The 57,671-nt window shown below is 39.9% G+C and carries 49 protein-coding genes and 1 tRNA gene (2 of these 50 cut by a window edge); 17 read left to right on the top strand and 33 right to left on the bottom strand.

Going from position 1 to position 57,671, the window contains the following annotated elements; all coding sequences use genetic code 11:
* The 5 genes from lysS to ACTHN6_RS01860 form a co-directional block, all read right to left on the bottom strand.
* Positions 1-1,249: the 5' portion of a lysine--tRNA ligase gene (gene lysS, locus ACTHN6_RS01840; protein ID WP_440434006.1), read on the bottom strand. Its footprint begins 275 nt before the window's first position; only the first 1,249 of its 1,524 coding nucleotides appear in the window; its start codon is at positions 1,247-1,249; the stop codon falls past the left edge of the window.
* Positions 1,250-1,417: 168 nt separating this feature from the next.
* On the bottom strand, positions 1,418-2,008 hold the full coding sequence (locus tag ACTHN6_RS01845) for a hypothetical protein (RefSeq protein WP_440434007.1): 591 nt from the start codon (positions 2,006-2,008) through the stop codon (positions 1,418-1,420).
* A gap of 101 nt (positions 2,009-2,109) precedes the next feature.
* Positions 2,110-3,363, bottom strand: a complete 1,254-nt coding sequence (locus ACTHN6_RS01850; protein WP_440434008.1) for a DUF2130 domain-containing protein — start codon at positions 3,361-3,363, stop codon at positions 2,110-2,112.
* Positions 3,364-3,439: 76 nt separating this feature from the next.
* Positions 3,440-3,673: a hypothetical protein gene (locus ACTHN6_RS01855; RefSeq protein ID WP_440434009.1), complete on the bottom strand. Its 234-nt coding sequence runs from the start codon at positions 3,671-3,673 to the stop codon at positions 3,440-3,442.
* Positions 3,639-4,115, bottom strand: a complete 477-nt coding sequence (locus ACTHN6_RS01860; RefSeq protein WP_440434010.1) for a hypothetical protein — start codon at positions 4,113-4,115, stop codon at positions 3,639-3,641. Before ACTHN6_RS01860 ends, ACTHN6_RS01855 begins: the two co-directional genes overlap by 35 nt.
* A gap of 187 nt (positions 4,116-4,302) precedes the next feature.
* Here ACTHN6_RS01860 and ACTHN6_RS01865 point away from each other — a divergent pair, with 187 nt between their 5' ends.
* On the top strand, positions 4,303-4,824 hold the full coding sequence (locus ACTHN6_RS01865; protein ID WP_440434011.1) for a DUF2911 domain-containing protein: 522 nt from the start codon (positions 4,303-4,305) through the stop codon (positions 4,822-4,824).
* A gap of 55 nt (positions 4,825-4,879) precedes the next feature.
* On the opposite strand, the gene ACTHN6_RS01870 is transcribed toward ACTHN6_RS01865, so the two are convergent.
* Positions 4,880-5,650, bottom strand: coding sequence for an NIPSNAP family protein (locus ACTHN6_RS01870; protein WP_440434012.1), 771 nt, complete (start codon positions 5,648-5,650; stop codon positions 4,880-4,882).
* A gap of 113 nt (positions 5,651-5,763) precedes the next feature.
* Here ACTHN6_RS01870 and ACTHN6_RS01875 point away from each other — a divergent pair, with 113 nt between their 5' ends.
* Both ACTHN6_RS01875 and ACTHN6_RS01880 read left to right on the top strand, forming a co-directional pair.
* Positions 5,764-6,627 carry a carbon-nitrogen hydrolase gene (locus ACTHN6_RS01875; protein ID WP_440434013.1) on the top strand — a complete coding sequence of 288 codons (864 nt, stop codon included), beginning with the start codon at positions 5,764-5,766 and terminating at the stop codon, positions 6,625-6,627.
* A gap of 124 nt (positions 6,628-6,751) precedes the next feature.
* Positions 6,752-7,834, top strand: a complete 1,083-nt coding sequence (locus tag ACTHN6_RS01880; RefSeq protein WP_440434014.1) for an agmatine deiminase family protein — start codon at positions 6,752-6,754, stop codon at positions 7,832-7,834.
* A gap of 197 nt (positions 7,835-8,031) precedes the next feature.
* On the opposite strand, the gene ACTHN6_RS01885 is transcribed toward ACTHN6_RS01880, so the two are convergent.
* From ACTHN6_RS01885 to ACTHN6_RS01950, 14 genes are all read right to left on the bottom strand, one after another.
* Positions 8,032-9,009, bottom strand: coding sequence for an acetyl-CoA carboxylase carboxyltransferase subunit alpha (locus ACTHN6_RS01885; RefSeq protein ID WP_440434015.1), 978 nt, complete (start codon positions 9,007-9,009; stop codon positions 8,032-8,034).
* 293 nt (positions 9,010-9,302) lie between these two features.
* Positions 9,303-9,376 (bottom strand) — tRNA-Asp (locus ACTHN6_RS01890).
* A gap of 344 nt (positions 9,377-9,720) precedes the next feature.
* On the bottom strand, positions 9,721-10,653 hold the full coding sequence (locus ACTHN6_RS01895; RefSeq protein WP_440434016.1) for a helix-turn-helix domain-containing protein: 933 nt from the start codon (positions 10,651-10,653) through the stop codon (positions 9,721-9,723).
* Positions 10,654-10,684: 31 nt separating this feature from the next.
* Entirely contained in the window at positions 10,685-11,653 is a 969-nt protein-coding gene (locus tag ACTHN6_RS01900) for an amidohydrolase family protein (protein ID WP_440434017.1), read from the bottom strand.
* A gap of 9 nt (positions 11,654-11,662) precedes the next feature.
* The gene (locus ACTHN6_RS01905; protein ID WP_440434018.1) at positions 11,663-12,556 is read right to left on the bottom strand and encodes an SDR family oxidoreductase; all 894 of its coding nucleotides are present in this window, start codon (positions 12,554-12,556) and stop codon (positions 11,663-11,665) included.
* Positions 12,557-12,737: 181 nt separating this feature from the next.
* Positions 12,738-14,153 carry a glucoamylase family protein gene (locus ACTHN6_RS01910; RefSeq protein WP_440434019.1) on the bottom strand — a complete coding sequence of 472 codons (1,416 nt, stop codon included), beginning with the start codon at positions 14,151-14,153 and terminating at the stop codon, positions 12,738-12,740.
* A gap of 368 nt (positions 14,154-14,521) precedes the next feature.
* Entirely contained in the window at positions 14,522-20,971 is a 6,450-nt protein-coding gene (locus ACTHN6_RS01915; protein WP_440434020.1) for a CARDB domain-containing protein, read from the bottom strand.
* Positions 20,972-21,360: 389 nt separating this feature from the next.
* Complete coding sequence (locus tag ACTHN6_RS01920) at positions 21,361-22,404, bottom strand: hypothetical protein (protein ID WP_440434021.1); 1,044 nt, start codon at positions 22,402-22,404, stop codon at positions 21,361-21,363.
* A 370-nt stretch (positions 22,405-22,774) separates the two neighbouring features.
* Positions 22,775-23,002 carry a type II toxin-antitoxin system HicB family antitoxin gene (locus ACTHN6_RS01925; protein WP_440434022.1) on the bottom strand — a complete coding sequence of 76 codons (228 nt, stop codon included), beginning with the start codon at positions 23,000-23,002 and terminating at the stop codon, positions 22,775-22,777.
* 55 nt (positions 23,003-23,057) lie between these two features.
* Positions 23,058-23,825, bottom strand: coding sequence for a hypothetical protein (locus ACTHN6_RS01930; RefSeq protein ID WP_440434023.1), 768 nt, complete (start codon positions 23,823-23,825; stop codon positions 23,058-23,060).
* A gap of 16 nt (positions 23,826-23,841) precedes the next feature.
* Positions 23,842-25,197, bottom strand: a complete 1,356-nt coding sequence (locus tag ACTHN6_RS01935) for a glucoamylase family protein (RefSeq protein WP_440434024.1) — start codon at positions 25,195-25,197, stop codon at positions 23,842-23,844.
* A 50-nt stretch (positions 25,198-25,247) separates the two neighbouring features.
* Positions 25,248-25,832, bottom strand: a complete 585-nt coding sequence (locus ACTHN6_RS01940; RefSeq protein WP_440434025.1) for a transposase — start codon at positions 25,830-25,832, stop codon at positions 25,248-25,250.
* 61 nt (positions 25,833-25,893) lie between these two features.
* Positions 25,894-27,873, bottom strand: coding sequence for a 1,4-alpha-glucan branching protein GlgB (gene glgB / locus ACTHN6_RS01945; protein ID WP_440434026.1), 1,980 nt, complete (start codon positions 27,871-27,873; stop codon positions 25,894-25,896).
* A 22-nt stretch (positions 27,874-27,895) separates the two neighbouring features.
* Positions 27,896-28,414 (bottom strand): hypothetical protein, encoded by a 519-nt coding sequence (locus tag ACTHN6_RS01950; RefSeq protein ID WP_440434027.1) that lies wholly within the window; start codon positions 28,412-28,414, stop codon positions 27,896-27,898.
* 397 nt (positions 28,415-28,811) lie between these two features.
* On the opposite strand from ACTHN6_RS01950, the gene ACTHN6_RS01955 reads away from it, so the two are divergent.
* The 9 genes from ACTHN6_RS01955 (at position 28,812) to ACTHN6_RS01995 (ending at position 40,446) form a co-directional block, all read left to right on the top strand.
* Entirely contained in the window at positions 28,812-31,586 is a 2,775-nt protein-coding gene (locus ACTHN6_RS01955) for an outer membrane beta-barrel protein (protein WP_440434028.1), read from the top strand.
* Between the two features lie 38 nt (positions 31,587-31,624).
* The gene (locus ACTHN6_RS01960) at positions 31,625-32,404 is read left to right on the top strand and encodes a GLPGLI family protein (RefSeq protein WP_440434029.1); all 780 of its coding nucleotides are present in this window, start codon (positions 31,625-31,627) and stop codon (positions 32,402-32,404) included.
* 82 nt (positions 32,405-32,486) lie between these two features.
* Entirely contained in the window at positions 32,487-33,620 is a 1,134-nt protein-coding gene (bshA, locus tag ACTHN6_RS01965; RefSeq protein ID WP_440434030.1) for an N-acetyl-alpha-D-glucosaminyl L-malate synthase BshA, read from the top strand.
* A gap of 252 nt (positions 33,621-33,872) precedes the next feature.
* The gene (gene hemF / locus ACTHN6_RS01970; protein WP_440434031.1) at positions 33,873-34,835 is read left to right on the top strand and encodes an oxygen-dependent coproporphyrinogen oxidase; all 963 of its coding nucleotides are present in this window, start codon (positions 33,873-33,875) and stop codon (positions 34,833-34,835) included.
* Positions 34,836-34,896: 61 nt separating this feature from the next.
* Entirely contained in the window at positions 34,897-35,874 is a 978-nt protein-coding gene (gene hemB / locus ACTHN6_RS01975) for a porphobilinogen synthase (protein ID WP_440434032.1), read from the top strand.
* A 23-nt stretch (positions 35,875-35,897) separates the two neighbouring features.
* Positions 35,898-37,193 (top strand): glutamate-1-semialdehyde 2,1-aminomutase, encoded by a 1,296-nt coding sequence (gene hemL / locus ACTHN6_RS01980; protein ID WP_440434033.1) that lies wholly within the window; start codon positions 35,898-35,900, stop codon positions 37,191-37,193.
* Positions 37,194-37,650: 457 nt separating this feature from the next.
* Positions 37,651-38,481: an alpha/beta hydrolase gene (locus ACTHN6_RS01985; protein WP_440434034.1), complete on the top strand. Its 831-nt coding sequence runs from the start codon at positions 37,651-37,653 to the stop codon at positions 38,479-38,481.
* Positions 38,482-38,501: 20 nt separating this feature from the next.
* The gene (locus ACTHN6_RS01990; protein ID WP_440434035.1) at positions 38,502-39,347 is read left to right on the top strand and encodes a hypothetical protein; all 846 of its coding nucleotides are present in this window, start codon (positions 38,502-38,504) and stop codon (positions 39,345-39,347) included.
* Complete coding sequence (locus tag ACTHN6_RS01995; protein ID WP_440434036.1) at positions 39,298-40,446, top strand: hypothetical protein; 1,149 nt, start codon at positions 39,298-39,300, stop codon at positions 40,444-40,446. Before ACTHN6_RS01990 ends, ACTHN6_RS01995 begins: the two co-directional genes overlap by 50 nt.
* A gap of 51 nt (positions 40,447-40,497) precedes the next feature.
* Here the strand turns inward: ACTHN6_RS01995 and ACTHN6_RS02000 are convergent, their stop codons facing one another.
* From ACTHN6_RS02000 to ACTHN6_RS02020, 5 genes are all read right to left on the bottom strand, one after another.
* Positions 40,498-40,956, bottom strand: coding sequence for a DUF5362 family protein (locus ACTHN6_RS02000; RefSeq protein ID WP_440434037.1), 459 nt, complete (start codon positions 40,954-40,956; stop codon positions 40,498-40,500).
* Positions 40,957-41,012: 56 nt separating this feature from the next.
* A complete protein-coding gene (locus tag ACTHN6_RS02005; protein ID WP_440434038.1) occupies positions 41,013-42,725 on the bottom strand; it encodes a sensor histidine kinase in 1,713 nt (570 codons plus the stop codon).
* Between the two features lie 225 nt (positions 42,726-42,950).
* The gene (locus ACTHN6_RS02010) at positions 42,951-43,970 is read right to left on the bottom strand and encodes a dipeptide epimerase (RefSeq protein WP_440434039.1); all 1,020 of its coding nucleotides are present in this window, start codon (positions 43,968-43,970) and stop codon (positions 42,951-42,953) included.
* Positions 43,971-44,041: 71 nt separating this feature from the next.
* Complete coding sequence (locus ACTHN6_RS02015) at positions 44,042-45,325, bottom strand: NAD(P)/FAD-dependent oxidoreductase (RefSeq protein ID WP_440434040.1); 1,284 nt, start codon at positions 45,323-45,325, stop codon at positions 44,042-44,044.
* A 44-nt stretch (positions 45,326-45,369) separates the two neighbouring features.
* The gene (locus tag ACTHN6_RS02020; RefSeq protein WP_440434041.1) at positions 45,370-46,338 is read right to left on the bottom strand and encodes a PhoH family protein; all 969 of its coding nucleotides are present in this window, start codon (positions 46,336-46,338) and stop codon (positions 45,370-45,372) included.
* Between the two features lie 418 nt (positions 46,339-46,756).
* Here ACTHN6_RS02020 and ACTHN6_RS02025 point away from each other — a divergent pair, with 418 nt between their 5' ends.
* Complete coding sequence (locus ACTHN6_RS02025; RefSeq protein WP_440434055.1) at positions 46,757-46,927, top strand: GIY-YIG nuclease family protein; 171 nt, start codon at positions 46,757-46,759, stop codon at positions 46,925-46,927.
* Between the two features lie 314 nt (positions 46,928-47,241).
* Here ACTHN6_RS02025 and ACTHN6_RS02030 read toward each other — a convergent pair whose 3' ends face one another.
* The 4 genes from ACTHN6_RS02030 to ACTHN6_RS02045 form a co-directional block, all read right to left on the bottom strand.
* Complete coding sequence (locus ACTHN6_RS02030) at positions 47,242-47,706, bottom strand: DinB family protein (RefSeq protein WP_440434042.1); 465 nt, start codon at positions 47,704-47,706, stop codon at positions 47,242-47,244.
* A gap of 42 nt (positions 47,707-47,748) precedes the next feature.
* Positions 47,749-48,564, bottom strand: a complete 816-nt coding sequence (panB, locus tag ACTHN6_RS02035) for a 3-methyl-2-oxobutanoate hydroxymethyltransferase (RefSeq protein WP_440434043.1) — start codon at positions 48,562-48,564, stop codon at positions 47,749-47,751.
* Between the two features lie 84 nt (positions 48,565-48,648).
* Positions 48,649-49,536, bottom strand: coding sequence for a Ppx/GppA phosphatase family protein (locus ACTHN6_RS02040; protein ID WP_440434044.1), 888 nt, complete (start codon positions 49,534-49,536; stop codon positions 48,649-48,651).
* 184 nt (positions 49,537-49,720) lie between these two features.
* Positions 49,721-50,632, bottom strand: coding sequence for an OmpA/MotB family protein (locus ACTHN6_RS02045; protein WP_440434045.1), 912 nt, complete (start codon positions 50,630-50,632; stop codon positions 49,721-49,723).
* A gap of 203 nt (positions 50,633-50,835) precedes the next feature.
* On the opposite strand from ACTHN6_RS02045, the gene ACTHN6_RS02050 reads away from it, so the two are divergent.
* Positions 50,836-51,630: an SDR family NAD(P)-dependent oxidoreductase gene (locus tag ACTHN6_RS02050; RefSeq protein WP_440434046.1), complete on the top strand. Its 795-nt coding sequence runs from the start codon at positions 50,836-50,838 to the stop codon at positions 51,628-51,630.
* Between the two features lie 268 nt (positions 51,631-51,898).
* Here ACTHN6_RS02050 and ACTHN6_RS02055 read toward each other — a convergent pair whose 3' ends face one another.
* The 3 genes from ACTHN6_RS02055 to ACTHN6_RS02065 form a co-directional block, all read right to left on the bottom strand.
* A complete protein-coding gene (locus ACTHN6_RS02055; protein WP_440434047.1) occupies positions 51,899-53,497 on the bottom strand; it encodes a L,D-transpeptidase family protein in 1,599 nt (532 codons plus the stop codon).
* A 92-nt stretch (positions 53,498-53,589) separates the two neighbouring features.
* Positions 53,590-54,780 (bottom strand): DUF1624 domain-containing protein, encoded by a 1,191-nt coding sequence (locus ACTHN6_RS02060; protein ID WP_440434048.1) that lies wholly within the window; start codon positions 54,778-54,780, stop codon positions 53,590-53,592.
* 146 nt (positions 54,781-54,926) lie between these two features.
* Positions 54,927-55,136, bottom strand: coding sequence for a dodecin family protein (locus tag ACTHN6_RS02065; RefSeq protein ID WP_440434049.1), 210 nt, complete (start codon positions 55,134-55,136; stop codon positions 54,927-54,929).
* Between the two features lie 226 nt (positions 55,137-55,362).
* Between ACTHN6_RS02065 and ACTHN6_RS02070 the strand changes: the two genes are divergently transcribed.
* The 3 genes from ACTHN6_RS02070 (at position 55,363) to ACTHN6_RS02080 (ending at position 56,763) form a co-directional block, all read left to right on the top strand.
* Positions 55,363-55,608 carry a VOC family protein gene (locus ACTHN6_RS02070; RefSeq protein ID WP_440434050.1) on the top strand — a complete coding sequence of 82 codons (246 nt, stop codon included), beginning with the start codon at positions 55,363-55,365 and terminating at the stop codon, positions 55,606-55,608.
* 144 nt (positions 55,609-55,752) lie between these two features.
* On the top strand, positions 55,753-55,989 hold the full coding sequence (locus tag ACTHN6_RS02075) for a hypothetical protein (RefSeq protein WP_440434051.1): 237 nt from the start codon (positions 55,753-55,755) through the stop codon (positions 55,987-55,989).
* A gap of 33 nt (positions 55,990-56,022) precedes the next feature.
* Positions 56,023-56,763: a GNAT family N-acetyltransferase gene (locus ACTHN6_RS02080; RefSeq protein ID WP_440434052.1), complete on the top strand. Its 741-nt coding sequence runs from the start codon at positions 56,023-56,025 to the stop codon at positions 56,761-56,763.
* A gap of 3 nt (positions 56,764-56,766) precedes the next feature.
* Here the strand turns inward: ACTHN6_RS02080 and ACTHN6_RS02085 are convergent, their stop codons facing one another.
* Positions 56,767-57,671: the 3' portion of an ATP-binding protein gene (locus tag ACTHN6_RS02085; protein ID WP_440434053.1), read on the bottom strand. It continues 568 nt past the right edge of the window; only the last 905 of its 1,473 coding nucleotides appear in the window; its start codon lies off the right edge, out of view — the gene reads right to left on this strand; the stop codon is at positions 56,767-56,769.

Genomic DNA, 57,671 nt, shown 5'->3' on the forward strand with positions numbered 1-57,671 from the left:
CCATTAATTCAAATCTTTCAACAAGTCCGGGTTTACTGCGGTGTTTTTTGGTGAGCGGGCTCATTTCAACAGGATAATCAATAATAAACGTGGGCTGAATAAAATTAGCTTCTGCTTTCTCGCCAAAAATCGTATCAATCAGTTTGCCTTTACCCATGCTTTTATCAACTTCAAGATGCAGTTGCTTACACACTTCATACAACTGTTCTTCATTCATTTCACTTACATCAAAGCCCGTGTATTCTTTAATGGCATCATAAATGCTGATGCGTTTAAAAGGCGCTTTAAAGTTGATGATGTTATCGCCAACCTGTACTTCGGTCGTGCCATGCAATGCCAGGGCAATTTGTTCAAACAACTGCTCGGTTGTTTCCATCATCCAGAAATAATCTTTGTAAGCCGTGTACCATTCAAGAATGGTGAATTCCGGGTTATGTGTTCTGTCCATGCCTTCATTCCTGAAGTCGCGGCTGAATTCATACACCCAGTCAAAACCCCCAACGATCAGTCTTTTTAAATACAATTCATTGGCAATGCGCATATACAAAGGAATATCCAGCGCGTTATGATGCGTAACAAACGGCCTTGCCGCAGCACCGCCGGGAATAGGTTGTAATACCGGCGTTTCCACTTCAAAAGCGCCACGTTCATTTAAAAAATGACGTATGGTATTAATGAGTTTGGTGCGTTTTACAAAGGTGTCTTTTATTTCAGGCTGAACAATAAGGTGCGCATAACGCTGGCGATAGCGAAATTCAGGATCTGTTACCTCATCATATACATTGCCTTCATCGTCGCGCTTTACAACCGGTAATGGCTTCAGCGATTTGGAAAGCAGTGTAAAGCTTTTGGCATGAACGGAAATTTCGCCGGTACGTGTTACAAAAACAAAACCCGTAACACCAATGATATCGCCTAAATCAATTAAATGTTTTATTACTTCATCAAACAATGTTTTGTCTTCGCCGGGGCATACGTCGTCTTTACGCACATATAATTGAATAATGCCTTTGCTGTCTTGTATTTTAATAAAAAATACTTTGCCTTTATCATTGATACTCATTATTCTGCCTGCTACGCATACATCTGCAAACTGGTCTTTTGTTTCTTCTGAAAAAGTATTTTTTATATCAGCCGAATAATGCGTTACGGGATAAAGCGGTGCAGGGTAAGGATTAACGCCTAACGCTTCAAGTTTTTCTAATTTATTTCTGCGGATAATTTCCTGTTCAGACAATTGCGCACTCATTTTAATGTATGATTCTGAATTTATGATTTTTGTTATTGCGGTTACTTAACCGGGCGGCAAATATAAGCCAACAAAAATGTTTACTGTTGGCGGGATGAATCGTATTCTGATATACAGCAATAAAAAAATCCCGCTGGTAACGGGATTTTTAATTTGATTGAGGAAAGACTACATGCCTTCCTGTGATTTAACCTTGTTTACGGTGCCTTTTCCCGGCAAATAAATCTGAAAGCCAAAGTTGAGGCTCAAATTGTTTTGGTATGTCTGGTTACCGAATCCAACTAAGCCATTATATTTTAACAGTGTTTCCAGCCCAATATTCGGGGTAATAAAATAGGCATAACCGGGACCAAATCCTAAACCTAAGCCATTCGTGCTTCCACCACCTTTTGATACATTTCGCCCTTCAATACCCACATTGGCTTCGCCAAACCAGCGGCCATGTTTCAGAAGATTCAAATTTGGCTTGTTTATATAATACCTGCCCATAGGCCCTACGCCGTAAGTGGTAACAGTAGCTGAAGCATCATTTTGTTTGCTTACGCCAAGGGTTGCGTAACCACCCAAAGCAATATTATCGTTTATAAACCATGCGGCTTTTGGTGACAGGTTTATATCGTAGCCAGAATTTTTATTAAGGCCAAGATTAAATTTCGCTAAATCTGTGCCCACTAAAACATTTCCTTTTTCGAGCTGGGCATTAATTTTCTGGGTACAAAGCAGCGATAAAATGGTTAATACTGCTAATGTCTTTTTCATAAATAATGTTTTCGTTTTCAATTTGTTTTTGTTCTTGACACCTTCAGAAATATCATGCCAACCACATATAATCTTTAAGTTAATGTTTTTAAAAAGCAATGTCAGATTAACAGGTTAACGTCATCATCTTCCAGGAGATTGAGATTTATGGAATCGTTGCCGGCGATTCCTTCAACGGAGCCTTTTATGTGTGCCGCATTCAGCAACACTTTTTCGAGCTGTTTCTCCCTAACCTTCCATAATTTTTCCATGGCGTCCCGTTCTTTTTGTATGCTTAGCTTCATATTTAAAAAACCTTCCCGAATGGCATTCCACTGCTCGCTGAATTCATGGCTGGTTAAATAGTTATAAAGCATGTGCATTTTATCGCCTTTATTTTCCTGGCTTTTGGTAAGCTGAAAAACTTTTAAAATGCTGGTACGTAAAACGGAGGCGAGGCTTCTTACTTCGGTGAAAGTGCATACATATACGCCATCTTTTTCCCCAAAACGTTCCATGTCTTTTGGCAAAGTTTGTGTAACGATTACAGCAATATCTGCGCCCTGGCTGCGCATATCAGCTTTTAATTTGTCAATCCAGTCGGCGCCAAAGCTTGCAGTTCGTTTGCTTTCATAAATGATTTTGCCACATTCGTTGCCAAACGGGTTACAAACCACCTGTATGCAATCGGCCCCTCGAATCCCTTTTCCAACCGGCAAAATTTTATCATGCGGAAATGTGTTATGCAGGATGTTTTCAAGCATCAGCTCCTGCACTTCGCCCTGCAACTGCATGCTGCCTTGTTCCGCCTTACGCCTCATTTCTTCTGCCAGTTTTTTCTGATCTTCAAGCTGTTTTTCTTTTTCGGCGAGCTTTAATTTATAATCATTCTCCAACTGTTCTTTTTTCTGATCTTCAATCTTCCTTATCTCAATAGCAAGAAGTTCCCTTTCTTCAACCAGCTTCTTTTGAATATTCAATTCGAGCTCTTCTTCTTTACGTTTTAGCTGTTGCTCTTTTTGCATGTATTCAAACTCTTTGCGCCTGGCCTCCTTCAATTTTTCCTCATTAGCTGCAACGGATTGCTGCAACATTTTCATTTGGTTTTCGTAATCCGCGCTTAAAGACTTCCTGAGAGATTGTTCAAGATCGGCCTGCAGCTTTTGCTTTTCATCTGCAAGCCGCTTATTCAGTTCATCGTCTTTTGCGGTTAATTGTTTTTGAAATTCCGATTCTTTTTTTCTGAAATCTTCTTCCTTCTTCAACTGCCAGTCTTTCATTTTAGACCTTAGCTCATGTTCAATTTGTTCCCTTATTACATTATTAGGTTCAAATTCATGTCCGCACGAAGGGCAGGTTAACATTGTTATTGCCATATACAAATCAATTAGGGCATAAAGATAATGCTAAGAAATTTGGTATAGGCCGGATGACGAAGGCGGGCTGAGGTGATTATTTAATAATATAGCTGTCAATGTCGGTAGTGGTAGTGGGGCCCGCAGGCAATATTTGCCTGGAAACATTTTTTATAATCCCTATGCCTTTCGCAACATAATAATCCTGCTTATACACAACAATATAAAAAAATGTAACGGGTTTTCTTATTTCAACATAGCTATGGATTACATTATTATATGTTTTACCATTTACTTTAAGGGTAATATTTTTTTTGCAGGATTTTTCCATAACACTTTAATTTAACGCCATTGGCAGAGCCTGCTTTTTGCTGCCATGTTTTGCCAACAGCCAGGTTATCATCCAAAAATAAAATTTCAAGATCTACGGCATCAGCATCGCCGGTTTCTTCCTTCGTGTATATGTAATATTTATGTGAAGTTTGGTTGTAATAAATCGTATCATTTTTTTTGTCCTTATAGGTATTAACGGCTGTATAAGATTTAGCGTTAAAAGTTTTTTTCTGGTTAAGCACTGTAAGTTTGGATTCATCGGCAGCACCGTTTGTTGTATTTGTATAAGACCATGTAGTGCCTGTTGTAAGAGGGAGATAAGTGTCTGTTGTTGCAGTTACGCTGCTTATGTCATCATCTGCAGCTATAACGGGCTTTGTATTTATTTCTTTGGAACATCCTGCAATAAGGATAGCCACAGCTGGTAGAAGTTTTCTCATGAGTACGGTTTTTTGTGCCCCGCAGGCAGCCAAAATCAGGCCAGCTTAAAAACTATAAAAAATTTTATGCGGATTGTAATTTGGAATTTACCGTTTAGAATAAAATTTTACCAAACTATCATCTTTTCTTTTATTTCACAGGTTTTTGCTTAATTTTTGCTGGTAAATTCTCAATAAAAACATCAATATGAAAAAACTGTTATCGCTTGCCTTAGTTTCAGGCATACTACTTATGGGTATAAACGCCAAAGCGCAGGATAAAAAACCGCCTGCCAGTCCACCCGCAACTGCTTCCGCTACCACATCCAACGGCGTTGAAATTAAAATTAATTATAGCCAGCCTTCCGTTAAAGGCAGAGAAATTGGTAAAGAAGTAGAACCTATGCAAGGTAAGGTTTGGCGAACAGGCGCCAATGATGCTACTGTGTTTGAAGTAAATAAAGACGTTACTATTAATGGCAAGAATTTACCGGCCGGTAAATATGGCCTGTTTTCAATATGGAATGGCGACACCTGGACGATTATATTTAATAAAACATGGAAACAATGGGGCGCTTTTAACTATAAAGATGCCGACGATATTTTACGGGTAGATGTTCCGAATGTTGCGCAGCAAACGCCTTCTGAAAAGATGACCTTTACCGTTGGTACGGATGGAAAGGTTTCACTGGCCTGGGGAAATGTTGGGTTTAGTTTTATGGTGCAATAATTTAACCTGTATAAAGTTTAAAAACTGCCGGCACTTATAGCCGGCAGTTTTTTTATTAATAATCAGAATAAGAAGCGGCATGCATTAAAATAATATCAGCCTTCGATACATTGTTTTTGTATTCAGCCATTGCATTCAGCTTTTTCCATTCAGCATTATCCTGGAAGCTTTTCCAGTGCGCATCCCTGTCAGCCATATTCTCATAACTGGTTAAATACATTAAGTTGGGCATGCGGCTGCCTGTAATTACATCGCCATAGAATATAGCGTTGGCATTAATATCTTTAAATATGCTAACCTCGCCACCCTGGTTAAACATTTTCACTTTGCTTTTATGATAGTTTTCCGTGGCGCTTTCATAGCTTCTCAATTCATAAATATGTTCGGCCTTTGGCGATTTAAGGCTCGGCAATGTTAATTGTGGTGCCATAGGGAACGCCGTAAGTATTATTGTTTCCATTCGTTTGTAGGGCGGGGTTTTATAATCTGCATTTAAATATGAAGCTGCGGCGGTTTTATAAAGATTATCAGTCATTAACCGGTCAGGCAAATTCATAAATTCATCAAAAGATTTGTAAGGAACAATTACGTAAATGATTTTGTCGGCAGCCGTGTCATTTGCTATTGGTTTAAATACACCAACATTTTTTATGTCCTTTCGGTGAAGTGCCGGCAGATATGCTGTTTGCAGATAAGTATCCAGGGCCGTTTCCTGCGAAGCATCGGTAAAATGATATACGGTTATTGCGTAAATATCATTGGCAAAACTTTGGGCCGAAAATGCGATGCAGAAAAGTGCTGCAAAAAATGTAATCCTTTTTTTCATGCTGTTAATTTAAGCAGCTAAGTTAAACAGCAATGGAATAAATATAACGTTCACATTATGTTGAACCTGATAATCTTTTTGAATAGCTATTTTTGCAACTTAAATTTTTTTACATGATAAAAGTGGCTGGCATACAAATGAGCTGTACGGCAGACAAGCAGGCTAACCTTGCAAAAATGACCGGAAAAATAAGGGAGGCGGTGGCTAAAGGTGCGCAGGTTATTTGTTCACAGGAACTATTCACCTCGCTGTATTTTTGCGATGAAGAAAACTATGATAATTTTAAACTGGCAGAACCTATTCCCGGCCAAACCACCGATGCGCTTTGCGCGCTGGCAAAAGAACTGAATGTGGTAATTATTGCTTCGCTGTTTGAAAAAAGAACGCAGGGCATTTATCACAATACAACAGCGGTTATTGATGCGGATGGAACTTTCCTTGGCAAATACCGTAAAATGCATATTCCCGACGACCCAGCCTATTATGAGAAATTTTATTTTACGCCGGGTGATTTAGGTTACAAAGTCTGGAAAACAAAATACGGAACCTTTGGTGTGTTAATATGCTGGGACCAATGGTATCCCGAAGCTGCCCGCATCACATCGCTAATGGGCGCCGAAATTTTATTTTATCCAACTGCCATTGGCTGGGCAACAGACCAGGATGAAGCAACAAATGATGAACAGTACAATGCATGGCAAACTATTCAGCGGAGCCATGCCGTTGCAAATGGTGTGCACGTGGTAAGCGTAAACAGGGTAGGGCTGGAGCAGGATGGAAGAATGAAATTCTGGGGTGGCTCATTTGTTTCCAATCCCTTTGGTAACCTTATTTATAAAGCTTCGCATGATAATGAAGAAGTGTTTGTGGTGGATATTGATACAAATAAAACCGATCAATACAGAACGCACTGGCCTTTTATGCGCGACAGGAGGATCGACTCTTATGAGCAGATAACGAAAAGGTTTATTGATTAAAGTGGAAAAGTAGGAAAGAATGTTCGTGAGATTATAAGCACTTTTATCAATTTAACCCTTGCAGGAAATCCTGGTGATATCAATGCACTAAGAAATTCACTCGAATAAACTCAATAATAAACGTATGTCTAAGAGTCTTGCTGACTTACCGTCTTCCAATCTTCCGGACTTTAAAACTCCCCGCCAACTCGGCTTTTACTTTCCCGCAGAATTTGAGCCGCAGGAAGCTATGTGGCTTAGCTGGCCGCATAAGGAAGCCTCATGGCCAGGAAAAATTGAAACAATTTATAAATCTTATTCACAATTTATAAAAGCGGTTTCGGCAGGGCAGAAGGTGTGCATTAATGTAGTGGATGAAGAAATGAAAACTTTTGCTGAACAGGTGTTAGTAAAGGAAGATGTAAACATGCAGCGGGTGAAGTTTTTTCTGCACCCGACAAACGACGCCTGGTGCCGTGATCATGGACCTGCTTTTGTAGTTAATACAGAGAAAAGAGAAAAAGCTATAGTTGACTGGGGTTATAACGCCTGGGGCAATAAATATCCTCCTTACGATCTGGATGATGTGATACCAACTTTAATTGCAAGAGAATTGAAATTGCCGGTGTTTTATCCGGGTATTGTAATGGAAGGCGGATCGGTTGAATTTAATGGCAAAGGAACGTTGCTCACTTCAACAGCCTGTTTACTAAACCCAAACAGGAACCCGCAACTAAACCAGCAGCAGATTGAAAATTATTTACACGAATATTATGGCGTTGAACAAATTCTTTGGGTAGATGAAGGTATTGTTGGCGACGATACGGATGGTCATATTGATGATACCGTTCGTTTTATAAATGAAGACACGGTGCTTGCCGTAGTGGAAGAAAATAAAGCTGATGAAAATTATGGACTGCTGCAGCATAATTTAAAACAGCTTAAAGCGATGCGGCTGTTAAATGGCAGGCAACTAAATATAGTTGAACTGCCTATGCCCAATGCGGTGGTTTATGAAGACCAGCGGCTGCCTGCTTCCTATGCCAATTTCTATATCGGAAATGATGTTGTGGTTGTGCCTGTTTTCGGATGTGATAAAGATGAAAAGGCATTAGAGATTATTCAGCAGCAATTCCCGGCAAGAAAAGTGATTGGCATAAATTCAGTTGATATTATTTGGGGGTTAGGCAGCTTTCATTGTTTAAGCCAGCAGGAACCGGCAGTGTAAAGTTATCACTGAACAGGGATACTGCTAAACATATATTGCCTGATAGCAATTCATCTGCTGAATGGCTGCGGGATGGAGAGAATACCCCGCTGAAGGTTTGTGCAATGGCTTGTGCGGCGGAGTAGCAGCGACAGCCCGAACCGCGGTTGACAACTTTCATGCTGCTGACAGCCCCTAATAAAAACATTGAGAACTGCTTACCCTATTTCCTGCCAATGTCCCATTTTGCCAAACTTTTCAATACGTAACTGTGTACGGCGTTCGGGCGTTAAATCCCGTACTTCGTTCAGCGCATTTTTAATGTGTTCTTTTAATATGGAGGCAGATAAATCGTAATCCCAATGTGCGCCACCATCCGGCTCAGGCACAATATCATCAACCAGTTCAAAACCCTTCATATCTGTTGCCGTAAGTTTTAATTGTTCCGCCGCTACTTCCTTTTTCTCCCAGCTTCTCCATAAAATAGTGCTGCAGTTTTCGGGAGATATAACGGTGTACCAGGCATTTTCCATCATTAAAATGCGGTCGCCCACGCCAATGCCCAATGCACCACCGCTGGCGCCTTCGCCAATAATACAGCAGATAATGGGCACCCGCAGGCGTATCATTTCGTAAATGTTCCGGGCAATAGCTTCACCCTGACCGCGTTCTTCGGCTTCCATACCGGGATAAGCGCCGGGCGTATCAATTAAAGTAATAACAGGTTTATTAAATTTTTCGGCGATTCTCATTAAGCGCAGCGCCTTGCGATAACCTTCCGGGTTTGCCATACCAAAATTGCGCAACTGGCGGGTTTTGGTGTTGATGCCTTTTTGCTGGCCTATAACCATTACCGTTTCGCCATCAAGCTCGCCCAGGCCGCCTACCATAGCTTTATCATCCTTTACATTGCGGTCGCCATGTATCTCGATAAAATTGGTAAGCATTTTATCAATATATTTCATGGTATAAGGCCTGTCCGGGTGACGACTCAGCTGAACGCGCTGCCAGGGTGTAAGATGTGCTGTAATATTTTTTCTTCTTTCAAAAACCGAATTCTCTAATTGCTGAATGGTTTGAGAATAATCTATTTTGGAATTTTTTTCTGCAAGTTTTTTTGTTTGATCAATTTGCTCATATAGTTCTTTAATCGGCTGTTCAAAATCCAGGAACTGCCTGTTGGGATACTGCGGCATATTGTTAAATTGTTGGGCGGTAAAAGTAAGAGAGAATTTTTAAATACAACTGATGTTTAAAATAGTAATCAAATAAGAAGGTGTGAAGCGGACATGGAAATATCAGACGTCAATTTTTAGATACTACAATAAGATGTACTGTTAAGAGATAAATATGTTCGAAAATACAAAATGTATGGGGAGCTCCTTTTAGTCAGGTTGTACACGTTACTATAAAGATTGAAGTAAAGCTCTTTACTTGCTCAGATTTGTAAAAACAAAAAAGGTTAATCATTGCTGATAAACCTTTTAAGCGGACCGGACGGGACTCGAACCCGCGACCTCCGCCGTGACAGGGCGGCATTCTAACCAACTGAACTACCGATCCAAAACCCCCGTTTATTTTCGGGAGTGCAAATATAGGGGCATTCGGCATTTATCAAACAAATCTTTCAAAGAAAACTTACTAATTTTTATATTTTTACTGTCAGTCGTTCTATTCAAACCGGTTGTTTTGTGAATTTTATTTTGTGAAGTAAGTTTTACAAATTTATTTTCAATTTCAGCCAGCCATTTTGTGCATGCTTTTCCTGGCTTACTGATTTTACAAATATGTAACTATCCATTTAAGTTTTTGATACCCCACTTTAAATTTTAAAACTATTAGTTTAAACATATCCATAGAATTAAATAGTACAAGCCATGTTTTTAGCGTTGGTTGTTTGTCATATTTTAGTTAAACGATTGTCTGAATTCTATTGGTGAAAGTTTTGTCTTTGTTTTGAAAAGTTTGCTGAATGACTGCGAATGTTCAAAACCTAATTCATATGCAATCTCGCTTACCGATAAGTTTGTGGTTGATAATTTTTCTTTGGCTTTGTCAATAAGCATATCATGAATATGTTGTTGTGTGCTTTGTCCGGTTAGCACTTTTAGCAAACTGCTCAAATACTTCGGTGATATGTTTAATGCATCTGCAATGTATTGAACCGTCGGCAACCCTTTTGAAATTAAATTGTCACTGTTGAAATAATCAGCAAGTAAAATTTCCAAACGTTCCAAAATTTGATGATTGGCTTTTTCTCTTGTGATAAACTGACGATTGTAGAACCGCTCGGAATAATTGAGCAAGGTTTCAATTTGAGAAATGATGATTTGTTTGCTAAACCTGTCAATGTTTGCATGATATTCTTCTTTGATATTCTCTATAATTCCGTTGAGCATTTTTTCTTCTTTTTCAGAAAGAAGCAAGGCTTCGTTTACCGAATAGTCAAAGAAATCGTATCGCTTAATATTTTTTGCCAACGATGTATTCCATAAAAAATCTGGGTGAATCAGCAACATCCAGCCTGTGCGTTTTGTGGTTGAATTTTGATTTGCTTCAATTCCGAAAACCTGGTTAGGTGCAACGAAAAACATAATGCCGTCATTAATATCGTATTCAAAAGCATATTCCTGCTGCCCGTATTTCATTTTACCACTAATGCCGCGCTTAACTGAAATTTGATAAAAATTAAAAATCCAATTCACTTCCCTGATATAAGAAGGCCGTTTTATATCAGCATAGTTTACAATACTAATAAGCGGATGTTCTGGTTTGGGCAAGCCTCTTAACCGATGAAATTCGCTGATGGATTTTATATGTATTATCTGCCGTTGTTCCATAATTATAATCCAAAAATTATCCTTGGATGTTTTATTTGACTAATTGCTCCCAATTCCCAAATGCAAATTTTTCCTTTTCTTCTTTGCCAAGTGCCGTTGCATCCAGAAAGTTTCTGGCTTCTCTTCCCGGCCGGTATTGATACGGATAATCAGATGAAAAAAGTATGCGGTCTATGCCAATAATTTCAACGGAACGCTGCAGGTAATTTTGACTAAACATTCCACTTGCCGTTACATACAAGTTTTGCTGCACATACTCAATAAATGGTTTTTGAAGCTTTGTTACCCTGTTTAATGAAGCCAATCTTTCGGTATAAAATAAAATCACTTCGCCCCAATGCCCAAGAATAATCTGAAGATTTGGAAAGCGGTCAAAAACTTTTGCCAAAACCAAACGCACAAATTGTATTCCTGCTTCGTAATGCCAGCCAATCCCGAACGTTGAAAAAGCAATATCTGTTAATTCGTCAAACCCTGAATAATAAATGTCCCGAACGGCTTTTTGCGGAACCTGCGGATGAATGAATAAAGGAACGCCAAGATTTTCTGCACACTCAAATATTTCCCAAAAATCTTTGTGGTCTAAATTTTTATTGCGGGTTCGTCCACATAGCATTGCACCTTTTAAGTTGAGATTTTTTACAGAACGTTCAAGTTCTTTTGCGGCTTCTGTGGGTGCAAACATTGGTAAAGCTGCCAATCCCTGAAATCTGCCGGGATTTTCCGTAATAATTCCGGCAATATAATCATTGGTTTGCTTAGCAAGATTAACGCTTTCGCTTTCTGCATTGTGAAGGCAGGGACTTGTAAGCGAAAGCACCTGCACATCAATTCCAGTTTCATCCATAAGTTGAAGGCGTAAATCTCCAATGTCTTCCAAAAGCTTTTCTATCTTACCAACATGAAGCATTTCCGTTGGGTCATCTTTGTCCGGATGTTTATGCCATTCATCTCTAATTGCCTGTGTCAAGAAATGTTCTTCTATTGCTATCAGTTTCATTTTGCGGATTTAAAAATAATTCTGTTTCATATCGTCCAGCAAACCGATGTGTGCAGGTTGCCAGCCTAATTGCTCTTGTGTTTTGGAATTTGTAGCCATAGTTTCCATTGTAATGAAATTACTCATCCACTCAAAATGTTTTGCCAATTCATTGCCTGCCACAGATTTTACAGGCAGGTTCAGCATTTCTCCAATTAGCGTTGCGATTGTTTTCAATTCAATGCCTTTGTCGCCAATAATATTATACAATGCCCCTTTGTTGCTTTTTTCCACCGCTAAACGAAATGCTTTTGCCGCGTCCAGGCGATGAACGGCACACCAATGATTAGTGCCTTCGTTAGGATAAGCTGAAATACCATTTTTGCGTGCAAGTGAAATAATGAACGGAATAAAACCATAGTCACCTTTGTCGTGAACGGACGGTGCTAAACGAATGACAGAAGCATTAACGCCTTTTTCAGCCAGTGCCAATGCTGTTACCTCCGAAGTTCTTGGTGAATGCTGTATCGTGCTTTCTTCCGTCACAAATCCGTTGATTAAGGGCAGGCCCAACATTCCGCTTGTTACTATAATGGGTTTATCTGTGCCAACCAGTGCTTCGCCCATTGCATTAATGGCGTTCTTATCCATTTCTGCAGCTTTGAGAAATTGCGAAAAATCGTTCGTCAGCATAAAGTCGTGGAAAAATGCTGCATGAATAATACCATTCGCTTGCAAAGCACCTTGCTTCAAGATGTCCAGGTCTTCAAGACTTCCTGATAAAACTTCCGCACCCATTCCGCTTATAATTTTTGCAGATTTTTCTGAACGTGCTAAACCAATAACCTTGTGCCCTGCACCAATTAATTCCCTGACTATTGCAGAGCCAATGAAGCCCGAAGCTCCTGTTACAAATACTTTCATTTTTTACTGTTTAAATTGAATAATGCAAAGTTGCACCAGCTTCAAAAAACTGGTGTAGCTAAAAGTCAGATTGTTGTAGTCAAAAAGGAAAGTGCCAATAATTTGTGGTGAGGAAGTAGTTTGGGGCAATTGTCCCTGTCAGTCATACAGGCTTGCGCAATCGTCCAATATACTTATGTAATTACTGTTCTTTGATGTAAGAGCTTTTAAAACCCAGTTTCTTTAACCCGTTCTGCACATCAGGAATATGCATGAATAAATTCCAGATAAGTTTGCTGCGGTAGTTTTCTATCATTACTACAATCGGCCCCTGGTCTATGGCCAGGTGTGTTTTGGCATACCAGTTATGCTCTTCACTAAAACCATCTGCAAAACCATACGGACCCCAAATTTTATCGCCGAGATCATAATAAAAATGTTTTAATGCCTGCATGGAATATTCTGGTGTGTAAGGCATGGATGATAAAGCCGCAGTGGGCGAAATTACACCCACATCTTCCTGCGGGCAATGCGCTACATAACCCTTATAACTATCGCTGGCCGTTAATCCCCAGCAGTTCTCGCCATAGCCTTTAAATTTTTTTGGATTGTCAATGCAATAGGCGCGGTTAATGCGGGTATGATTTACCACCTGCTCCCAGTAATCCGTGTGCCAGTCTTTTAAATTATGCGGATCAATACCCATGAAAGTATAATGCTCAAAAAACAATGGCCCGCCAAATTCAAAACCCAGCGGCAGCTTTATGTTGTAATAAATTTTATCATTAACGTAAGAAGTGCTGTTTACAAAACTGTTGAAATAAACATCTGGCGCAATGGCATGGGTGGGTGAAGCGGCAGCCATAATGAATGTTATCAGGCATTCATTGTAACCGCGTATGGGAAAGTTCATATCAAAAGAATTCATTGGGCTCCAGTGCCAGTAGAGCAGCGTATTTCCACCGTTCGTATGCCAGTTCCAGTTGGCGCTGTTCCATAATTGTGTAACGCGGTTCCTGAAATATTTTTCAAGCGGCGTATCGCCTTTAAAATATTCCCTGGCACATAAAAAACCCATCAGCAGATAACTTGTTTCAACAATGTCTGCGCCATCATCCAGTTTGCCGAATGGAATGGTTTTTCCGGTTGCGCCATTCATAAAATGCGGAAAGATGCCATGATAACTATCAGCCGTGTTTAAAAAATCAACCATCTTCACCAGGCGTTTCAATGCCGTATCATAACCAATCCATTTTCTTTCCACCGCCACAATGGTTGCCAGGATGCCGAAGCCTGTTCCGCCAATAGCGCAGGCTTCAGGGCCATAAGTTTTTTTACTGAAATTAGGCTCGTCATACGCTTCATTAATATAATCCCAGTAATAATCGCCGTGCACTGTATTATCTCTTTCCCTCGCCAGGCCGCTTACCGGGTGCGCATAATGCCAGAAATAGCGGAAGGTTTGCCGCTGCACAATATCAAGTAAAGCGCTGTCAGATATATTTTTAATAATGCCAACGGGCGCAATGGAATCCGGGTAAGTTGTGTTATTGGTTTGTGCAACAGTATTTAAACAAAATGAAAAAGCAATGCTGGTAAAAACAATTTTAAATGTCATCAGGAATTGTTTCGTTAATAATACAATCGTAAACAGGAATTATAAAACTACCAAATTGGTTAAATTAAGGAGCTGTTTGAATTAATAAAATAAATGCTTACAGGCCTGACGCTTTAATTGATAACATAAAAATTGTTTGATCTACAAAGCGCATGACCGATAAGCCATATTCATTTAAATAAATAACTCAACCAGTTTCTGATGTATGGCCTATTAAATCTTTAAACAGGATGTTCCGTTGTTTGTTTTTAAAGATTAGCCACAGATGTACAGATAAAACCTGTGCATCTGTGACCACATAAATACTTTCGAATAAAAAAGCCTGGCATTACAACCAGGCTTATAAAAACGGGATAGCTATTCAAAGGTTAGTCAACCAATACCAACTTGCCTTTATACACTTCTTCTTTTCCTTCGTTATTGATAAAACTTATATGGTAATAATACATGCCGCTTGTCCAGCCTGCGAAGGCCCTGTTGTTTTGATAATTTTTCTGGTTGAACAATATTTTACCATTCATATCTGCAACGATTACATTGTTCTGCTGCGGCAAACCTTTTATGTTCCATTGATCGTAATGATGCAGCAGGTTAGGAATTACCAGTGCCGGCAGTTCAATCACTTTTGCATTGCCTGAATCACTGTTAAAGTTTGTTACCCACGGCCTGCGCGGAATATGAAATGCATCATCGTTGATGATTGTTCCAACTGCAACAGGTGAGCCGGATATGGTTGTATTCAGAGGATTGGATAAAACGAGCTTTACCTTTTCATTGGGTTCCCAATAGCGGTCGCCCACAATTTTTACCGTTATATATTTTGTTTGTTCGCCTGGTGCAAAACTCAGTGTGCCTTGTGTTGAAACAAAGTCGAAGTATATGATAGCTGTATACGTTTGGGTTTTATACTGAACGCTGCATGCTGTGGTTGCAGGTTCGCTTAAACTTACTTTGAACAACATATCTGTTTTACCGCCGTTGCCTTCTTTTACAGCGGTGTCGGCAATGGAAACTGTTATGGGAAGATAGCAACCTTCATCTACCTGGCCGTTACAATTATCATCTATTCCATTACCGCATATTTCCGTTGCGTTAGGATGAACGGCAGCATTATTATCATCACAATCGCCGCTTGTAGCTAATAATGCAGTCGCCCGTTTATAACCTGAAGGTTTAGAACATTGCGTTTTTGTATTTCCATCGCTGTAACCATCATTATCTGCATCTTTATACCAGGTTGTAGCAGGATTGACAGCTGCATTGTTATCGTCACAATCCGTGTTGTCAGTTACATAACCCGCCGGTGGCGTTGCAGAACATTCATTGATAAAGTTGGAAGCATCGCCAAATCCATCGCCGTCATTATCTGCATAATAAGTATGCGATTGATGAACTCCGGCATTGTTATCGTCACAGTCTGTGTTATTGGCTACGCCACAAGCTGCAGGTGAACCGGCTCCAAACCCATCCCCATCATTATCTGCGTATAACTGTTTCGTATCATCACAATCTGTATTATCTGTTACATAACCGGCAGGTTGCGTACATGCTTTCCGGAAAACAGATGCATCGCCAAATCCATCGCCATCAGCATCCCTGTACCAGGTAACACCACCATCTTCATCAACCTTGCCATCGCAATCATTGTCTTTGCCATCGCATAATTCAGGCGCATGGGGATAAATCGTATTATCCGCGTCGTTGCAATCTGTATTATCCGCAACATAACCCGGTGGTGGTGCAGATGCTGTAATACTTTTATTGGGATCACCAAATCCATCCTGATCATTATCAGCATAGAATGTAGATTGATTTGATGCCGTGTAATTAAGTGTTTCACTGTTATCCAGCAGGTCGTATTCTTCCGGTGTGCAATTCACAATGCCGGCCATTACAGAACCCTGGCTTGCACTAAAGAACATTTTTTTACTTACTGTTAAATTGCTGCCTGCAGTTAAAGAGAATGACACACTATCCAAAGCTATAACCGAGCCGTTCTTATCAAAAATGGTAAACCTTACCCATGCAGCGCCATCTTGAGTGCCTTTGTTGGTAATGGCATAAGAAACAAGCACACTATCACCCCTATTAAAGGTTGCTGGGTTAAGGCTGATGGCGTTATTGTTTTGTTTTGCCATATTTGGTGCGTCTCCAACAATGATGGCGCGGGTGGCTTCATTATTATCTTCCCTCTCTTCATCAAGCGTGTTATCCGGGTCGGCCACCAGCCGAATGATCTTAGTGCCTGCAATAGAGGATGAATACGTTGCCGTAGCCAGTACCGTTGTATCCTTCCCCGGTTGCAATGCATTGATCGGTATTGTTGTTCCCACCTGTATATCATCAACCAAAAATTTCAGCCTGTTGGCATTTGTTGGTTTACCGCCGCTGTTGCGCACCGTGCCCACAAGCGTGATATTTTGATTGACGTTCGGATTAAGGCTGCCGGGCGAAATGTATTGCGATAATACTTCAAAATCCGGCTTGCTATCAGTAACACGAATGTAGAAGGTGCCTTTATTATTTGATTCATTTGTTTCGCATACCACTTTTGCAGTATCAACCCAAACCGTAACTCCATAAAGCCCCGGTTGTGTAAACATATAGCTAAAGCTGCCAACGGTTGCATAAGGTGCAGGCTTCACCTCCGCAAGGCCTTCTATGCCGATGATAAGGCTATCGCCGAGGCTGTACCTTACCAGCAGGTTACCGGCATCGCGCAGGCCGTTATTGCGTATGAGCGGGTTAAAGATGTTTGTTGTATTTACCCTTACTACTGCAGGGTTACCTGCCGAACCTGTTTCGCCGGGTACCTGGTCAGCAACAAGGTCTGCTGAAAGCCAGGCCGTATCAATGTTATTCGCCAGGTTTACTTCAAATATTTCTGTGAACACATCCGCCTGCACGGTTATCATTCCACCGCAACTATTAATGGCAGAGTTTAAAATAAATGGATCTGACTGGACATCTATGAAATATTTCTCATTTACGCCGGGCACTTCTATAAGCCTTCCAATTCTGTTGCTGTCTAATGCAAACTGAATTTTGAATGATCCGCAGGCCTTGCCTGTATTTTTAATTCTCGCCCGAATAACAACAGTGCTGCCGCTGTCAAGGCTTGTAGGTGTTACAGAAATGTTCTCCACTGCAAGGTCTGTTGCCGGTACTTTAATGGTGCCATAATAAGTATTGTTGTCTTCCTTGCGTTCCTTTATATCTTTATCAATGTCTGTTACAATTTTAATCCTGTGTTTGCCGGGCGCTAATAAAAGATCGTTGTAACGGATAAGATAACCTTCCACATCATGCAGGTAAGGCACTGTTTCGGAGCGGAGTTCCTGCCATTTTCCGTTAGGCAATGAGTCGTATATCACCACCCTGTGTGCGCTTACATCCAGCCCGCAAACTGTATTTACATCATAAAACTGGAAAGCATTGGCGCCGGTTTGTTCAAATGCCTGTATCTCAATATCCGGCAACTTTGGTTCAGGGTAATACATATCATAGCCTGTCAATGTATAGTTTGTGGATTTAAAGTCTGAAGGATCGCCCGATTGCCGTTCCATATAAATATAACTGCCGCTGGCGGTAAACTTAATAGGTGTTGTATCCCTTATTACATAAATCAGCGGCTCCAGGTTTACATTCTTACCCGGAATAGCCGTACTGTCGTGCGCAACTTTTACCAGGGTATCGTTTATATAGCAATTAAGCACTGAATTGGCAATATAATCATAGCCACCCCAGAAATTGGCGGGGTCAGGTTTCCTGTATTTTATAGACCAGGTAAAGCGTAATGTATCACCAACTTTAGGCGGGCACTCCGGATATTCAGGAGGTGTAATTTCAGTTGAAGTATCTGGCTGCACGCAAGCATATTTATCCGGGCAGGGCAACGGGAACACATTGGTAGCCGGTTTACTGGTAAAGGTATAATCGGTTACTACAACATTGTATTCAAAATTGCCACCACAGCCAACATTGGTTAATCCATAAGCATAATTACCGTTTACATCTGTTGTAGTCATAATCGTTTGGCTGCCTGTTGTTATAGTTACGGTGGCGCCCGCCACGGCTACTACCGAATTGCCGGAAGTGCCATAATAAACAGCATTGCCGCTAATGTTTACCTGCTGCTGCGGACAATTTTGTATGCTGGCTGAAGTAATTACATTAATGCCGCCCGGCAAGTTGGGTGCGCCCACAATAACAGGCCTGATGGCATAGTTGTTCAATGGATTAATATCACCTGTTGTATTACTGCTGTCAACCCATACTTTTATCGGGTAGAAACCTTCTGCACTAAACGTAAAGTCGTGTGTAATAACGCCGGATGATTTAGGCCCGATATAGGGTATTACATCGCTTGCCAGCGGAATGGTATCCCTGTAAAACTGCACCGGCACATTGGTTGCCGCAATGGCTGTATTGTTGCTCACCGTGGCCGTAAGCGTAAATGTTTCACCCGGCTGCGGGTTGGCATCGCTGAAAGCAATATTATTGGCGAAGATGCGCAGGTCGAGCCGGTCGTCGGTTACAGTGGGGCCGCTTTTATATGTAGTAGAAGTTGAATTCCCATTGGCATCAGTGGCAAAGAAACGGTAGCCGGCAGTGCTGGTGTTATTGTTGTGTTTGTACACATAACTATATGCAACACCGTTTTTGTAATTGGTGCCGCTGCCTTCTTTCACCATAGCAAATACGCCTTCGCCCGAACCGCCAAAATTCTGGTCGCCATTCAGGTCGATAGCTACCTGCGGATAACCAGCCTGCGGTGGCAGGTTGTTGGCAGATTTATACAGTACTTTATAAGTGAAACTGCCTGCCTGGCTTACCTGCGGATTAACACCGCTGATTGAATTATACGGCGCACTTGCTACATAGCTTAATGCCGGTGGCGCACCAGGCACATAACCGGTGCCGCTGAGCTGGGTGATAACATCCGCTACACCAGGGGAAGAGGATATTATTTTCAGTTGGGCCATATAAGCCGCTGCGTTTGTTGGCGTAAAAGTTACGGTGAAGGTTGACGTGCTGCCTGCCGGTATTGTTCCTGCGGTGAATACAGGTGTAAATGCAGCATCAGATGCAGTAATATTTGCCAGCGTGATGGCCGTATTACCTGTGTTTATAATACCGAAAGTATAACTGCCGGCAGTGTTCACGGCAACTGTTCCGTAGTCATGGCCGGTGGCCGGTGAAATGGCCCAGGTAACCACGGGAAGCGTGGCGCTGCCGGTAAGCACGCTTCTGTAATGCCCGCTGGCAGTATTCATTACAATAGAATCCGTGAAATTGCCTTTCAGCGTGGGTGCAAAAGTTAACTGAATGGTGTCCTTCCCGTTGGCAGGAATTGTAAACGGCGCTGTAATGTTTGCGCTGAAAGGCCCGTTAAGACTCAGGTTGTTGATAGTTTGCGGGCTTGCACTATGATTAATGATGTACAGGTTTTGGACTGATGTATTACCCGTTACCACATTACCAAATGCAATGGTATCGGCTGACAGCGACAACAGGTCGGTATAGAAAGTATCTACATTCGACAAACTCCACCTGCCCTCCTGCGACAGGGTGCGCACATACAAATAATGTTTGCCATTGCTTAACTGGGAAGTATTTACAGTGGACTGAACATTGGCAATATCTTTTCCGGGCGTTACCGCAATGGCATGACCCTTCCCAAAGCCCGGGTCGTTATCAATAAAATATTCTGCCGCAAGAATGTTTTGCGCTGCGGCAGGCGCAACCGGATAAGCCGGATCTGAAGCAACCTCAAAACTACTTAGATTGGTAAGGCCCCAGCGGCCTTCTGCATTCAATGTGCGAACATATACACGGTGCACGCCATTGCTGAGGCCGGTTGTATTTACACTTACATTGATATTGGAAATATTCAAACCTGGTGTTACGGTAATGGCTATGCCGTTTCCAAAGCCCGGGTCGTTATCAATAAAATATTCAGCAGATACAATGTTTTGTGCGGCTGCAGGTGATGCAGGATAAGCAGGATCGCTGCTCACTTCAAAACGATTAAAGCCGGTTAAACTCCAGCGGCCTTCTGCATTTAAGGTACGCATGTATAAACGGTGAACCCCATTGCTGAGGCCGGTTGTGTTTATGCTTGCACTCATGTTGGATATATTCAAACCTGGTGTTACGGTAATGGCTGTGCCGTTTCCAAAGCCGGGATCAATATCAATAAAATATTCAGCAGCAATTATATTTTTAGCTGCTGCGGGTGCGGTTGGATATGATGGGTCGCTGTTAACAATAAATGAGCTGTAATTAACAAGGCTCCATTTACCAACGGCATTTTTCGTGCGCAGGTACAAACGGTGCACGCCATTGCCTAAACCGGTAGTATTAACTGTTGTGTTGAAGCTGGCTATATTCAAACCCGGTGTTATAGTAATGGCTGTGCCTTTGCCGAAGCCGGGATCGGTATCAATAAAATACTCCGCCGCAACAATATTTTGTGCGGCTGCAGGCGGGGCAGGATAGGAGGGATCAAAATCTACTGTAAACAGGTTGTAGTTAGCAAGGCTCCAGCGGCCACCCTGGTTTTTGCTGCGTATGTACAAACGATGCACACCATTTGCTAAGCCGGCAGTGTTAATTGTTTTGGTGAGGTTGGCAATATTTAAACCCGGTGTAAGGGTAAGCGGAGTGCCGTGGCCAAAGCCCGGGTCTGTATCAATAAAATATTCAGCCGTTATAATATTTTGTGCGGCTGCAGGCACCGGCGGATAAGCAGGGTCTGTTTGCGCTTTTACACAAAAGCACACAGCCAGTGCCAGTATGGTGAATAGGTTTTTCATTTTACTTATATAAAGTGAACCACTGAAAATGTTTTTGTAATTACAGCAAGTGTGCGGCAGTATATTATGGGCGAAGTATTCTTTTAAATGAAATGCGGGAACCGGCTCAAACTTCTCCCGGGTAACCGGAAAAATTCCCGATAAAACTCATTTTTTCCCCCAGAAAACCGTTTTCCTTCCCCAGAAAATTCAAAAAACCCCTCAGAAAACTATTTTCTTTCCCCAGAAAACTCATTCTTTTTCCTGTTTTCCCGATATAATTCCCCGGAAAACTCCTTGTTCTCCCCAAAAAAACTATTCATTATACCTGCCGATCTTTACCCGGGCGCTTAAAGCCGCCCGGTTGAGCCTTCTTTTTCACTGATTTTAAAAAATACTGCAGCAAGGTATCAGGGATTACTCCTCGTGCTGAATGTAATGTTCATGCTGCTGGTGCCTGAAGCAATGCTTGCGGGAACAGTTAATTTATAAATGGCAGGTATATTGGGAATGCCTGAGAGTATATAAGGATCAGGGCCGCCAAAAGGGCCGCAGTCTGGTTTTACAACTGAACCTACTGTTAACCCGGCCTGTTTGGCAGGTGAACCGGATGCTAATTTCCATTTGGCATCTGCGCTGCCGGTGCCTGCAAAAAGCTGGACATCGGTATAACCGTAACTGTTATTATTGCTGCCAACATACGCTGTAAAAGTTGAAGGCGTACCTGCAGAGAGCGTATTCTTAACCACGGTGTTGGTAAATACATAATCATTCCAGCCTGAAAGCAGATTATTGGCAAAATATCCGTTTACAATGTGAATGGCCCCCCGGAAAACGTTATTGCGGATTACATTGCCTGAGCAGGCGGTGTTTTCCATATTAATCCAGGTGTCAACAATATTATTGCTTACATCCCAATTCTGCATTACCCATGCGCCGTCGCCGAAATTGCCTGTTATATAATTTTTATTGACCTTCCAGCCGCTTAGTATGGTGCCGGGAGTATAACCGTAATAATTTCCAATACCGGTAACGCGGCATCTTGTAATGGTAAGGTTATCTATGCTGCTGCCGCCGGCTCCCGGCCCAATTAAAAAGTTTACTGTAAGCCCTGTAAATGTGGAGCCTGTACCGGCTGAATCTAATACTACGCCGTTAATAACAGCAGCGTTTGGATTATACTGCAGGCCGGGGTTGTTAGTGCTGTCTAAAAAGTAACCTGTACCAATTAATACAAGTTTTTTTGAAATGGTTATGCCGCCATAATCGGTTGCACTGGCTTCAAAATAAAGCGTATCGCCGCTTTGCACTGCGCTGTTTGTTACAGCCGCATTAGCGGAAGTGAAATCTGCATTTACGCCGGCATTATTATTTATGCGCCATACCTTGGCGTGGGCGCTAAAACTAAGACCTGTTAAGATTGCGAGTATCAAAGTAGAAATCTGTGTTTTCATAAAACATATTTTGGTTTAACATTTTTAATGATGCGAATATGAAAACAATGCGTTGTTAAATATATCCTCTAAAAACATGATTTTTTAAAACCTGGCGGGGATAAAGGACAGGGATGTAAAAACAGGAGGGTGTTATGTCAAAGCGCACAATAATATTTTGATACTGCTTTTAAATATTATTGAAAATTTTGGGGTGAGGGGATTTCTAAATCTTTACAAATTGATAACAAGGTTGTTTTTTATTTCCTTATGCGGGGTACTGATGTAAATTTCTTATTAACCTGATTTTGATAAATAGCCTGGTTGCCTCCTTCACGAATTAACAGGCAATTTTATTTTTGCAAATACTTTATAAAATTTGATTGTTTCATTAAGCCAATTCAAAAACTTCTTTGATAACGTTACGGTCTCCGGTTTCTTCATTTTTTAAAGAACGTTGCGTTTCAATAACAAGGCTGAATGCTTCTTTAAGATTTGCTTTAGCTTCTTCCAGTGTTTCTCCCTGCGTATTTATACCAGGCAGCTCTTCCAGATAAGCGATATATCCGCCTTCTTCAGCTTCTTCAAAAACAGCAGTAAATTTTATATCTACTTTCATAATAAACCTTTTTCAAATTTAATCTTTATTAACCGGCAATTGTGTAAACATTTGTTTAATGTAAATTGTTTTGTACATCTAAAAATTGCCTGCACATTTCCACTTTGTCGGTATTAATAACATCAGCATTAAGGTTTATGATTGTTTGCCAGCACTGCTGCGTATCAGGCGCTCCCCATAGCCTTACGGGTTTGCCGGTTGCATGTGCAGCATTAATAACATTTACAAGTTTAATACTGTCTGCAGCGGGCAAGGTACCATTACCATTCCAGTGAGAATATGTACGAAAATTATCACTTATCATTACTATTTTTTCCAAATCCTGCGGTGCATAATGTTTGCCGGGCAAACCATCAAACATTATATAAGGCGGATAGGTATGAAACGTAGAATCTGCAGGCCTTTCACCACTTATAAAAACCTGTACGGCATTTTTGTTTACTTCCCTGTTAAATACCCGGGGATATTGCTGCAACAACTTTATCAATGCAGGCAGAGCCTGCGCCTGGTTTTCTTTTATATCAATCATTAAATAAAAGCTATGCACATTTTTTCCAGTATCAAACAATTCTGCAATAGGCTGAATGTACATGTTGTTTAAACTGTTGGCCGGCCTGATGTCGGTTTTATTATGGGCAACCATTAATTCGCCATTCACATAATATACGTCGGCTTCAATAACGCCGGCTTTATGGTTGTAGGCATCCCAAAAAGGAACGGCGTGTGTATAATCGTTATGCGAATGAATAATAGGCTGGGCAAACGCAGCATTGGTAAATAATAATATTGCTGCAATAAAATAGAATCTAAAAAGCTGCTTCAATGTATTTCGTTTATGTTTATTCAGTTACTGTAAAGCTAAGTTTGGCAAGTCCTTTTTTTACCTCATCACAACTCATAAATAATTTCCATAACAAGCCGCTGCGGTAATTTTCCATCATTACTACAATGGGCCCCTGGTCTATGGCAAGGTAACGTTGCGGATACCAGTTGTCTGTTTCGCTAAAGGCATCATAAAAACCATAAGGCCCAAGCAATTTATTTCTGAGCGTTGAATCGTTATACCAATGCTTCATGGCAGCCATTGACTGCTCCAGCGTATATGGAAAAGATGATAAAGCCGCCGTTGGTGAAATAACACCCAGATCATTTATCGAATCGGGGGCATGTGCAGCATAACCTTTTACAGAATAACTTGCCGTTAAGCCCCAGCTATCTTTGCCATAACCTTTAAATTGTTTGGGATTATCAACACACCATTCATAATTCATCTTTGCCATAGTGCTCATCTCTTTCCAGTAATCAGCGTATTGATCTTTTAATCCATGCGGGTTTAAACCAAGCCATGAATAATGTGCCCAGAATAACGGCCCGCCATGTGGCGGGTTGCCCTGCATAAATAAATGCAGCGTATCATTTTTATAATTGCTTGTTTTATTGATGGTGCCATTTTGGGCCCAGCCTTCATGATATACTTCTGCCGGTACGCCGTGCGTTGGTGAAGATGCTGCCAGTATATACATAATTAAACATTCGTTATAACCATGCACAGCAAAATTTTTCTTCCATTCATAGTTTGGGCTCCAGTGCCAGTATAATACATTTTGATTGTTTTGGCGATACCAATCAAACTCCACTGCCTTCCATAAACTATCAATACGCGCTGCTAATTTTTTTTCATCATCATCACCGTCTTTAAAATATTGCCGCACACATAAAAGGCCTTGCATTAAAAAGCTTGTTTCCACAAGATCGCCGCCATTATCATCAAAACCAAACGGGCGTACATGGCCGTTTTCATCCAGCAACCAATGCGGGTAAGCGCCGTGAAAACGGTCTGCTTTTTCAAGAAAGTTTACAATTTTCTGCAGGCGTTCAAAACCTTGCTGCCTCGTTATATAATTGCGTTCAATGCCTGTAAGAATGGCCATCAACCCAAAGCCACTGCCGCCAACGGCAATGGTGCTTTGATCATTTTCCGGGTAATCGCCATCGATGTGAATGCGCTCGGCGGCCATGCCGCTGTTGGGTTCGGCGCCTGTCCAGAAATAATCAAAAGTCCTGCGCTGAATGGTATCGAATAAAGCGGAGTCGGAGATATTATTTACTGCACCGTTATTTTGTTGTTCAGGATGCGAATTGCAGGCTGTGGTTAATGTTATAATGATAATTGCGGGGAATGTGTATTTATTCATAGCGCGATTGTTTAAATAACGTGGTCAGACGGCTCAATGCCGTCAGACCGTTAGCAAAAATCAGTGTTTTTATTTTTATAAGATTCTAAAGTATCTTTTTCCAAACACTTCCAGTTAACATCAATAAACCTTGCTGCCAATTCTTTATTTATTAAAGTGCCTTTTCTTAACCCTATATAATCTTTATACGATGAATATTCCCAATTCCTTAAATCGGTCACCAGCTTTGCACGCAGCGGATTTTGATGAATATAGTGAAAAATGTTTCTTGCGTAATCAGTTGAAGATTTAGTAACGACATCTGCTTTGGTTTTTTGCCTGAATAGTGAACCGCTTGCATGCCGTTGTTTATTGATGGCTACAGCATAATTACTCAGGCATTTTCTTATACCATCCGGTAATTGAGTAAGGTTTAAACTACCAACCTTTAATTTTTGAATGGAATCATTATTCGTATGAATAAGGAAATGAAAATGATTTGGCATGAGGCAATAAGCAATAGTATCAGCAAAAGGGTTTACCGTTTTTCTATAATGCTGAAGGAAATAAAGATAATTTTCGTGAGAGAAGAATATTTGTTGTTTGTTATTTCCCTGGTTGTAGATGTGGTACAGCTGATCTTCTTCGAAGTGCATGATAAGGGTATTTTGGTATTAATGATTGCTATCGGTCTGACGCTTGATGCGTCTGACCGCGTTACCGCAACACCACTGCACCCAATGCAGGCAAATTAATAGTCAGCTTATAAGCTTTTGTTTCTTCATTCATAAGCTCTGTTCTTATTTGAGGATTATATACATCACCGGTACCCCAGAATTCTTTACTGTTGCTGTTGAAGATTTCTTGCCATTCGCCCTTGCCATGCACATATATTTCCCAGTCGTTACGTACCTGGGTGGTCATGTTTAAAATTACAAGCACATCGTCTTCGGGATTATTGCCCATGCGTTTATAGCCAATTACGGCATAGCTGCCTTTGGTAAGATCGAGCCATTCAAAACCGCCTTGTATAAATTGTTTTTCATACAAAGCCGGTTCATTGCGATAGAGCTTATTTAATTTTTGCACACAATATTTCATGCCGCCATGGCTTACATATTGCAGCAATTCCCATTGCAGTTCACTTTTATAATTCCATTCGCTTGTTGCAGCAAACTCATTGCCCATAAACAAAAGTTTAGCCCCCGGATGTGTGAACATATACGTATATAATAAACGCAGGTTGGCAAATTTCTGCCATTCATCGCCGGGCATTTTATACAGCATCGGGCTTTTGCCATGCACTACTTCATCATGGCTTAAAGGCAGCATAAAGTTTTCATCATAGAAATACATCATGCTGAACGTAAATTTGTTTTGAATGAGGTGACGCAGGGAGGGCTCCATCTTAAAATAATCAAGCGTATCATGCATCCAGCCCATCATCCATTTCATGCCAAAGCCCAAACCATCTTCAAATGTCGGCCTGCTTATGCCCGGCCAGTCAGAAGCTTCTTCTGCAATGGTTTGTATATCGGGAAAGTCCCTGTATAAAGTTTCATTCAGGTCTTTAATAAAAGCTATTGCTTCAATATTACCGTTACCACCAAATTCGTTCGGTTCCCACTGGCCTTCCTTGCGGCTGTAATCAAGCCGCAGCATAGAACTCACGGCATCCACGCGCAGGCCATCTGCATGAAAGCGGTCGCACCAGAAACGTGCATTGCTTATTAAAAAGCTTTTTACTTCGCCACGTTTATAATTGAAGACATAAGAATTCCAGTCGGGATGATAACCTTTGCGCATATCTGCATATTCATATGTATGCGTGCCGTCAAACATAAACAGGCCATGTGCATCGTAAGGAAAATGCGAAGGCACCCAATCGAGAATAACGCCAATGCCTGCATTATGAAATGCATTCACCATAGCCGCAAAATCCTGCGGGCTTCCAAAACGTGAAGTAGGCGCATAATATCCTGTGCCCTGGTAGCCCCAGCTTCCATCGAAAGGATGTTCCATTACAGGCATGAATTCAACGTGCGTGAAACCCATTTGCTGCACATAAGGAACCAGCCGTTCCGATATTTGTTCGTAAGTATTATAGCTTTCCTCATCATTTTTATCAGGCCGCATCCAGCTTGCAAGATGCACTTCATAAACAGAGAAAGGAGAAGTAAGTGCGTTGTTTTTTTTGCGTTGCTTCATCCATGTTTCATCCGTCCATTCGTAAAAAGTACCCCACGTAATTGATGCCGTAAGCGGCCGTTTCTCCCACAGTTGTGCAAAGGGATCGCCCTTATCCAACTGTGTTCCGCCATAACCATGAATATGGTATTTATAACTTTCACCGCTCCATACATTTGGGATAAAGCCTTCCCATATACCGCTTTTATCAAGCCTTACAAATAACTTGTGCGCCTCATTATCCCAGTTATTAAAATTGCCTATAACGCTTACCTGCGTTGCATTTGGCGCCCATACAGCAAAGTAAGTTCCCTGTGTGTTTAATACTTCAAGCTGCTTATTGCCAAATAATTCATACAGCCTGTAATGGGTGCCATTTTGAAAATTGCTGATGTCTTCATCACTGAATAATGAATAATTCCATACAGATTTTGTACTGTCAACAAAATGCAGGTCTTCATATTTTTTATGCTGTACATGATGCTGCGCATCATCATTCGTATTTTCCATAGCTGTATTTTTTTAATGACAATTATTTTGTGTCATACGATCTTAAGACCTTGAACGATTGGCGGCCATTCTCCATCATAGCTTTATATTGAACTACCCGTGTGCCGCCTGTTGGTTTATCTGGGGCATCGCCGGGCATATAGACCGGAAATTTTCGCATCAGCGTTCCTGTTAACGGCGAAAACACATCATGCCCTTTATATCCTTCGCGGATTTTAGCATCAAGGTAAATATCCGGGAAGAAAACAGGGTCGAAACCTTTATCTGCATTATACGATATGGCAACCACTGAACCTATAGCATCATTATCGCCACTATAAACACAGATGGCAAGATCTGGGCGGCCATCATCATTCATATCATCCGTAAAAGCTTTCATTACTTTTCCATATACAATAAATGAAGGCTTTCTGCCACTTACCTGTAAATTAATAGGAGAAACAGTTACTTCATTTTTATCACTATTTTTGTTATTGCATTCAACGCGAAAACCCTGGTCGCCCATCTTCACAGTTGTATCAAATCTTTTTGATTGTGCCATGCATTGAACTGTTGAAAAAGCAAATAGAAATAAGCAGGTAAAGCAAAAACTTATTTTCATACGTGGATGTTTATGGAAAATGTTTGATGAAAGCATCATAGCAAATCAACTTGTATTTTTAATACTTAAATAATTAATGCGGGTAAATTACATTATTTACAGTGTTACTAAACCCCTTGGGATGAAATTATTATTAACTGATTATGTGGAGAGGGCAATATCCGGATAAAATAGCTATACCATTAATTGTTGTAAAAGAATTTGCGTTAAAAAAATTAGGAGCAAAAAAACTTATACCGTTTAAAGGTGTTATAAACCTTTGAACATATTTGAAAATGATTAACTTTTTATTTGGAACATTTGCTTCCAATTTTGAACTGAAACCCCCTTATCGCTTATGAAAAGAAATTCTATTCTCCTATTTTTTTTATTTTTTAGTATTTATGCATCCGCACAAAAAGCAACTTTAAAAGGTGCAACCATTGACACCTCAGAGAACGTTAAGCTCGTTAATACGACAATTACACTGCTGAGATCGCAGGATTCTACACTTTATAAATTTACACGCAGCAAGGAAGGCGGCACATTTGAAATAGATGATCTTGATACAGGGAAGTATGTATTGATGATTACACGCAACCGTTATGCCGATTATTTTGATGTGCTTTCTTTTGCACCCGGCGATACAAAAAACATCGGCAATGTTATGCTGACAACTGAAGCCAATCTTTTAGCTGATGTTGAAGTGCGGACAAGGATTGCAGCCATGCGCATGAAAGGCGATACACTGGAATTTACTGCCGACAGCTTTCATGTGCGGCAAGGGGCAAGCGTGGAAGACCTTTTGAAAGTATTGCCGGGCATACAGGTGGATAAAGATGGCAACATAACTGCACAGGGAGAAAAAGTACAAAAGGTATTAGTGGATGGAGAAGAATTTTTTGGAGACGACCCAACAGTAGCCACAAAAAACCTGCAGGCAGATGCACTAAAATCGGTACAGGTTTTTGATAAGAAAAGCGACCAGGCTGAATTTACAGGCATTGATGACGGTGAGAAAACAAAGACCATCAATCTTAAACTGAAAGAAGATAAAAAGAAAGGATATTTTGGGAAACTGGATGTGGGTGGCGGCACGGATAGCCGCTGGAATAATAGCGCCATGATTAACAACTTTAAAGGCAAGAAAAAAATTTCGGCTTATGGCATTATGAGCAGTACCGGTAAAACGGGGTTAAACTGGGATGAGCAGAGCAGTTATGGAAGCGGCACTAATTTGCAATACGATGATGATTTTGGCGGCTATTATATTGACGGCGGAGATGATTTTTCCGGTGGCAGTTATTATGGTGAAGGTGTTCCAAAAAGCTGGGCTGGCGGCGTAAACTTCGGCGATAAATTTAATGATGATAAACAGAATTTTAATGGCAGTTACCGCTTCAACAAACTGAATACATCGGGTGAAGGCAGCACGTATTCACAGTCTATTTTGCCCGATAGTATGTTTTATAATACCGAAAACTCCAAAACATTTAACAGCCGGAACCGGCACTCCCTTAGCAGCATTTATGAACAGCAGTTCGATAGCAGCTTTTCTTTAAAATTCACGGGCAGCGGTTATACCGGCCATTCCAGTTCATTCAGTGATTATACAAACCAGTCGCTGGACGAAAACAGTGTGCTGGTAAACCAAAGTAAAAGAACCATTAACTCCACCGGCGATAATTCAAGCTTTAATGTAAACCTCTTGTTGAAGAAAAAGTTTAAAAAGCAAGGAAGAACAATTTCATTAAACATCAGCAATGTATATAACGCTTCTAATGCTGATGGCTTCCTGCGTTCGCTGAATTCTTTTTATACCAAAGGTGTTTTGTTTTTAAACGACTCTACAGACCAGGAAAAGAGAAACGATTCCAAAGTGAATATGTTTAATTCCAAAATCGTTTATACAGAACCTTTAATAAAGAATCTTTATGCTGAAATAAATTATGCTTTCAGGTTAAGCACCAATAATGCAGAGAATTTATCGTACGACAGGGCAGCCGATGGAAAATACTCCATGCTGAACGATACTTTCAGCACCCACTACAATTTTGATGTAACAACCAATACCGGCGGTGCAGCGCTGCGATATAACGGTAAAAAATTAACGCTGGGCGCGGGAACTGATATCGCTTCCACCAATTTCAATCAAAAAGATTTATTTAAAGACACCGTGCTGAAACGTGATTACCTGAACTTCTTTCCAAAAATGAATTTTGTATATAAATTCAATTCACAATCCCGCATTTCCCTTAACTATAACGGCCGCACGCAACAGCCGGGCATAACGCAGATTTCACCGGTGGCAGATAATACCAACCCATTGATAATAAGAAAAGGAAATCCCGGTTTAAAACAGGCATTTCAACATAGGATGTATATTAATGCCAACAGGTATAAAGTGTTAAGCCAGTCGGGAATATATATGTACGGCGGCGTAACGGTAACAGAAAACGCTATAGTTACCAACCAGTTTACCGATACAAGCGGCATTACAACCTATACTTATGTAAACACAAACGGAAACTATAACGCTTATGGAGGCATTGGCTTATCAAAAAAATTTACAAAAGCCAATTTTTATTTGAATTATGGCGTGCGGTATAACTCCAGCAAATATTCAAACTTTGTGAATGGTGTAAAGAATGAAACCAATAACTACAGCCCGAGTGTGAATGTTGGTTTTAATAAGGGCAAAGAGAAGAAATATGATTTTAATTATTGGGTTGATGTTGGTTACAACATTTCCACCTCATCTATTAATAAGGCGGCCGAAACAAAATACTGGACAACAAATCATAACCTCGATCTCACCGTTTATCTGCCCGGAAAATTTGAGATCAATAATAATGTAGATGCCAGCTTCAGGCAAAAAACAGCCATTTTTACTACCAATAATAATGTTGTGTTGTGGAATGCATATCTCGGAAGAAAATTCTTTAAAAATGATAAGGGCCTGCTTAAGTTTTCCGTGTATGATCTGCTGAATCAAAATAAAGGATACCAACGCCAGTTAACTACCAATGTTATTACAGAAAGAAATTACAATACCATCAAACGTTATTTTATGCTCAGTTTTGTGTGGAATTTTTCCAAAACAGCTGCAGGCATGCCTGCAGCAGCACAATAGTTTGTATAAGTAATAATAGCAACTACTAAATTTTTAATATGAAAAAATATTTATTACTCACCTTATTACTTGCTGCTGCAATATCAATGTATGCACAGGATATATTTATTGTAAAGGGACAGATTGAATTTGAGAAAAGGGTGCATTTTATTGCCAATATTGATGACATCTATAAAAAAGACGACGATAACGGTGGCGGGTTCGATTTTATCAATTCGATAAAAAAACAACTGCCTGAATGGAAAACAAGTTATTTCAATTTATATTTTGATGGCAATAAAACATTGTACGAACCAGGCCGTGAAGTAACAATAGCAGGGCCCAAAGGCCCCGATTGGTTTAACGATCCTGCGCAGGATAACGTGGTGTATTGTAATCTTGATAGTAAGCAAAGCGTTTCCCAGAAATCTGTTTTCGATTCTAAATTTCTGCTTGCAGACAGTTTAAGAAAAGCAAAATGGAAAATAACCAACGATTCAAGAGATATTGCCGGTTTTAATTGCCGCAAGGCCACCACCATTATTAACGATTCAGTTTTTGTTGTGGCATTTTATACTGACCAGATTTTAACTACCGGCGGCCCTGAGTCTTTTAATGGTTTGCCCGGAATGATTTTAGGTCTTGCCATCCCGCGTTTACATACTACATGGTTTGCCACAAAGGTTGAAATGACAACACCTTCTGCAGGCACTTTAACGCCGCCCGTGAAAGGCAAGAAGGCCACCAATGCAGATCTTGGTGTAAAACTCCAATCAGTATTTAAAGATGCATGGAATAAAAAATATGCGCAGCACGCACAATGGATGATTGAACTCTGATAAAATTGTGATGGTTTTGTAATCTTTGCAAATGACCTTAGCTATGTAAAGATTACATTGTTACTTTGCCAAAAATTATTGCATGCGTATAGGCATAGTTTGTTATCCCACTTATGGCGGAAGCGGCGTTTTGGCTACGGAGCTTGGTAAAGCATTGGCAGATAAAGGGCATCATGTTCATTTTATTACTTATCAACAGCCTGTACGCCTTGATGCTTTCAGCGCCAATATTTTTTATCATGAGGTAAGCGTGCCTTCCTATCCTTTATTTGATTATCCCCCTTATGAACTAGCCCTGGCCAGTACCATGGTTGATGTTATTCTAAAACATAATCTTCATTTGCTGCATGTGCATTATGCTATTCCACATGCCTCCGCAGCCTATATGGCCAAGCAAATCTTACTGAAGAGAGGAAGAAACATTCCTGTTATTACAACTTTACATGGTACGGATATAACATTGGTTGGACGTGATAAAACATATGAGCCTGTTGTAACTTTTTCTATTAATGAAAGCGATGCTATTACTGCCGTATCACAGAATTTAAAAGAAGAAACCTACCGTTCTTTCGCTATTGAAAAAGATATACAGGTTATTGAAAATTTTGTTGATAATTCCCGTTATAAAAAACCCATTGACGCTTTCAGGAAAGTAATTGCACCGCATAAAGAAAAAATATTGATTCATGCTTCCAATTTTCGCAAAGTGAAGCGCGTAGAAGATGTAATACAGGTGTTTGCCAATGTGCATGAAAGATTACCTTCAAAATTATTACTGGTTGGAGATGGCCCCGAGCGCCGCAGTACAGAAGAACTTGTGCGCAAATTAGGTGTACAGGATGACGTGCGGTTTCTTGGTAAGCAGGAGCAGATTGAAGAAATCTTGCTTATTTCCGATTTGTTTTTATTGCCCAGTGAATATGAAAGTTTTGGCCTGGCGGCTATGGAAGCCATGGCAGCAAGCGTGCCTGTAATCAGCTCAAATGCCGGCGGATTGCCGGAAATAAATATCAACGGAGAAACAGGTTTTCTTGCAAATGTTGGCGATGTGCAAACCATGAGTGAAGAGGCTATACGTTTATTAAGTGATGACACCTTACTGAAGCAGTTTAAGGTAAAGGCAAAAGCACAGGCTATGAAGTTTGATCTGCACAATATTGTTCCCCAATACGAAAAACTATATAGCCGTTTTTGCAGGATGACCTGCGAAGCATAAATGAATAGAAGATTGAACCCCGCCTGCATACTTTACAAATTTGTATTTTGCAATGGAAGTTAAAGAATCTGCAACTACCCATAATGAGGTGCAATCAATGAACAAATACTTGTTCGAAGTATATATACACTGATGTGAAATTTGAAAACCGGTGAAGGTTCACATCTTGTTTCGTCATGTTATTGTCATGTTTGTTAGCAATGGCTTAAATCAGTCTTTCCTCCAATCATTTTTTTGAACTTTGCGTGCTTTATGGCTGAAGAAACAATCAACAAAACAGCAACAAAAGAATTTCGCCAGCAATGGATTGAATTTATTTATAACCTCCAGGATGATATATGCACAGCGCTTGAATCTGTTGACGGCAAATCAACATTTACAGAAGATGCATGGCAGCGTGCAGATGGTAAAGGCGGCGGCGGGTTAACGAAGGTTATTCAAAACGGCAAAGTATTTGAAAAAGGTGGCGTAAATACTTCTGTTGTTTACGGGCATTTAACGGAACGCATGTGCAAGGTATTGCAGATACCTTTTTTAGGCAGCGATGCCACCTGGTTTGCAGCCGGCATAAGTTCTGTTATACATCCTTTCAATCCTTTTGTGCCAACGGTGCATTTTAATTACCGCATGTTTGAATTATATAATGCTGACGGGTCATTGGCAGATCGCTGGTTTGGCGGCGGCACCGATCTTACACCATATTATTTGTTTGAAGAAGATGCAAATCTGTTTCATCAAACATTCAAAAATACCTGTGATGCTTTTGATGAAAGTTTCTATCCTCTTTTTAAACAACAATGCGATGATTATTTTGTGAACACGCATCGCAATAATGAGCGCAGGGGCATTGGCGGTATTTTCTATGACCATCAAAGATGTGATGAAAAACATAATGCCAATTTTTGGTTTGATTTTGCCAAAGCCTGTGGTTATGCATTCATGGATACGTATATTCCTATAGCAGAACAAAGAAAAAATACCGCATTTAATGATAAACATAAACATTGGCAGGAGATAAGAAGGGGCCGTTATGTAGAATTTAATTTAATTCATGACCGCGGAACTATTTTTGGCTTAAAAACACATGGGCGCACGGAAAGTATTTTAATGAGTTTGCCAGCCACGGTGAGGTTTGAATATAATTATCAGCCCGAACCAGGATCAGAAGAAGATAAGCTGTGGCAGGTTTGTTTGCAACCTCGTGTATGGGTTTAATACTGCGGTAAAATTGAAGAAGAACAAACCAGGATCTTAAAAATTATACATCAGATATTTTATGTTTTTACAAAGAAGAAACAGGATTTTAAGAGCAAACGCTTCTATCAGAAGTTTGGTTGCAGAAACAGTTTTAACGCCCAATGATTTTATTGTGCCTTTGTTTATAGATGAAGGTGAAAATGTGAGAACTGAGATTGCATCAATGCCCAACTATTACAGAATGAGCATTGATAACACTATTAAAGAAGTTAAGGAATTATACAGTCTTGGTATAAAAAGCGTATTGCTATTCATTAAATGCCAAGATGACTTAAAGGATAACACGGGCAAAGAAGCGTGGAATAAAGATGGCTTAATGCAACGCAGCATTAAAGCTATTAAAAATGCCGTGCCTGAAATGTATGTAATGACGGATGTAGCGCTTGATCCTTACTCTGAATATGGCCATGATGGCATTGTAAAAGATGGAGAAATTGTGAATGATGAAACGGTTGAAGCTCTGGTAAAGATGAGCGTTTCTCATGCGGAAGCGGGGGTGGATATGGTGGCCCCAAGCGATATGATGGACGGCCGCATTGCAGCCATACGCGAAGCATTGGAAGAAAATAATTTTACTAACGTTGGCATCATGGCTTACAGTGCAAAATATGCCTCCTGTTTTTACGGGCCTTTTCGTGATGCACTGGATTCAGCGCCAGGCTTCGGTGATAAGAAAACTTACCAGATGAATTACGCCAATCGCATTGAAGCGGTTAAAGAGGCTTTGATGGATGAGGAAGAAGGCGCTGACATCGTAATGGTAAAACCGGGCTTACCTTATCTTGATATTGTGCGTGAAGTAAAGAATGCCGTGCATGTTCCGGTGAGTGTTTATAACATCAGCGGTGAATATGCCATGATTAAAGCCGCTGCAAAAATGGGCTGGATTGATGAGAACAAAGCAATACTGGAAACACTCACTTCCATTAAGCGTGCCGGAGCCGATTTAATCGCCACCTACTTTGCAAAGGACGCAGCGAGGATTTTACAGGGCTGATCTGAATAAATGAATAAATCAATATGAAGATTACTAAGAGTGAAGAATTATTTTACCGTGCGCAACGTTCTATTCCCGGCGGTGTAAACTCGCCGGTACGCGCTTTTAAAAGCGTGGGCGGAACACCTTTGTTTATAAAGAAAGCAAAGGGCGCTTATTTATATGATGCAGATGATAACCGGTATATAGATTATATTAATTCCTGGGGCCCCATGATTATGGGCCATGCATTTGAGCCGGTAGTAGAAGCCATACAAAAAAAAGCTGCAGATTCCACTTCATTTGGCGCACCTACCGAACTGGAAATTGAAATGGCAGAACTTATAAAAAGCATGGCGCCGAATGTTGACCTGATAAGAATGGTAAGCAGCGGCACAGAAGCCTGCATGAGCGCTATCAGGTTGGCGCGTGGTTATACCGGCAGGAATAAAATAATAAAGTTTGAAGGCTGTTATCATGGCCATGCAGATAGCTTTTTAGTGAAAGCAGGCAGCGGCGTTGCTACTTTCAATATACAAACAGTACCGGGTGTAACAGCGGGTGTTGCAGCAGATACTTTAACCGCGCCGTATAACGATATAAATGCAGTTGAACAACTCATAGCTGAATATAAAAATCAGATTGCTGCAATTATCATTGAACCTGTTGCCGGCAATATGGGCTGTATTTTACCTGCTGAAAATTTTTTAGAGCAATTGCGAACACTATGCACGAAGGAAGATATAATTTTCATTTTTGATGAGGTGATGACAGGCTTTCGCCTTGCTCCGGGCGGCGCACAGGAAAGATTAAACATTGATGCAGATTTGGTTACCTATGGAAAAGTAATTGGCGCCGGCATGCCCGTTGGGGCTTTTGGCGGCAAGCTTGATATAATGAAACAAATAGCGCCGCTCGGCAATGTGTACCAGGCTGGCACATTAAGCGGCAACCCTATTGCCATGGTTGCAGGGTTTACCATGCTTAGTTATCTAAAGAGTAATCCTTCCGTATACCAGGATCTTGATGAGAAAGGCGATTATTTAAGAAAAGGATTATTTAATGTGTTTGATAAAGCAAATATCCCTGTAGCCATTAACCATATTGGTTCAATGTTATCCGTGCATTTTACCAATAAACCAATAAATAATTTTGCCGGCGCATCATCGGCAAATATTGCCTTGTTCAATAAATTCTTTCATGCCATGTTAGATGAAAGCATTTACCTGCCGCCATCAGCATTTGAAAGCTGGTTTATGAGCAATGCCTTGACTTATGCTGATTTGGATGATACAATCATAGCAACAGAAAATGCAGTTAAAAGTATTAGCGGCGTTTAGAAACTATTTCAGTTATTTGGCGGAGATTGATTATGAATAGTGATCAGACGCTTCGGGAAACTACTTAATTAATTTTTACAACTGAAAGCGCCAGACCGGTAACTGTAATGCCACTCAAACAATTTGTTCAACCCCCTTACATGTTTTCATCTCTTTCAACTGATATAATTTTATGCCGGCTTTTTACCGGCATAACTGTTTTATACCCGTAATTGTTATAAGTAAAAAACGTTGGCAATTATTGTTTTTCCCAAGATTTAAAGTGTTTGCATCTTTCCATAGATTATACAGCCGTAAAAGCTAATACAGCCTTTGATTCCTGTGAAGGTGAAAATAAGCTGCTTATGTATCCAACAAATTTATTCAGCTTAAATTAAGCTTCGCTATGTTTCAACATGCGGGCTTTTTTGTTTACGCTTAATTTGCAAAGTCTGAAGTATGTATTAATTTCCTGCACATGAAAAAGATATTATTAAGCGTATTTATCATTATTACCTGCCAAACCTTTGCACAGCAACAGTATGAAACACTTAAGGCCATTCACTATTACGATGATGCCATCAACAAAAAAGATACCTATATAGATTCGCAGTGTGTGCTGGATTTATATTACCCGAAAGGTGTAAAAAATTTTGCAACCATTATATGGTTTCATGGCGGTGGTTTGTCAGCCGGCCACCGCGAAATACCGCAACAGCTTATGGATAAAGGTTATGCGGTTGTAGGCGTTGGTTACCGCTTTTCACCACGTGTAAAAGCGCCTGCTTATATTGAAGACGCGGCGGCGGCAACAGCCTGGGCTTTTAAACATATACAGGAATATGGCGGTAGCAATAAACTTATATTGCTTTCCGGTCATTCTGCAGGCGCTTATCTTGATATGATGATAACGCTTGATAAACATTATCTCAAAAAATATAATATTGATGCCAATACTATTGCAGGGTTAATTCCTTTGAGCGGCCAGTGTATTACACACTTTACGGTGCGGCAGGAGCGGGGCATGGAAGCAACAAAAGTTGTGGTAGATTCATTGGCACCTTTATATTTTGTGCGAAAGGATGCGCCGCCCATGCTGTTAATTACCGGCGACAGGGAGCTTGAACTTTATGGCCGCTACGAAGAAAATGCTTACATGAAAAGGATGATGATGCTTACCGGTAATACAACCACCACTTTATATGAATTGCAGGGTTATGATCATGGCGGCATGCCTGCAGGAGCATTTCCGTTATTACTTAAAGAAGCAGACAGGCGCGTAAAGGAAATTAATGCGGGCCATAAATAAAATCAATATAACAGTATAATATGAAACCATACGGAGCTGTAGTCTTGGTTTTCCTGATGTGTGTATTGTTTTTAAATCAAACACATGCACAAACAGAAGTGGAAGCATGGGGCAACTTAAAAGGCGTACGCATACAGGGGCAATTAATAAATTTTGAATCGGCCATTGCGGTAATTAACAGCGATTGGTCAAAAGTAAATGCAACGGCAAAAGAGCGGCAACATCCAAAATTTGACAGGCAGGGCAATAAGCAGATCATCACCACACTGCTCGATAGCTTTTATATTGTTGAACAGTTGGAAGATATTAGCGAAGGCATTTGTAAAGCAACGGTTCAGTTCACATCAAAAAAAGATACAATGCTGGCTGGTTTGTACTTTGATTTGAAACTGCCGTGGGCAGATTATAATAAAGGAATTTTGCAGACCGTAAAATCAATATCAAATGCATCTCCAAAGTATGTGTTGAATGAACAAAAAGAAGACATAGCAATTGCCGCAACAGCTATAAAGGTAAGCACACCTCAAAAGCAGCTTCAGCTAAAATTCAATCAATCAACAACTATAATTATCAAACAGCGGAAGGATAATTTCATTCATGTTTATATCCCGGTTAAAACAGGCAATTTTACGAATGGGCAAACAGGTGAAATTGTATTTACTATAGAAGCATCCGGCACAATTGATAAAGCACCTGTAACCGTTACCATCGATCCATCAAAACAAGGCCGCACATTCGCCGGTTTTGGTGGTAATTTCCGTTTACAAAATCCAAAGAACGATCCGCAGGTAATTGATTATTGCTTGAACAATATGCGTGTTGCCTGGGGCCGCGTTGAAATGGCCTGGCGTTTTGTGGCAGCCTGATGAAGACAGCAACCCTGTTGATTCAGCTAAAGCAGGCAAACTTAATCCGCATGTAAAGGAAAGTATGGAAATGGCGCAGCGGTTAAGCAAACTGGATATTCCTGTTATATTGTCTGCATGGTTTCCGCCGCAATGGGCTGTAACCGGAAAACTGCAGTTAAGAAAACAACCGGATGAAGAATGGGGTAACCCGCTTGATCAAAATAAGGCACAGGAGATTTATAAGTCAATTGCAGACTACATACAATATCTAAAAGATGCTTATGGTGTTGAAGTAAAATTATTCTCTTTTAATGAATCGGACCTGGGCATTAATGTGCGGCAAACAGGAGAAGAACATGCTAAACTTATTAAAGAATTAGGCGCTTATTTTCAATCGCGTGGTTTGCAAACAAAGATGTTATTGGGCGATAATTCTGATGCTACTACTTATTCATTTATTTACCCCGCAATGAATGATGCTGCAACGCACCGGTATATTGGTGCCATATCTTTTCATTCATGGCGCGGATGGAGCGATACAATTTTGCAAAAATGGGCAGATGTTGCCACCAAAATGAACCTGCCTTTATTCGTAGGTGAAGGCAGTATAGACGCGGCCGCCTGGGCCTATCCGAAAATATTTGAAGAACAAACCTATGCGCTGGAAGAAATTAATTTATACGTGCGGTTGCTGAACATTTGCCAGCCGCTGAGCATTCTGCAATGGCAACTTACTTCAGATTATTCGCCATTAAAGGGCGGCGGCATTTTTGGTAACAATGATGCGCTGCAGCCCACGCAACGATTCTGGAATTTAAAACAGCTTGCGTCCGTTCCGTCAAACATAGCCGCTACCCCGGCTACATCAAACAAAAAAGATATAACCTGTGCGGCGCAGGGAGATGCAGGCAAAAACATATATATTGTTCATCTGGTAAATAATAATGCAGCAAGAATGGTTACTATAAAAGGATTGCCGGCCTCTGTTAAAAAATTATCCGTTTACATTACAAGTAAAACAAAGAATATGGAGGAAGAAAAACCTGTCGCGGTTGTAAATGGTCAGGCAACATTCCTGCTGGATGCCGTTAGTTATGCTGTTGTAAAAACAAATTGAATCATTCAGTAAGTAAGCCACCAAAAAATTTGGAAAAAGATTCAATTCCTATTATCCTATTAATGCGGAACCAAGCATTGCAAATACCATTGCAAGCGCATAAAAGCATAATATTATAATTAAAAGAATTCCCCAGAATTTTAAGCAGGATTTTAGGCTTTTAAACGAATCATTAAGGCTTATCTGGTCGTTATTTTTTACTGCTATTTGCATTTTAGAAGCAAAATTGAAAAGATAATAACTTGGAAAAAAATAAAGCAGCGCACACAGCACAAACCACACTGTAAAAAAAGCTGTGCCCACACTTCCCATCGCATTTAATTCGCTGTCGGCCCTGGCAAGCGATGCAAAAAAAGAACCCGAAAACACGCCTGTAAGTACAAGCAATCCGCAAATAATGAACCCTATAATTGAAAGAAACTTTGCCCATTTTGCCGCTTCCATCAAATAAGGTGTATTGCCATTATCAACCTGCAATAAAAAATTATTGTGTATAATATTTTCGTCCATAAAAGTTTGCTTTAACTAAACGTTCAGAAATTAAAAGTACATAAACATTCATAACATTATGCTTCTGCTTCTGTATTACTATTGTTTAAAGGCATTTCTATAATAAAGGCTGAGCCTTTGCCGGGCTGCCCCGCTGCAGTTATAGTGCCATTATGGTTCTCCACTATTTTTTTACATATAGCAAGCCCGATACCCGTGCCTGAATATTCGCTTTTGCCATGCAGGCGATGAAATAATTTAAAAATATCGGCGGCATAATGCTGTTCAAAACCAATTCCATTGTCCCGAACGGTAATGCGTATAAATTCCTTTTTGTCTTCATTAATAAAATTTGTTGTTTCAATTTTTATCTCGGGATTTACGTTGGTGCGACTATATTTTACAGCATTTTCAATAAGATTGGAAAATAGCTGATGAAACTGCAGGCGGTGCACTTTAAGCGTGGGTAATTGGTTGTATATAATAACCGCTTGTTTTTCGCCGATAGTTTCTGAAAGGTCTTTTTTTACATCCTGTATAAGTAGGTTTAAGTCTGTTGGTTCAAGCACTATTTGCGCAGTGCCGGCCCTTGAATAATTCAGCAGCGAGTCAATGAGTGTTTGCATCCTGTTTACCGATAAAATTATCCTGTCAAAATAATTAGTCGCTTCGGGGGAAAAGTTTTCTTTTTCCCTGCTTAAAATAATATTGCTGAACGTACGTATTTTCCTTAATGGTTCCTGTAAATCGTGGCTTGCCATATAGGCAAACGAATCAAGTTCTTTGTTTATGCGCTGCAGCTCCTCATTATGCTTTTCAATTTTCTCGGCATATTCTTTCAAGGTATCTTCTGTAAATTTCCTTTCGGTAAGGTTGCGCGTAACTTTTGTAAAGCCAAGAACATTACCGTCATCATCGTGCAAGGCAGTTATCACTATATACCCCCAAAAAGCCGATCCGTCTTTTCGCAGCCGCCAGCCCTCATGCTGGGCCTTTCCGTTTAGTGTAGCTTCTTTCAGCAGCAATTCAGGCAGGTTTTTATCCCTGTCTTCCTGCCGGTAAAACAGCCGGAAATTTTTTCCAATGATTTCCTGTGCAGTATAGCCTTTTATTTTTTCTGCCCCTTTATTCCAGTTTTGAATAAAACCTTCTTTGTCAAGCAGAATAATGGCGTAATCTTCTATCTCGTTTACCATAAACTGGTATTGCCATTCTGTAAGCTTTATTATTTTGTTCGCTTTTTCAAGCTGTAGATGAAGTGTATGATTATCCGGTCTGTTGGGTGAAGGTTTTATTAATTCGAAAAAGGTTTTGATGAACTTTGTTTCAACTTCAGTGATAAACAGGTCTGCTTCGGTTAAAATGTTCCCGATTAACACTGCGTCTTTTGTGTAACCACCGATAAATTGCCGGAATGCATTTCGCTGTATAAAGCTTAACAGGCTAATGTCTTCTATCGAAATTTGTTTTGAAATAAGAAAAGATGAATCCTGTCTCAGCCATTCTTTTATATACAATTGTATATAGTGGCTCACTGTATTTTCAATACAGGCATTCAATAATTCATGCGTATTCCTGAATAAAATTGAGACCAGTTCTTCTTCACTTATATCCAGGTGGTTTAACAGTGGCAGCTTTGTTTTCCTGGCAACGTCCATCTGTACCCTTGTAAAAGCTTCCGCCTGATTCTCCAAAAGATATTTAGCATATTGGGGAAGATATTCGAAGCCTGGATTTGTATCGCGCGTAAATAATTTATCTATGTCCGCTGACGTTTTTTCTGAAGCCATATTTATATATTCCTGTAAGAGGAATATGCAATTTACATATTTGGATTAAAGAAAGGAATTATCATGTAGTTATAGCTAATTGAAACACCTCGTCCATTTATCCTGATCTCAGGCTGTGTAATTCTTATCATACCTGGGTGGCCCGCTTATGTTTTAAGCCCTGGCTTTGACTAATCTTGTTCTTTACAACAGGCGGTTGAATATATTGATACTAAATTCTTATTTTTAAAACCCGTTCAGTCTTATGCCAAGCCCTGGCCCATCAGCTACAGTAATAACGCCGTTATTATATGTTAGGCCGGCAGCAATATCTTCTTTCAATAACAACGGCCCGTCCATGTCAACAAAATCCAATTGAGGCAGGAATTGTGCAATGGCAGCAGAGCCAACGGTGCATTCATTCATGCTGCCCATCATTATTTTTAAATTAAGCTGCCTTGCTTTTTCAATCATTCGCAATGCAGGTGTAATGCCGCTGCATTTTACCAGCTTTATATTAATGCCATGAAAATGGCCAACACATTTTTCTACATCATTTTCAAACACACAACTTTCATCGGCCAGCAATGGGAGAGAGGATTGTTCGTATAAAATTTTCATATCAGCCCAGGCATCTTTTGCCAGGGGTTGTTCAATCAATTCAACGCCTAAACTTTTTAACACAGGGATTTTTTTAAGCGCTTCTTTTAACTGCCAGCCTGCATTGGCGTCAACCCGAAATACAGCATTGGTATGTTTGCGCAAAGCTTCTATTGTTTCAATATCATTTTCTGTACCCACTTTTATTTTATATACCGGCCAGGGTTTGCGTTGCATCTTTTCAATCATCTTATCTATGCTGTCAATGCCCAATGTATAATCGCAGACAGGAATATTTTCCCAAGTGGTATTCCAGAGTTTATATAAAGGCTGGTTGCGCATTTTTCCGAATAAATCCCAGGCGGCCATATCCAATGCGCAAACAAGAAAGGGATTGTTTGGGATAAGATGATGCAGGTAATGCCAGTAACGGTCGGGTGCAGTAAAAGCAAATTTTTCAATCATTGTTTTTTTCTTTTCAATGTCTTCTATCATTTGCTCAACGGTAATATTATAGTAAGTGATAGCAGGTGCTTCACCATAGCCAATAAGATTGCCTAATTGCAAGGCAACAATTAAAGAAGGCTGATGTGTTTTTGTTCTTCCACCTGAAATGGTGAATGGATATTCAAACTGCAGGTTTATTTTTTTATAATGAAGTTTCAATTTATCAAGTTTCAATATTGATTTAATATAGGTGTTGTTTTTTTGGGCGCAGGAGATTTGTAAATGCCTGCTTAACCAGGTTGGCTTAAATTATCCTCATTCATTGCCAATGCTGCAATATAACCATCCGTCCATGCATTTTGAAAATTGAAGCCACCTGTCACTGCATCAATGTTTAACACCTCGCCTGCAAAATAAAGGTTTGGTAAAACTTTACTGCGCATGGTTTTAAAATCTATTTCCTTTAAATCAATACCGCCTGCTGTAACAAATTCCTCTTTAAAAGTGCTTTTGCCTCTAATAGTAAAACTGCATTGGCAAAGTTGCTGCGCCAGTTGCTGCAACTGTATTTTGGAAACATCAGCCCATCTTGCTTGCCTATTGATGGATGCCGCCTGCACAAGGCTTTCCCATAAACGGTTAGGAATTGTAAAAGGTGATTTAGCAATGATAATCTTTTGCGGCTGTTGATCTTTCAGCGATTTTAATTTTTGAAAAATTGATTCCGCCTCTTCATCGGGTAACCAGTTTACAATTAATGTGAATGCATAATTCTTTTCATGTAAAATACGGGCGCCCCATGCAGATAATTTTAAAATAGCCGGGCCGCTCATGCCCCAATGTGTAATCAGCAAAGGGCCTGATGAACGCAATTTTGTATCTTTTATATGCACCGATGCATTGGCTGCAACGCCGGGCAAATGAATGATGCGCTCATCTTTGCAATTAAAAGTAAACAACGATGGAACAGGCGGTACAATTGTATGGCCGAGCTGCTGCAGCAACTTCCACATAGCAGGGCTGCTGCCTGTTGCAATGCAAAGTTTTTTTGTCGTGAAAATATTTTGCTGTGTCTGCAATTGCCAGCTATCATTATATTGAATTGACAATACATTTTCACCTGTAAATAATTGTATGCGCAATGATTGTTGCAGGTGGATAAAACAATCAATAACAGCCTGCGATGTATTGGCCTGTGGAAACATGCGCCCATCATCTTCTTTCTTTATCAATACACCATGCTGCTGAAACCATTTCACCGTGTCTGCTGTTGCAAACGTGTGGAATGGCCCGCGTAATTCTTTATTGCCACGCGGATAGTAGTTTGTTAATTCGTTTGCATCAAAACAGGCATGTGTAACATTGCAGCGGCCACCACCGGAAATACGCACTTTGGAAAGTACTTCCTTTCCTCTTTCAAGTATGGCAATTTTAAGCGAAGCATTTTTTTCAGCAAGGTTAATAGCTGTGAAAAAACCTGCCGCGCCGCCGCCAATAATAATTACATCAAACTGATGCTGCATAGCTGCGAAGATATTGCAGGCAAACCTTGCATGCATAATAAAAGCAGACATTATCGCCTGCTTTTATTGTTGACAATTATGAAAAAAACAAATCTTTACGATTGCATTTCCCTATGATACTCTTTATCGTAAGCTTTAATAATGGCTTTTACAAGGCGGTGGCGAACCACATCTTCTTCATCCAGCTCAATATGCGCAATGCCATTTATGTTTTGAAGAATACGTATTGCTTTATCCAATCCACTGCGCTGGTTTTTAGGAAGGTCGACCTGCGTGGGATCGCCCGTTATAATGGCTTTTGCATTAGCGCCAATACGGGTTAAAAACATTTTGAGCTGAAGATCGTTTGAGTTCTGTGCTTCATCCAGGATAATAAAGGCATGATCGAGTGTTCGGCCACGCATATATGCCAGCGGCGCAATTTCAATGGTGCGTGTGCTCATGTAATAGCCTAACTTATCGGCAGGAATCATATCATCCAGCGCATCATATAAAGGCCGCAGATAGGGATCAATTTTTTCTTTTAAATCGCCGGGTAAAAAGCCAAGGCTTTCGCCTGCTTCCACTGCCGGTCTTGTGAGAATAATTTTTTTAACAAGTTTATTTTTTAATGCCCTTACGGCAATAGCAACTGCCGTATAGGTTTTACCGGTACCGGCCGGGCCAATAGCAAATACGATATCGTTTGAATCGGCGGCCTGCACCATTCTTTTTTGATTGGCTGTTCTGGCGCGAACTGTTTTTCCATTAGGCCCGAAAACAAGGATATCATTCGGGTTTTTATCAACAAAATTGTCAATGGTTTCTGCATCATCGCCGCCAAGAATCTGTTCAAAATAATTATCACTTAAATCGCCGTTACGTTCCATGTATTGTACGATAAGATCAATTTTTTCTTTGGCTGATTCTACCTGTTCCGGTGCGCCGCTTAGTTTTAGCTGCGTACCTCTTGAAAGTATTTTTAAGAGCGGGAATTTTTTTCGCAGAATATCAAGTTTCCTGTTGTTTACGCCGAAAAATTCTATTGGATTTAATGTGTCGAGATTAATAATTGTTTCTGTCAAAGGTGTTAAGTTTTTGTAATTGAATGTTATTTAATAATTGTTGCAACCAACCGTTCTCAAATATATTTTTGAAAGGAACGAATCACAATTATTGTTGTTCACACGATGTTAATTAGTAATGCCTATAAAATTAGTAATAAAAGTGAAAAGGTTATCTTAAATAAAGATGAACAAATCGTGAATTTGTATATAGGATTTAACCGTGAATCTTGAAAAACGTGAATACTACTTAAAGTGAACCCGGATAAGATTAGTCAGCTACCGTCATTTCGAAGGAGCATTGCAAAATCATTTTCTTTTAACCGGATCATTCATGCGACTGAGAAATCTCCGGAAATTAAGGTTGGGAGCCAAAATAAAATATCTTAGAACAACCATTTTATTCAACACAATGACAAAAGGCGGAAGTGTTTACATAATGACAAATAAATTAAAGACCACTTTATATATTGGTGTAACATCAGATCTGCAGGCAAGGATCCGCCAACATAAAAATCATTTTTTTAAAGGCAGCTTTACTGCTGAATACAACCTAGAATATTGTGTGTATTATGCAAACTTTTTTTCAATAGAGAAGAAGCAATCCTAAGAGAAAAGCAAATAAAAAAGTGGAGCAGGCTAAAGAAAGAAAAATTGATCAATTCAATAAATCCAAATTGGGTTGATCTGTGGATTGAAATTGAAAAATGGTAATATATTGTTTGTAAACTTAAATAATTATTCAAGCTCTCTAAATTTCGGGAGATTTCTCCTATCGTCGAAATGACGTTCTAAGTGATTTATATTTTACAGCCATCTTTAATTTCATAATCCATATCTAAATATTTCTTATCCCAAACTCATATCATTTAAGATTTTGCCACAGATGCACAAATTTTCATCTGTGCATCTATGGCTGATATTTTATTGTTCCAAAAGGTTTTTAATGATCACCATTTGACCCAAGTGATAATGTGCATGTTCTGCGGTGCCCTGCAGATTTTTATAAAAAGTTGATTTGCCTTCAGCATAAGTTTCATCCAGCTTATGCACAGGAAAATCTTTAACTGCATTTGCCAGTTGTATAAATGAATTATGGGCTTTTTCTTTAAGCGCAAGCCAGTCTTCTTCACTTTTTAATTCTTCAACATCAAAACCGTTTGTTTGCAGCACCTGTGGATTTTCACCCTGCATTCTCTGCAACATAATTTTATTCCAGTAATATAAATGGTGTAATAAAGATGCAATGGTATTGGGCGAACCGGCAGTGCGCTGCTGTGCCTGCTGAAAATTAATATTATTAATGGTATCAGCAATGCATACCTCCGTCCAGTTATTACCTTCATAAACCTGGCGTATATGCGCTGCAATTAAGCTTGTAATTATCATAGTGTGTTAGCATTTTTTAAAGAAATCAGGCTGAATAATGTATTAATAAGATTCTGTTTCTGAAGGAAAATCGTTTGCCTTTACATCTTTCACATATTGTTGCACAGCGCCCGTAATCTCATCAGCCATATTAAGATACTGGCGTAGAAAACGTGGTTTAAATTCAGTGTTTATACCAAGCATATCATGCATAACCAACACCTGGCCATCACAATATTTGCCTGCGCCAATGCCAATGGTTGGTATGCTTAAATTTTCGGTAACTTCTTTTGCAAGCAAGGCCGGGATTTTTTCAAGCACTATTGCAAAACAGCCTGCTTCTTCCAGCAGCTTCGCATCATTGCGCAGCTTATTAGCTTCGGCTTCTTCTTTTGCACGCACATTATACGTCCCGAATTTATAAATGCTTTGCGGCGTTAAGCCAAGATGCCCCATTACCGGGATGCCTGCAGATATGATGCGCTTTACACTTTCCAGCACTTCTTCACCGCCCTCTAATTTTATGGCATGCGCACCGGTTTCCTTCATCATGCGGATAGCGGAAGCCAATGCCACATCTGAATTGGACTGATAAGAGCCAAAAGGCAGATCAACCACCACCAAACAACGGTTTACACCTCTAATGACGGATGAAGCATGATAGATCATGTGCTCCAGTGTAATAGGTAATGTGGTTTCATGGCCGGCCATAACATTGCTGGCGCTGTCGCCCACAAGGATCACATCAATATTAGCGCTGTCAATTAGCTTGGCGAACGAAAAATCGTAGGCGGTAAGCATGGCAATTTTTTCGCCCTGCATTTTCATGCGCTGTAATGTATGGGTGGTAATTTTTTTTACTTCTTTGTGTGTTGACATCTGAATAAATTAATTGGTGATAGAAGCTGAATATGACCCTGCGTTAGAATAAAACATATCCAGATGCCGGTGCAAATATGCTGATTATTTTTTATTTTGTATTTCTTCGTACAGCTTTTGTATAAGACCGTCTGCCAGGCCTATTTTAGGCACATATATTTCTTCTATACCGGCCCAGCGCATTACGTTTACATAAATCTGCAGGGCGGGCACAATTACATCGGCGCGGTCGTCTTTCATTTTGTATGTGCGGATTCGTTCGCTTAATGAAAAACTGGAAAGCTCTTTATAATAATCTTTCAATAATTCAAAGGAGAGCGGCTTGCCATCTTTTCGTTTGCTTAATGAAAACACTTTGTTGATGTTACCACCGGAACCTATAGCAATTACCGGGAGTTTGCTTTTGATATTGGTTTTAACCTTTGCTTTAAATCCATCCCACATCGATTCATCAACCATGTTTTTTAATATGCGGATAGTGCCGATGTTTACAGATTCTTTATAACGCAGTTTACCATCGGCAATAAAACTTAATTCGGTACTGCCACCGCCCACATCAATGTATAAATATGCATGTTCCCGGCCGAGGTTTTCTGCAATATGATTTTCGTAGATCATGGTTGCTTCCTCATCGCCGTTAAGAATATTTATTTTAATACCGGTTTCAAGTTTTACCTGTTTTATTATGTCCGGGCCATTAACAGCATCCCGCATAGCACTGGTGGCACAGGCTTTCACTTGTTTTACCTCATATGCTTTCAGCAAAAAACTAAATGCCTTCATGGTTTGCATAAGCATTACAATTTTTTTACTGCCTATTTCATTTTTTTCAAACACATCAAAACCCAGGCGTAACGGCACACGTATTAAGTTGAGTTTGGTAAGTTCGGATCTGCCTTCATCATCGGGTCTTACCTCAGAAATTAATAGTCTTGCTGCATTACTGCCAATATCTATTGCGGCTAATCTCAATATCTTTTATTTATGGTTCAATGCGGCGAAAGATACAATGTTTACAGAAAGACGAAAATAAGCGGAGCGTTATCTGTGTAAAGTGTGGAAGAAAATAATTTGCAGGTAATCTTTAAAGCTGTTGAAAATGAAAAAGGTTGTTGAAAGATTTCAACAACCTTTTATATAATTAAATAAGCCTGCTTTAATTGGTGGTTGCAGGAGATGTAACTGTAGAATCTGGTTCGGGCGCTTTATCAATCAATTCCATAAACTGGTCAAGTTTAGGCGTAATGATGATTTGCGTACGCCTGTTCTTTGCTTTTCCATCAGGTGTATCATTGCTGGCAACAGGATTGTATTCGCCGCGGCCGCCTGCTGTAAGGCGCTTCGGATCAACACCAAAAGTATTTTGCAAAGCCTGCACCACAGAAGATGCCCTTAATGTACTTAAATCCCAGTTGTTGCGGATGTTTGGTTTTGAAATAGGCACATTGTCGGTATTACCTTCAATCAACACTTCAAAATCTTTATAATCCATAATTATTTTGGCAATCTTAGATAATGTTTCGTTGGCTTTATCAGATATTTCGTAGCTGCCTGATTTATACAGCATGTTATCAGATAAAGAAATATATACAACACCTTTCAATACCTGCACATCCACATCTTTCATTTCTTCACGGCTCAATGACCGTGTAAGGTTATTGGTTAATACCATATTTAAAGAATCGCTTTTATTCTTTGAATTAACCAGTTGCTGTATATACTTGTTGGAAGAATTTATTTCATCAACAAGCTTTGAAATATTTACGTTGCCCTGGCTTGTAGAAGTAAGACATTTATCCAATGCAGCCTGGAGTGATTGTGCATTAGCCTGTTGGGTTTGAGCATTGGCGCGTTCTGCCCTTAACTGGTCCTGCAGCCCTGCTATTTTTACGTTTGCTGAACTTAAATTGCTCTGGCAGTCTGCATTTTCTTTTCCAATTGCATTCATCCTCCCTTGTAAACTGCTGTAATCTGCCTGTAATGCCTGGTACTTTTTAGTGCCTACACAACTGGTAGCAAGTATTGCCATGGCGGTGGCGCTAATCATTAAAGAAGATTTAATTTTCACGATAATATATTTTGTGTTTATTAATATGTTGCTAATTACAAAATTTCGACCAAGTTTTTCAATTTTATATTATTTATCTTTTTTATAGATAGTAATGATAAATTTTTATGAATGTTTAGTAGGCAGGTTTGCATTAAACAATAGTATGGATTTTTGTAGTATTGAATTTTCTAAATATTAATCACATTTTTAAATACGCTGACATGGATTTACAACTGAAAGACAAGACCGCGTTAGTTACCGGTTCCACAGCAGGCATTGGATATGCTATTGCAAAAAATTTATTGAAAGAAGGTGCAAGGGTTATCATTAATGGCCGTGGTAATAAAAGAATAAACGAAGCAATTGAAACATTAAAAAAAGACGTACCCGCTGCTGATGTAAGCGGCGTTGCAGCCGATTTTTCAAAGAAAGATGACGTTGATAATCTTATAAAACAGGTTCCGTTTGTGGATATACTTATTAATAATGCAGGCACTTTCGGCCCAAAGCCGTTTGTAGATATTCCAGATGAGGAATGGTTTACTTTTTTTGAAGTGAATGTAATGAGCGGTGTGCGTTTATCGCGTCATTATTTTCCAAAAATGCTAAAACAAAATTGGGGAAGGGTCATCTTTATCTCGAGTGAATCTGCCTTACAGATTCCTGAAGAGATGATACATTACGGTATGACAAAAACGGCGCAGCTTGCCGTAAGCCGCGGCCTTGCTGAACTTACAAAAGGCACTAATGTTACGGTGAACGCCATATTGCCCGGCCCCACAAAATCAGAAGGCGTGGGTGGGTTTATTGAAAGCCTTTCCAAAGAGCAAAACAAGCCGGTGAATGAGGTGGAAAAAGATTTTTTTAAAATGATGCGCCCCACATCAATCATACAACGCTTTGCAACCACGGAAGAAGTGGCCAACCTTGTAACTTATGTTGCAAGCCCACTTTCATCTGCAACAAACGGCTCCGCACTAAGGGTTGATGGTGGTGTTGTAAAAGCAGCCGTATAAATTATCATGTTTAAGTGTTGGCTATTAAACTTATATAGAAACAGATTGAACCGTCATTTCGACGACAGGAGAAATCTCTGCCTTATTTTGAAATTTATAACTGTACAGAGATGTCTCGTCACCTCGACATGACGAACTAAGAACGTCATTGAATAGGTGCTCTCTAAAATTTTTAATAGCAAAACAGGTTATGTGTAATATAAATAGATAAGCCACAAATGCCAGTATAGTAATGTGTATTTCGTGGCTATTGTTTAACCGCATTATATCAATTCTGCACAAGCATATTGTATAAACGGTCATCGTTTTTGTAAATGTCTTTTCTGAAATTTACTTCCCCGTTACCATCTATATAAGCCGTGAAATAACCAATATAAACCGGTATTGTTTGTTTTAATGTTACCCATTTTTCTTTGCCTGCATGCATGGCCTCATCAATTTTTTCCTGCGTCCATTCAGGGTTTCGCCTCAATACCCTTATGGCAAGATCGCGTGGTTTTGCCACACGGATACATCCATGACTAAATGCGCGGTTAGTTTCATTAAACAAAGACTTGGAGGGTGTATCGTGCAGGTAAATATTGTTTGAATTGGGGAAAAGAAATTTTACAAGGCCAAGCGAGTTTCTTGGCCCGGGTTTTTGCCGTACCTGGCCGCCATTCCATTCCATATTATGTGCAGCCAGGTAGTTTTTATTACGCGCCATGCCCGGTTTTACTTCTTTGTTAATAATACTTTTCGGCACATTCCAATAAGGGCTGAATACAACATATCTCATATCCCCGCTAAAAATTACCGTCTTATTCATGGGTGTGCCCACCACAACCCCGCACCGCCAAACCGGCTTTGCATTTTCATAATATACCAGCGTATATTCAGGAATGTTTACGAGAATAAATTCTTTTGAAACAGTTGTGTCTTCAGGCAACCAGCGCAAACGTTCCATATTCACCATTATCTGTTCAATACGTTTTTTTGCAGGCACATTCAGCTCTGTAACCAGTTCATTGGAAAGCAGCGAATCCTGTTTTAAGCCATATACATCTTTAAGTTTTCGCACAACGCCTGCGAGGTTTTGATCATACACCTGGCCTGCTGTATCTGCAGCCGTTATATAACCTAACTGCATTAATCTTTTTCTAACAGCAGCAACTGTTGCGGAAGAATCTTTTTGTTTGATGGATTTTTTTATGGCAGGAATTATTACTTCATCATCTTTCGATTCAATATCCCGGTAATGTGCCAGCGCTTTTTTCAAGCCGTTATATTGCAGGCCTGTTACATCGCCTCTTGATTCGCCAAAACTTCCCGAATTTAAATTGTTCGCAAGTAATGTAGAATAGGATAATTTTTTTCGCGGCAGGTACCAGTTAATAGAATCTGCTTTGCCATTAAGCGTACCGGCATATATTTTCTTCGCGTAATAAAAATACTCACCTGTAAGCATTAATTCGGTTGTAATATCAGGCGCACGCAGATCGGTTGTGTGCAGCAATTCCTCCAGTGTATCTTTATACGGGATATAAGCCGTTACACCTTCCTGCTTTACTTCGTTAAGGCTTGATGTAAGCGCACCCGCTGTTTCAATCAGGCCATTCTTATCATACCAGGCATAGTTATAATTGTTGGCCCGGTAAAATGTATCAAATTCTTTGCTGAACTGTTTAAAGAGCGGCATGCTATCGAGAAATTCCCGTATATGGTTACTGTCGAATTTTATGCCTGAATTAAGATTAAAACTTCCAGGCGCTACCTCTTCGTGAACAGCCTTTTCTTCAGGAACTCTATTTTTATTTTCAGAATTGCAGGAATAAAGAAATAATAATACTGCACAAAATGCACCCAATGCGAATTTGAACTTGAGCATATATGCATATTTAAAAATATTCTTTGTAAATGAAAACGATTATAAGTGAAAGTATTTATAAATCAAAATGCAGCTTAACATTTGCGGCGGGGTTACAAATAGCTTAACCACCATTGCGAATGGGTTTTCCGGTAAGTATCAAACCACTTGCAGGGTTTATATAAAGCAAGAATTACGGTTATCCATAAAACATACACTATTCCCAGGCTAAAACCAAAATGCTGCGGGCGAAACAGGAACGGCGAATTCATATCAACAATATCTTTTGACGTGTGGCCAGAAACAAAAAACAGTATAACGCATATAACATGTATCAGGAAAAAATGCAGCACATAATAAAAGAATGGCACCCTTCCATACATGCCTGCAAACCGCGCCAATTTATTTTGAACGGTCTCCGTTAAGGCAAGCAAAACAATTACCGGCCCAAGCGTCATACATAAATAACAAAGTGACGGCGGGTATTTTGATGTATTTAAAAAAGATAAAAATGTATAAAGGGCATTCTTTTGTTTTGACCAGTGGCTGGGATCGCCATATTGATTAATATATCTTAAAACGATAAAGAAAATAATAACTGCAAAACCGATAGAGAGTATTGTTTTTTTTCTTTTAACATCATCGGGCTGCTGATATAGTTTGCCAAAACCATAGCCTAAAAACATTACGCCTGTCCAGGGAAGAATGGCGTAAAGATCAAGAACAAAACGGGTTTCGCCGTACTTAAAAACTGTGCCGAAGGCAGTGAACAAAATACTCCATAATACATGGCCAACACCCTGTTGCGGCAACTGAACATAATCAAGTATATTATGCCCGAAAAATAAAACAGCGCCGGTTATAATAATAAGTTTTGTGGAAGTTCTTACCAGTAAACCCAGCAATATCATGCTCCATCCTATCACCCAAATAACCTGCAAAAAAATAATGTTGTAAAGCGGGTTAAAAGAAAATATCAGCGACATAATTACTATTTCAACAATTAGCAGCCATAACCCTCGCTTCATTAAAAAAGTGCTTAGTTCTTTTTTGCTTTTACGCCGGCCTGCAAGAAATGCAGAGGTGCCCGATAAAAACACGAATGCCGGTGCACAAAAATGCGTTATCCATCTTGTAAAAAATAGCAGGGGAGTAGTTGTATTAAAGTTTAACGGATCATCTGTCATGGCGGTGGCATGAAAAAAATCTCGGGTATGATCCAGCGCCATAATAAGCATTACAATGCCGCGTAAAATATCGATTGACTGAATACGTTGTTTTGTTTGCTGCAAGGCAGGTGGCATAAATGGTGTTTAGAATGGCAAGATAAAACATTCCTTCATTGCTATATTGTTAGGGTTGCTTATAAATAAAAATGCACGGATATAAATATCCGTGCACCTGTTGATGTTAACCGCAGGCATTGCTATTCACCCGCTGCCACTTAAGACTATCTTTCTTCATCAAGCCGGAAAGAAATTTTGCATATCACGCCGTACGTACTGATCTTGCCATCTTTTACATGCGCTTTAATATCTTTTACAAATACAGAATCAATATTGTGTACTGTTTTGGAAGCTTCCTGCACTGCTGACTGCAGCGCATCTTCAATACTTTTTTCTGAAGAAGCAATTACTTCAATAACTTTTACAATTGGCATAGAGCAATGTTTTAAGTGAATGATTCATTCAGAATAGCAATTACTATACCGTATCTTTTAATTGCATGATATTGTAATTTGTTTATGCGCCAATCAATCCCGAAATTTATATGGGCTCACACTGATAATCATAAAACATATTAGCATGAATACAGTCACTAATATTTTGGACAAAGCCGGCATCCGCATTGAAGGGTACAGGTTATACTTTCAATAAAAGATATGAATGCGAGCAGGCATTTACTTATGCAGAGGGGAGCAGGGAAACCCTGGCACCTGGCTTTGGATAGGTTTTGATGGCGATATATTTAAACTGCAGGATGAATTGAAAGCAAAAGGTGTAAAAATAAAAAAGCCGCCCACCAATTTTTCCTGGGCGATGGAAATGCATGTGGAAGACCCTGATGGGCATGTGCTGCGTTTTGGAAAAGAGCCTGATAATAACCAGCCTTTTGCTGATAATAATCAATAACTATATGCATTAAAAAAGTTAAGTCCGGTTTTATGGACAAAAAACCTGCATGAAACTATTTCTTTTTATGAAACAGTATGAGGTTTTAAAAGCCGCAGTAACTTTCCAAACTTTGCGTCGCTTTATAAAGATAATGTTGAGATAATGGCAATGGTGCCAACGGCTGAGCCAGGTGAAGAAGAGAATTTTTTTCCAAAGCCATTGCTAACCGGCAGCATATATATTTTTATGAAAGATGTTGATGCACTTTGGGAAACCGTAAAGAATAAAGCCACAATAAAAACATCCATCTGTGACAGGGAGTATTGGATGCGGGATTTTTCTATTACAGATAATAACGGGTATGAGATTGTTTTTGGAGAAGATATCAGCAACCACTGATCATAAGCATTGTCTTTCAAAAAATATTTATACATGGAAATAAATATTCTTAAAACCGACGTTCAGCAAATACAACTTTTGCGCAATTTATTTCTTCATGAAAACCATTTTCAGTTTGTATATAATAAATGCCATTTGTATGGATGGGCTGATACATATTCATTCATCATTGATGATGTAATAACCGGCTATGGCGCAGTGTGGGGCAAAGACAGGCGCGAAGACCGTGATACAATTTTTGAGTTTTATATTATTGATACTTTCAGAAAATATACAAACAATATCTTCGGAAAATTTAAAGATGCCTGTGGGGCAACATTTATACAATGCCAGACTAATGATGCACTGCTAAGCTCTTTGTTGTATGAACACACGGCTAACATAAATGCCGAAGCCATTCTTTTTGAAGATAATTTTCAAACCAATTTTTTTATTCTGCAGTTAAGCCTTGAAAAAGACAAGAGAGAAAATAATAATCCCAACGATTGTGCTTACATCTTAAAACTGCAGGATGAAACGGTTGCCACCGGCGGTTTAATGCTTAACTATAACCTGCCATACGCAGATGTATATTATGAAGTAAAGGAAGATTATCGCCGTAAAGGGTTTGGCAGTTTTATGTTGCAGCAATTAAAAAAGGAAGCGTATAAAATGCAGCGTGTTCCTGCTGCACGTTGTAATATTAAAAACACCATATCAAAATCTGCTTTATTAAAAGCAGGGTTTAAAATTTGTGGCTTTATAGTAACCGGCGAAATAATAAAAAAGGCCTGAGAATTATGAAACTGCCGGCAGTACAAATTTAAAAGCTGTTCCTTTTCCCGGTTCGCTTATTACTTCAATTGTAGTTTGATGCAGCTCTAATATTTTTTTTACAATGGCAAGGCCAATACCCATACCTTTTTTGGGCGTGGTTTCTTTGCCCAGTTGTTTGTAACGTTCAAAAATATACGCCTGGTCTTCAGGTGCAATGCCTATGCCGGTATCGGCAACCTGAACTTTAATTCCGGAATTTGTTTCTGATAATCTGATGGTAATTTCACCGCCATCAGGCGTGAACTTAAAAGCATTATCCAGTAAATTTTGAAATACCCTTTCTGTTAATGCAATATCAGCAAATACCTGCGGGAGATTTGGATGCGCCTGCATTTTCAAATGAATTTTTCTTTCATTTGCCTTAAGCTGGTAACTCATTAAAATATCTGAAGCAAGTTCGCTTATAAAAAATGCTTCTTTTTCCGGTGTTACCAAATTGGCTTCCAGCTTGGCATATTGAAATAACTGTTCAACAAGCCCCGATAATTTTTTGGCACTGTCATGTACAACGGCCAGGTATTTTTCTTTATCATTTTCTGAAAGCACATTTTTTTTCATCATCAATGTTTCCACGTATCCCTGCATGATAGACAATGGTGTGCGGAGATCATGCGATACATTGGCAATAAGCTCCTGCCTGAATTTATCAGTAGCCGTTATTTTATCAAAATTATCCACGATCACATCCGCCATTTCATTAAATGTAGTACTTAACATTCCCAAATCGCCTGAAGCATTTCCTTCAATGCGGGCAGAATAATCGCCTTCCTTAAAACGCTTTACTACCGAAGTAATTTTAGAAATACTGCTTGTCATCAGAAAGAAGATAACAACACCCACTATTAATGCAACCAGCAATGCCGCAA

Origin of the sequence: Parafilimonas sp. (assembly GCF_051953455.1) — a bacterium.
Classification (GTDB): domain Bacteria; phylum Bacteroidota; class Bacteroidia; order Chitinophagales; family Chitinophagaceae; genus Parafilimonas.

Coding starts and splice junctions, on each gene's coding strand:
- ACTHN6_RS01845 (WP_440434007.1), bottom strand. CDS start 2,008: ATGAAAAAGACATTAGCAGTATTAACCATTTTATCGCTGCTTTGTACC.
- ACTHN6_RS01850 (WP_440434008.1), bottom strand. CDS start 3,363: ATGGCAATAACAATGTTAACCTGCCCTTCGTGCGGACATGAATTTGAA.
- ACTHN6_RS01855 (WP_440434009.1), bottom strand. CDS start 3,673: ATGGAAAAATCCTGCAAAAAAAATATTACCCTTAAAGTAAATGGTAAA.
- ACTHN6_RS01860 (WP_440434010.1), bottom strand. CDS start 4,115: ATGAGAAAACTTCTACCAGCTGTGGCTATCCTTATTGCAGGATGTTCC.
- ACTHN6_RS01865 (WP_440434011.1), top strand. CDS start 4,303: ATGAAAAAACTGTTATCGCTTGCCTTAGTTTCAGGCATACTACTTATG.
- ACTHN6_RS01870 (WP_440434012.1), bottom strand. CDS start 5,650: ATGAAAAAAAGGATTACATTTTTTGCAGCACTTTTCTGCATCGCATTT.
- ACTHN6_RS01875 (WP_440434013.1), top strand. CDS start 5,764: ATGATAAAAGTGGCTGGCATACAAATGAGCTGTACGGCAGACAAGCAG.
- ACTHN6_RS01880 (WP_440434014.1), top strand. CDS start 6,752: ATGTCTAAGAGTCTTGCTGACTTACCGTCTTCCAATCTTCCGGACTTT.
- ACTHN6_RS01885 (WP_440434015.1), bottom strand. CDS start 9,009: ATGCCGCAGTATCCCAACAGGCAGTTCCTGGATTTTGAACAGCCGATT.
- ACTHN6_RS01895 (WP_440434016.1), bottom strand. CDS start 10,653: ATGGAACAACGGCAGATAATACATATAAAATCCATCAGCGAATTTCAT.
- ACTHN6_RS01900 (WP_440434017.1), bottom strand. CDS start 11,653: ATGAAACTGATAGCAATAGAAGAACATTTCTTGACACAGGCAATTAGA.
- ACTHN6_RS01905 (WP_440434018.1), bottom strand. CDS start 12,556: ATGAAAGTATTTGTAACAGGAGCTTCGGGCTTCATTGGCTCTGCAATA.
- ACTHN6_RS01910 (WP_440434019.1), bottom strand. CDS start 14,153: ATGACATTTAAAATTGTTTTTACCAGCATTGCTTTTTCATTTTGTTTA.
- ACTHN6_RS01915 (WP_440434020.1), bottom strand. CDS start 20,971: ATGAAAAACCTATTCACCATACTGGCACTGGCTGTGTGCTTTTGTGTA.
- ACTHN6_RS01920 (WP_440434021.1), bottom strand. CDS start 22,404: ATGAAAACACAGATTTCTACTTTGATACTCGCAATCTTAACAGGTCTT.
- ACTHN6_RS01925 (WP_440434022.1), bottom strand. CDS start 23,002: ATGAAAGTAGATATAAAATTTACTGCTGTTTTTGAAGAAGCTGAAGAA.
- ACTHN6_RS01935 (WP_440434024.1), bottom strand. CDS start 25,197: ATGAATAAATACACATTCCCCGCAATTATCATTATAACATTAACCACA.
- ACTHN6_RS01940 (WP_440434025.1), bottom strand. CDS start 25,832: ATGCACTTCGAAGAAGATCAGCTGTACCACATCTACAACCAGGGAAAT.
- glgB (WP_440434026.1), bottom strand. CDS start 27,873: ATGGAAAATACGAATGATGATGCGCAGCATCATGTACAGCATAAAAAA.
- ACTHN6_RS01950 (WP_440434027.1), bottom strand. CDS start 28,414: ATGGCACAATCAAAAAGATTTGATACAACTGTGAAGATGGGCGACCAG.
- ACTHN6_RS01955 (WP_440434028.1), top strand. CDS start 28,812: ATGAAAAGAAATTCTATTCTCCTATTTTTTTTATTTTTTAGTATTTAT.
- ACTHN6_RS01960 (WP_440434029.1), top strand. CDS start 31,625: ATGAAAAAATATTTATTACTCACCTTATTACTTGCTGCTGCAATATCA.
- bshA (WP_440434030.1), top strand. CDS start 32,487: ATGCGTATAGGCATAGTTTGTTATCCCACTTATGGCGGAAGCGGCGTT.
- hemF (WP_440434031.1), top strand. CDS start 33,873: ATGGCTGAAGAAACAATCAACAAAACAGCAACAAAAGAATTTCGCCAG.
- hemB (WP_440434032.1), top strand. CDS start 34,897: ATGTTTTTACAAAGAAGAAACAGGATTTTAAGAGCAAACGCTTCTATC.
- hemL (WP_440434033.1), top strand. CDS start 35,898: ATGAAGATTACTAAGAGTGAAGAATTATTTTACCGTGCGCAACGTTCT.
- ACTHN6_RS01985 (WP_440434034.1), top strand. CDS start 37,651: ATGAAAAAGATATTATTAAGCGTATTTATCATTATTACCTGCCAAACC.
- ACTHN6_RS01990 (WP_440434035.1), top strand. CDS start 38,502: ATGAAACCATACGGAGCTGTAGTCTTGGTTTTCCTGATGTGTGTATTG.
- ACTHN6_RS02000 (WP_440434037.1), bottom strand. CDS start 40,956: ATGGACGAAAATATTATACACAATAATTTTTTATTGCAGGTTGATAAT.
- ACTHN6_RS02005 (WP_440434038.1), bottom strand. CDS start 42,725: ATGGCTTCAGAAAAAACGTCAGCGGACATAGATAAATTATTTACGCGC.
- ACTHN6_RS02015 (WP_440434040.1), bottom strand. CDS start 45,325: ATGTCTGCTTTTATTATGCATGCAAGGTTTGCCTGCAATATCTTCGCA.
- ACTHN6_RS02025 (WP_440434055.1), top strand. CDS start 46,757: ATGACAAATAAATTAAAGACCACTTTATATATTGGTGTAACATCAGAT.
- ACTHN6_RS02030 (WP_440434042.1), bottom strand. CDS start 47,706: ATGATAATTACAAGCTTAATTGCAGCGCATATACGCCAGGTTTATGAA.
- panB (WP_440434043.1), bottom strand. CDS start 48,564: ATGTCAACACACAAAGAAGTAAAAAAAATTACCACCCATACATTACAG.
- ACTHN6_RS02050 (WP_440434046.1), top strand. CDS start 50,836: ATGGATTTACAACTGAAAGACAAGACCGCGTTAGTTACCGGTTCCACA.
- ACTHN6_RS02055 (WP_440434047.1), bottom strand. CDS start 53,497: ATGCTCAAGTTCAAATTCGCATTGGGTGCATTTTGTGCAGTATTATTA.
- ACTHN6_RS02060 (WP_440434048.1), bottom strand. CDS start 54,780: ATGCCACCTGCCTTGCAGCAAACAAAACAACGTATTCAGTCAATCGAT.
- ACTHN6_RS02065 (WP_440434049.1), bottom strand. CDS start 55,136: ATGCCAATTGTAAAAGTTATTGAAGTAATTGCTTCTTCAGAAAAAAGT.
- ACTHN6_RS02070 (WP_440434050.1), top strand. CDS start 55,363: ATGCGAGCAGGCATTTACTTATGCAGAGGGGAGCAGGGAAACCCTGGC.
- ACTHN6_RS02075 (WP_440434051.1), top strand. CDS start 55,753: ATGGCAATGGTGCCAACGGCTGAGCCAGGTGAAGAAGAGAATTTTTTT.
- ACTHN6_RS02080 (WP_440434052.1), top strand. CDS start 56,023: ATGGAAATAAATATTCTTAAAACCGACGTTCAGCAAATACAACTTTTG.